Annotated in this window: 53 protein-coding genes and 1 tRNA gene (2 of these 54 only partly in view); 15 read left to right on the forward strand and 39 right to left on the reverse strand. The window is 65.1% G+C overall.

All coding sequences use genetic code 11. The features are described from left to right. Positions 1–275 carry the 3' end of a LysE family translocator gene (locus ACP146_RS00270; RefSeq protein WP_422364758.1) on the forward strand. The gene continues 364 nt to the left of window position 1, outside the view, so only the last 275 of its 639 coding nucleotides appear in the window; its start codon lies beyond the left edge, outside the window; it ends in the stop codon at positions 273–275. An 11-nt stretch (positions 276–286) separates the two neighbouring features. Here ACP146_RS00270 and ACP146_RS00275 read toward each other — a convergent pair whose 3' ends face one another. Continuing rightward, positions 287–961 carry an HAD family hydrolase gene (locus tag ACP146_RS00275; protein WP_422364759.1) on the reverse strand — a complete coding sequence of 225 codons (675 nt, stop codon included), beginning with the start codon at positions 959–961 and terminating at the stop codon, positions 287–289. A gap of 226 nt (positions 962–1,187) precedes the next feature. On the opposite strand from ACP146_RS00275, the gene ACP146_RS00280 reads away from it, so the two are divergent. The 3 genes from ACP146_RS00280 (at position 1,188) to ACP146_RS00290 (ending at position 3,380) form a co-directional block, all read left to right on the forward strand. Next, positions 1,188–1,526, forward strand: a complete 339-nt coding sequence (locus tag ACP146_RS00280; protein WP_422364760.1) for a TM2 domain-containing protein — start codon at positions 1,188–1,190, stop codon at positions 1,524–1,526. A 105-nt stretch (positions 1,527–1,631) separates the two neighbouring features. Continuing rightward, the gene (locus tag ACP146_RS00285; protein ID WP_422364761.1) at positions 1,632–2,861 is read left to right on the forward strand and encodes an MFS transporter; all 1,230 of its coding nucleotides are present in this window, start codon (positions 1,632–1,634) and stop codon (positions 2,859–2,861) included. Between the two features lie 3 nt (positions 2,862–2,864). Further along, positions 2,865–3,380 carry a GNAT family N-acetyltransferase gene (locus ACP146_RS00290; protein WP_422364762.1) on the forward strand — a complete coding sequence of 172 codons (516 nt, stop codon included), beginning with the start codon at positions 2,865–2,867 and terminating at the stop codon, positions 3,378–3,380. Here ACP146_RS00290 and ACP146_RS00295 read toward each other — a convergent pair. From ACP146_RS00295 to fsa, 3 genes are read right to left on the reverse strand one after another with little or no spacing between them, the layout of a single operon-like run. Then, positions 3,341–4,351, reverse strand: coding sequence for a tyrosine recombinase XerC (locus ACP146_RS00295; protein WP_422364763.1), 1,011 nt, complete (start codon positions 4,349–4,351; stop codon positions 3,341–3,343). The genes ACP146_RS00290 and ACP146_RS00295 overlap by 40 nt on opposite strands. Beyond that, positions 4,324–5,127, reverse strand: coding sequence for a DUF484 family protein (locus ACP146_RS00300; protein WP_422364764.1), 804 nt, complete (start codon positions 5,125–5,127; stop codon positions 4,324–4,326). Before ACP146_RS00300 ends, ACP146_RS00295 begins: the two co-directional genes overlap by 28 nt. Further along, positions 5,120–5,809, reverse strand: coding sequence for a fructose-6-phosphate aldolase (gene fsa, locus ACP146_RS00305; protein WP_422364765.1), 690 nt, complete (start codon positions 5,807–5,809; stop codon positions 5,120–5,122). The genes ACP146_RS00300 and fsa overlap by 8 nt, the downstream gene beginning before the upstream one ends. A gap of 135 nt (positions 5,810–5,944) precedes the next feature. On the opposite strand from fsa, the gene ACP146_RS00310 reads away from it, so the two are divergent. From ACP146_RS00310 to ACP146_RS00340, 7 genes are all read left to right on the forward strand, one after another. Beyond that, entirely contained in the window at positions 5,945–8,323 is a 2,379-nt protein-coding gene (locus ACP146_RS00310) for a primosomal protein N' (protein ID WP_422364766.1), read from the forward strand. A gap of 297 nt (positions 8,324–8,620) precedes the next feature. Then, positions 8,621–9,181 (forward strand): F0F1 ATP synthase subunit delta, encoded by a 561-nt coding sequence (locus tag ACP146_RS00315; RefSeq protein WP_422364767.1) that lies wholly within the window; start codon positions 8,621–8,623, stop codon positions 9,179–9,181. Next, positions 9,181–10,713 carry a F0F1 ATP synthase subunit alpha gene (atpA, locus tag ACP146_RS00320; RefSeq protein ID WP_422369603.1) on the forward strand — a complete coding sequence of 511 codons (1,533 nt, stop codon included), beginning with the start codon at positions 9,181–9,183 and terminating at the stop codon, positions 10,711–10,713. Before ACP146_RS00315 ends, atpA begins: the two co-directional genes overlap by 1 nt. A gap of 49 nt (positions 10,714–10,762) precedes the next feature. After that, complete coding sequence (locus ACP146_RS00325; RefSeq protein WP_422364768.1) at positions 10,763–11,680, forward strand: F0F1 ATP synthase subunit gamma; 918 nt, start codon at positions 10,763–10,765, stop codon at positions 11,678–11,680. A gap of 69 nt (positions 11,681–11,749) precedes the next feature. After that, positions 11,750–13,171, forward strand: a complete 1,422-nt coding sequence (atpD, locus tag ACP146_RS00330; protein ID WP_422364769.1) for a F0F1 ATP synthase subunit beta — start codon at positions 11,750–11,752, stop codon at positions 13,169–13,171. A 55-nt stretch (positions 13,172–13,226) separates the two neighbouring features. Beyond that, on the forward strand, positions 13,227–13,631 hold the full coding sequence (locus ACP146_RS00335) for a F0F1 ATP synthase subunit epsilon (RefSeq protein WP_422364770.1): 405 nt from the start codon (positions 13,227–13,229) through the stop codon (positions 13,629–13,631). Positions 13,632–13,838: 207 nt separating this feature from the next. Next, positions 13,839–14,657: an acyl-ACP desaturase gene (locus tag ACP146_RS00340; RefSeq protein WP_422364771.1), complete on the forward strand. Its 819-nt coding sequence runs from the start codon at positions 13,839–13,841 to the stop codon at positions 14,655–14,657. A 32-nt stretch (positions 14,658–14,689) separates the two neighbouring features. Here ACP146_RS00340 and ACP146_RS00345 read toward each other — a convergent pair whose 3' ends face one another. From ACP146_RS00345 to ACP146_RS00450, 22 genes are all read right to left on the reverse strand, one after another. Then, positions 14,690–15,181 carry an RNA pyrophosphohydrolase gene (locus tag ACP146_RS00345; protein ID WP_422364772.1) on the reverse strand — a complete coding sequence of 164 codons (492 nt, stop codon included), beginning with the start codon at positions 15,179–15,181 and terminating at the stop codon, positions 14,690–14,692. Next, a complete protein-coding gene (locus ACP146_RS00350; RefSeq protein ID WP_422364773.1) occupies positions 15,181–16,524 on the reverse strand; it encodes a divergent polysaccharide deacetylase family protein in 1,344 nt (447 codons plus the stop codon). Before ACP146_RS00350 ends, ACP146_RS00345 begins: the two co-directional genes overlap by 1 nt. 163 nt (positions 16,525–16,687) lie before the next feature. Then, on the reverse strand, positions 16,688–17,986 hold the full coding sequence (locus ACP146_RS00355; RefSeq protein ID WP_422364774.1) for a S41 family peptidase: 1,299 nt from the start codon (positions 17,984–17,986) through the stop codon (positions 16,688–16,690). Then, positions 17,986–19,341, reverse strand: a complete 1,356-nt coding sequence (locus ACP146_RS00360; RefSeq protein ID WP_422364775.1) for a murein hydrolase activator EnvC family protein — start codon at positions 19,339–19,341, stop codon at positions 17,986–17,988. Before ACP146_RS00360 ends, ACP146_RS00355 begins: the two co-directional genes overlap by 1 nt. 2 nt (positions 19,342–19,343) lie before the next feature. Then, positions 19,344–20,939 (reverse strand): 2,3-bisphosphoglycerate-independent phosphoglycerate mutase, encoded by a 1,596-nt coding sequence (gpmI, locus tag ACP146_RS00365; RefSeq protein WP_422364776.1) that lies wholly within the window; start codon positions 20,937–20,939, stop codon positions 19,344–19,346. Between the two features lie 86 nt (positions 20,940–21,025). Next, the gene (rlmH, locus tag ACP146_RS00370) at positions 21,026–21,484 is read right to left on the reverse strand and encodes a 23S rRNA (pseudouridine(1915)-N(3))-methyltransferase RlmH (protein ID WP_422364777.1); all 459 of its coding nucleotides are present in this window, start codon (positions 21,482–21,484) and stop codon (positions 21,026–21,028) included. A gap of 114 nt (positions 21,485–21,598) precedes the next feature. After that, entirely contained in the window at positions 21,599–21,943 is a 345-nt protein-coding gene (gene rsfS / locus ACP146_RS00375; RefSeq protein WP_422364778.1) for a ribosome silencing factor, read from the reverse strand. Positions 21,944–22,089: 146 nt separating this feature from the next. Then, positions 22,090–22,710: a nicotinate-nucleotide adenylyltransferase gene (locus ACP146_RS00380; protein WP_422364779.1), complete on the reverse strand. Its 621-nt coding sequence runs from the start codon at positions 22,708–22,710 to the stop codon at positions 22,090–22,092. Between the two features lie 130 nt (positions 22,711–22,840). Further along, positions 22,841–23,806, reverse strand: a complete 966-nt coding sequence (locus ACP146_RS00385) for an ABC transporter ATP-binding protein (protein WP_422364780.1) — start codon at positions 23,804–23,806, stop codon at positions 22,841–22,843. Then, the gene (locus ACP146_RS00390) at positions 23,803–24,777 is read right to left on the reverse strand and encodes an ABC transporter ATP-binding protein (RefSeq protein ID WP_422364781.1); all 975 of its coding nucleotides are present in this window, start codon (positions 24,775–24,777) and stop codon (positions 23,803–23,805) included. Before ACP146_RS00390 ends, ACP146_RS00385 begins: the two co-directional genes overlap by 4 nt. Continuing rightward, a complete protein-coding gene (locus ACP146_RS00395; protein ID WP_422364782.1) occupies positions 24,777–25,694 on the reverse strand; it encodes an ABC transporter permease in 918 nt (305 codons plus the stop codon). Before ACP146_RS00395 ends, ACP146_RS00390 begins: the two co-directional genes overlap by 1 nt. After that, positions 25,694–26,677 carry an ABC transporter permease gene (locus tag ACP146_RS00400; RefSeq protein ID WP_422364783.1) on the reverse strand — a complete coding sequence of 328 codons (984 nt, stop codon included), beginning with the start codon at positions 26,675–26,677 and terminating at the stop codon, positions 25,694–25,696. Before ACP146_RS00400 ends, ACP146_RS00395 begins: the two co-directional genes overlap by 1 nt. Before the next feature lie 110 nt (positions 26,678–26,787). Continuing rightward, entirely contained in the window at positions 26,788–28,368 is a 1,581-nt protein-coding gene (locus ACP146_RS00405) for an ABC transporter substrate-binding protein (protein ID WP_422364784.1), read from the reverse strand. A gap of 499 nt (positions 28,369–28,867) precedes the next feature. Continuing rightward, positions 28,868–30,106, reverse strand: a complete 1,239-nt coding sequence (locus ACP146_RS00410) for a glutamate-5-semialdehyde dehydrogenase (RefSeq protein ID WP_422369604.1) — start codon at positions 30,104–30,106, stop codon at positions 28,868–28,870. An 84-nt stretch (positions 30,107–30,190) separates the two neighbouring features. Then, on the reverse strand, positions 30,191–31,342 hold the full coding sequence (gene proB, locus ACP146_RS00415; RefSeq protein ID WP_422364785.1) for a glutamate 5-kinase: 1,152 nt from the start codon (positions 31,340–31,342) through the stop codon (positions 30,191–30,193). Beyond that, the gene (gene obgE, locus ACP146_RS00420; RefSeq protein WP_422364786.1) at positions 31,339–32,376 is read right to left on the reverse strand and encodes a GTPase ObgE; all 1,038 of its coding nucleotides are present in this window, start codon (positions 32,374–32,376) and stop codon (positions 31,339–31,341) included. The genes proB and obgE overlap by 4 nt, the downstream gene beginning before the upstream one ends. Continuing rightward, positions 32,373–32,951: a GNAT family N-acetyltransferase gene (locus ACP146_RS00425; protein WP_422364787.1), complete on the reverse strand. Its 579-nt coding sequence runs from the start codon at positions 32,949–32,951 to the stop codon at positions 32,373–32,375. Before ACP146_RS00425 ends, obgE begins: the two co-directional genes overlap by 4 nt. Before the next feature lie 130 nt (positions 32,952–33,081). Then, complete coding sequence (gene rpmA / locus ACP146_RS00430; RefSeq protein ID WP_422364788.1) at positions 33,082–33,363, reverse strand: 50S ribosomal protein L27; 282 nt, start codon at positions 33,361–33,363, stop codon at positions 33,082–33,084. Between the two features lie 3 nt (positions 33,364–33,366). Beyond that, positions 33,367–33,912, reverse strand: a complete 546-nt coding sequence (gene rplU / locus ACP146_RS00435; RefSeq protein ID WP_422364789.1) for a 50S ribosomal protein L21 — start codon at positions 33,910–33,912, stop codon at positions 33,367–33,369. Positions 33,913–34,119: 207 nt separating this feature from the next. Further along, positions 34,120–35,673 carry an alpha/beta hydrolase gene (locus ACP146_RS00440; protein WP_422364790.1) on the reverse strand — a complete coding sequence of 518 codons (1,554 nt, stop codon included), beginning with the start codon at positions 35,671–35,673 and terminating at the stop codon, positions 34,120–34,122. Between the two features lie 97 nt (positions 35,674–35,770). After that, positions 35,771–37,354: an alpha/beta fold hydrolase gene (locus ACP146_RS00445; RefSeq protein WP_422364791.1), complete on the reverse strand. Its 1,584-nt coding sequence runs from the start codon at positions 37,352–37,354 to the stop codon at positions 35,771–35,773. Further along, on the reverse strand, positions 37,351–38,355 hold the full coding sequence (locus tag ACP146_RS00450) for a hypothetical protein (RefSeq protein WP_422364792.1): 1,005 nt from the start codon (positions 38,353–38,355) through the stop codon (positions 37,351–37,353). The genes ACP146_RS00445 and ACP146_RS00450 overlap by 4 nt, the downstream gene beginning before the upstream one ends. A 266-nt stretch (positions 38,356–38,621) precedes the next feature. Here ACP146_RS00450 and ACP146_RS00455 point away from each other — a divergent pair. After that, a tRNA-Ser gene (locus ACP146_RS00455) sits at positions 38,622–38,711 on the forward strand. A gap of 89 nt (positions 38,712–38,800) precedes the next feature. On the opposite strand, the gene ACP146_RS00460 is transcribed toward ACP146_RS00455, so the two are convergent. Beyond that, on the reverse strand, positions 38,801–39,253 hold the full coding sequence (locus tag ACP146_RS00460; protein ID WP_422364793.1) for a nuclear transport factor 2 family protein: 453 nt from the start codon (positions 39,251–39,253) through the stop codon (positions 38,801–38,803). 192 nt (positions 39,254–39,445) lie between these two features. Between ACP146_RS00460 and ACP146_RS00465 the strand changes: the two genes are divergently transcribed. Further along, positions 39,446–40,057: a TetR-like C-terminal domain-containing protein gene (locus tag ACP146_RS00465; protein WP_422364794.1), complete on the forward strand. Its 612-nt coding sequence runs from the start codon at positions 39,446–39,448 to the stop codon at positions 40,055–40,057. Positions 40,058–40,313: 256 nt separating this feature from the next. Here the strand turns inward: ACP146_RS00465 and ACP146_RS00470 are convergent, their stop codons facing one another. The 5 genes from ACP146_RS00470 to ACP146_RS00490 all read right to left on the reverse strand — a co-directional run bounded on the left by ACP146_RS00470 (position 40,314) and on the right by ACP146_RS00490 (position 46,558). Beyond that, positions 40,314–41,171, reverse strand: coding sequence for a FadR/GntR family transcriptional regulator (locus ACP146_RS00470; protein WP_422364795.1), 858 nt, complete (start codon positions 41,169–41,171; stop codon positions 40,314–40,316). Further along, on the reverse strand, positions 41,143–42,120 hold the full coding sequence (locus ACP146_RS00475; RefSeq protein WP_422364796.1) for an ABC transporter ATP-binding protein: 978 nt from the start codon (positions 42,118–42,120) through the stop codon (positions 41,143–41,145). The genes ACP146_RS00470 and ACP146_RS00475 overlap by 29 nt, the downstream gene beginning before the upstream one ends. Beyond that, positions 42,090–43,961, reverse strand: a complete 1,872-nt coding sequence (locus tag ACP146_RS00480) for a dipeptide/oligopeptide/nickel ABC transporter permease/ATP-binding protein (protein WP_422364797.1) — start codon at positions 43,959–43,961, stop codon at positions 42,090–42,092. The genes ACP146_RS00475 and ACP146_RS00480 overlap by 31 nt, the downstream gene beginning before the upstream one ends. Before the next feature lie 10 nt (positions 43,962–43,971). Further along, a complete protein-coding gene (locus ACP146_RS00485; RefSeq protein ID WP_422364798.1) occupies positions 43,972–44,919 on the reverse strand; it encodes an ABC transporter permease in 948 nt (315 codons plus the stop codon). Between the two features lie 76 nt (positions 44,920–44,995). Continuing rightward, positions 44,996–46,558 carry an ABC transporter substrate-binding protein gene (locus tag ACP146_RS00490; protein ID WP_422364799.1) on the reverse strand — a complete coding sequence of 521 codons (1,563 nt, stop codon included), beginning with the start codon at positions 46,556–46,558 and terminating at the stop codon, positions 44,996–44,998. A gap of 129 nt (positions 46,559–46,687) precedes the next feature. On the opposite strand from ACP146_RS00490, the gene ACP146_RS00495 reads away from it, so the two are divergent. Together ACP146_RS00495 and ACP146_RS00500 are read left to right on the forward strand one after the other, a co-directional pair. Beyond that, positions 46,688–47,353, forward strand: a complete 666-nt coding sequence (locus ACP146_RS00495; RefSeq protein ID WP_422364800.1) for a DUF1028 domain-containing protein — start codon at positions 46,688–46,690, stop codon at positions 47,351–47,353. Beyond that, on the forward strand, positions 47,347–48,585 hold the full coding sequence (locus tag ACP146_RS00500; RefSeq protein ID WP_422364801.1) for an allantoate amidohydrolase: 1,239 nt from the start codon (positions 47,347–47,349) through the stop codon (positions 48,583–48,585). Before ACP146_RS00495 ends, ACP146_RS00500 begins: the two co-directional genes overlap by 7 nt. Positions 48,586–48,605: 20 nt before the next feature. Here the strand turns inward: ACP146_RS00500 and ACP146_RS00505 are convergent, their stop codons facing one another. The 7 genes from ACP146_RS00505 to ACP146_RS00535 all read right to left on the reverse strand — a co-directional run. Continuing rightward, the gene (locus ACP146_RS00505; protein ID WP_422364802.1) at positions 48,606–49,439 is read right to left on the reverse strand and encodes an XdhC family protein; all 834 of its coding nucleotides are present in this window, start codon (positions 49,437–49,439) and stop codon (positions 48,606–48,608) included. A 10-nt stretch (positions 49,440–49,449) separates the two neighbouring features. Further along, a complete protein-coding gene (locus ACP146_RS00510; protein ID WP_422364803.1) occupies positions 49,450–50,640 on the reverse strand; it encodes a vWA domain-containing protein in 1,191 nt (396 codons plus the stop codon). Then, positions 50,640–51,515 (reverse strand): AAA family ATPase, encoded by an 876-nt coding sequence (locus tag ACP146_RS00515; protein ID WP_422364804.1) that lies wholly within the window; start codon positions 51,513–51,515, stop codon positions 50,640–50,642. The genes ACP146_RS00510 and ACP146_RS00515 overlap by 1 nt, the downstream gene beginning before the upstream one ends. 48 nt (positions 51,516–51,563) lie before the next feature. After that, positions 51,564–53,984: an aerobic carbon-monoxide dehydrogenase large subunit gene (locus tag ACP146_RS00520; RefSeq protein WP_422364805.1), complete on the reverse strand. Its 2,421-nt coding sequence runs from the start codon at positions 53,982–53,984 to the stop codon at positions 51,564–51,566. Continuing rightward, positions 53,981–54,472 (reverse strand): (2Fe-2S)-binding protein, encoded by a 492-nt coding sequence (locus ACP146_RS00525; RefSeq protein ID WP_422364806.1) that lies wholly within the window; start codon positions 54,470–54,472, stop codon positions 53,981–53,983. Before ACP146_RS00525 ends, ACP146_RS00520 begins: the two co-directional genes overlap by 4 nt. 16 nt (positions 54,473–54,488) lie before the next feature. Continuing rightward, positions 54,489–55,343 carry an FAD binding domain-containing protein gene (locus tag ACP146_RS00530; protein WP_422364807.1) on the reverse strand — a complete coding sequence of 285 codons (855 nt, stop codon included), beginning with the start codon at positions 55,341–55,343 and terminating at the stop codon, positions 54,489–54,491. A gap of 171 nt (positions 55,344–55,514) precedes the next feature. Further along, on the reverse strand, positions 55,515–56,403 hold the 3' portion of the coding sequence (locus ACP146_RS00535) for an MHYT domain-containing protein (RefSeq protein WP_422364808.1). 284 nt of this gene lie beyond the right edge of the window; the window shows 889 of its 1,173 coding nt (coding positions 285–1,173); the start codon falls outside the window, past its right edge; it ends in the stop codon at positions 55,515–55,517.

Consider the following 56,403-nt stretch of genomic DNA (forward strand, 5'->3'; position numbering starts at 1 on the left):
AAGCCTGGGCGGTGGCGCTGATCGTGACGGTTTCCTATACCGCAGCAGAGCCTTCCGGCGGCAATGCCGTCGCCGCCTTGGCGCTGCTGATCGCCGTGTTCGGGGCGGTGAACCTGCCGAGCATCAGCCTTTGGGCGATATCGGGCATGGCCCTTCGCCGCCTGCTCGGCGACCCTCTTAAACTGCGGGTCTTCAATTTCGCCATGGCGTTTTTGCTTGTGGCCTCCATGGTGCCTGTTCTGCTGGCAGCCACGTCCTGGCCGGCGGCTTTTTAGTCTGCGGACAATTAACCGGCGGGTTCGGCCAGCCTTTCATCGATGCCCAGCAGGCCCGGCAGTTGCGCCATGTCGGTGAAGGTCTGGCCGCCGGCGGCGACGAGGGCATCTTCGTCGGTCTCGGCGGCATAGGCGAGCACGCGCATGCCCGCCGCCATGCCGGCCGTTGTGCCCAGAAGGCTGTCTTCGACGACAGCGCAGTTCTGTGGCATCTGGCCCATCTGCTCGGCAGCATAGAGGAAGATGTCAGGGTGCGGCTTGCCGCGGGCCACCATGCTGGCGGAAAAGATACTGTCGCCGAAGTAGCGGCGCAGGTCCGTCAGCCCGAGGGTCAGCTCCATCTTGTCGAGACTGCCGGAGGAGGCCACGCAGATCGGCGTGCCGTTCTGCTGGATCTTTTCGATGGCGGCGGCGACGCCGGAGATTGCCTGCAGGCCCTCCCGGAAGGCGGCGTTGCGCCGGGTCTCGAAGTCGGTCTTCCAGCTCGCCGGCAGCGGTTTGCCGAGCCATTCCTCCACCGTATCGACGACACGCTGAAGGGTGCCGCCGACAAAGCGGGCGCGGCAATCCTCAAGGGTAATGGGGATGCCGGTGGCGGTGATGGTCTCTGCCATGATTCGATTGGCAATGGTCTCGCTGTCGACGAGCACGCCGTCGCAGTCGAAGATAACAAGTGCGGGGGTCATGAGCCCGACTATAGCCGGGCCGCCCTCTGATGCCGATCATTTTGTCAGCAAGGCGCTGGGATTTTTGCGGTTTTGGCGCCTATCTGCCCGTCCGGGCCCGATTGCTTGAACTATCTGCAGGGTGACCGCGACTAAGAGCCGATTCAGTTTGAATTGTCTGTTGGTCAGAGCGCGTGTTTCAGCCGCTTTGTTTCACCATGCAACCCTAGGATATTGGGAGAAAGAAATGATTGATGCCAAAAAAGAGATTGATGATGCAAAGAACGCTGTCACAGCGGACAACGCGCGCTCGGCGATGAAATTCTCGTTCGATGACAAGTCGATCCTTATCGCCTTTCTGCTCTGGTTTTTTATCGGCTGCCTGGGCGCTCACCGCATGTATCTCGGCAAGATGGTTACCGGCATCATCATGGCGGTTTTGTTCATTGCCGGCTGGGCAACCTTCATTTTCTTCATCGGTGGCCCGATCCTTGGCCTGGTCGGCTTGTGGTGGTTGGTTGACGCTGTCCTGATGATTCTGGCTGCCCGCAATCAAACCGAAGTTCTGGATAGCGTCATCAAATAACCCCGTCCGCTGTCCAAAGCGGCAAGTCTTCTTTTACACGGGCTCTGAAAAGCGGCTACCTTCCCTGTCGTTCGTTTGGCCGGCGCGCCGCAGGGAAGAGCCGTTATGGTACGGGAACAGGAGCTCCGGGGTTGGCGGCTGGTAGCCTTGCTTTGCCTTACCCAGGTTCTGGGCATGCTGAGCAATGCCGCCTTCCCGGCCCTGATTCCCGTGCTGCAGCCGCTCTGGGGTCTCAACAACACCGAGGCCGGCTGGGTCAGCGGCGTCTACTATGCCGGCTATACGGCGGCGGTTCCCGTTCTGGTCACCCTGACCGACCGCGAGGACGCCCGCAGCATCTACCTGCTTTCCTGCCTGCTCGGCGTTGTCTCGGCCCTGGGCTTCGCCTTCTTTGCCGAAGGCCTCTGGAGCGCCATGGCGTTTCGCTTCTTCGGCGGCATCAGCCTCGCGGGCACCTATATGGTCGGGCTCAAGCTGCTCTCCGACCGCCTGCCGGAAGAAGGGCGGGCCCGCTCGGTCGCCATCTATACCGCGCACTTCGGTATCGGCGCCTCTTTGTCGGTATTCGCGGCGGGTGAAACGGCGGCCCTTGCCGGCTGGTCCGCGGCCTTTGTCGTCGGGGCGGCGGGGTCGCTGGTCTCGCTGCTTCTTGTGGCCGTTTTCGTCCGCCCTCTGCCGCGCAGGGCCGGCGCTGCGCCGCCGCCGGGGGCGGTGTTTGATTTCCGCCCGGTGCTGCGCAACCGCACCGCCCTGGCCTACACCCTCGGTTACGCCGCCCACATCTGGGAACTCTTCGGTTTTCGCACCTGGCTGGTCGCCTTTCTGGTTTTCGTCTTCGCTCAGCAGCCGGCCCTGGCGGCGGGCGGCTGGTCGCCGACCCAGGTGGCAACCCTTGTGCTGCTGCTCGGCCTGCCGGCGTCGATCCTCGGCAACGAGGTGGCGAGCGCTTTCGGCCGGCGGCGGGTGATCTCCCTCTTCATGCTCGGCTCCGGCAGCATCGCCCTGGTGCTCGGTTTCATCGCCGGGGCGCCGCTTTGGCTGCTGATGGCGATCCTTGTTGTCTATGGCTGCCTGATCATGGCCGACTCAGGGGCGCTGACAGCCGGGGCGGTGATCGCGGCGATGCCGGAACGGCGCGGCGCGACCATGGCGCTTCATGCGCTGCTGGGCTTCGGTGCCGGTTTTCTGTCGCCCCTGGCCTTCGGGGTGGTGTTGGATCTTGGCGGCGGCGTCCAGCAGGGACAGGCCTGGGGCTTTGCCTTCGCGCTGCTGGGCCTCGGCGTCTTTACCGGACCGCTGATCCTGGCGCTGCTGGCACGCCGCGCCGGGGCCTGAGCGATGGAGCCCCTCCAAACCGAACGGCTGCTGCTGCGGCCCCCAACGCTGCGGGATGTGCCGACGCTTTTTGAGTTCCTGGGCGATCCGCTGGCCATGCAGCACACCCATCTCGACGGCTCCCTGCGTCAATGCCGCCGCCGGATTGCCGTGCACGAACGCCGCCGCCGCCGCGACGGCACTGCGCCCTGGACCGTGCTGGCCAGGCAGGGCGGCGGCATCGTTGGCTGGGGTGGCATCTACGAGGACCCTTTCGATCCCGGCTGGGGCGTGGAACTCGGCTACGCCTTCCATCCGCGGGTCTGGGGCCGGGGTTACGCAACAGAGTTTGCAGGCTTCTCAGTGGACTACGCGGATCGTGTTCTGGCGCTTCCGGAACTGAACGCCTTTGCCAAGGCCGACAATGCCGCCTCCCGCAGGGTGCTGGAAAAGGCCGGTTTCGAAGAACTGGGTTTCGAACCGGCGCTGGGGCGCCTGCGCTACCGTCGGGTTCGGGCGCGGGGGTGGGCGCGGTCGTAAACCTCCAGCAGCCCGGCCACATCGACCTCGGTGTAACGCTGGGTGGTGGATAGGGAGGCATGGCCCAACAGTTCCTGAATCGCCCGCAGATCGCCGCCGCCGGCGAGCAGATGGGTGGCGAAGGAATGGCGCAGGGCATGGGGGGTGGCGCTCTCCGGCAGGCCCAGCAAGCCGCGCAGGGCGCGCATCTTTTCCTGGACCCGCCGCGCGCCCAAGGGGCCGCCGCGCTGTCCGAGAAAAAGCGGCGCCTTGGCATCGCCCCGGTAAGGGCAGGCGGTGAGATAGTCGGCGATGGCTGCCGTCACCACCGGCAGCAGCGGCACCATGCGTTGCTTGTTGCCTTTGCCGGTCACCAGCAGGGCTTCCTGGCCCGGCTTCGGCGCCTCGCCCCGGGTCAGGGCCAGGGCTTCGCCGATGCGCAGCCCGCAGCCGTAGAGCAGCAGCAATACCGCGCAGTCGCGCTTGCCGGACCAGTCGCCGTCGCTCAGTTCGGCGACGGCATCGACAACCTCGCCCGCCTCCGCCGCCGTCAGGGCTTTGGGCACCGACCGGGCGACCTTGGGCGTGCGCAAAGTGGTAAGCGCCGCGTTCTCGGCCAGACCGTTTTTTGTCAGCCAGCGGAAGAAGCCGCGCAGGCTGGAAAGCGCCCGGGCGGTGGAGCTGCGTTCCAGCCCGTCGCGCGCCCGCGCCGCCAGCCAGGCCCGAAAGTCGGCGGCGGCGAGCGTCGAGAGATCGCTCAGGCTGGCGGCCTTGCCCTGGTGCGCGCTGAGGAAGGTCAGAAACTGCTGAAGGTCGTGCTGATAGGCCAGCAGGGTGTGGGGTGAGCCGCGCTTTTCATCCCGCAACCAGGTCCGCCAGTCCGCGATGGCCTGACGCAAGTCGGCGGCGGCGGGGATCAGGACGTCGGCGTTCCCGGCGTCAGTGTTCCCGGCGTCGGGGGCGCTCAGGTTTTTGGCGGCAGGTTGAGCCATGCGCGGAAGGTTACCTCCAGCACCTGGGAGAGGAAGACCAGCAGTTCGGTGCCCTGGCCGTCGTGAAAGGCATCGGGCTGGCGCGAGCCCAGGGCCAGCAGGGCCGGGGGCGTCGAATCGCTGATGTTGAGACGGATCAGGGCATCGGACTGCACCAGCCCGGCGCCGCCGTCGAAGACCGTCGGGTCGCCGGTCACGTTCTCGCGCAGCAGCATCGTGCCGCCCGGTCCCAGCAAGGCGTCGATACTGCCGGTTTCCAGGCAATAGACACCGGCCGTCGGCTGCCAGGTGGCGCCCTGCTCGGCCTTTTCGACGCCGATCGTCACCACGTCCAGATCCAGGATCGCCGCCATGTCGGTGGTGATGATTTCGACGAATTCTTCGAAGCTGCGGGCATTGAGGATCACCAGCACCGCCTGATGAACCCGGCTTTGGGTCGAGAGGTTGCTGCGCCCGGCGGAAATCAGTTCATCGCGCAGGGAGGTCAGGCTGCCGACCTCGTCGCGCAGCCGCTGAACCTGGAACTGCTGCAGATCGACGACGCCTTTTTCGCGCACCCGTGAGGGCGGTTGCTGGGCGTCGAGCAGTTCCGGATTGTCGGCGAGGAATTCGGGATGGCGGCGCAGATAGGCCGAGACCTGATCGCCGGAAATCGGCTGCGCGAGTGCCTCGCCCTTTCCCTTGCCAGCCTTTCCCTTACCGGGCTTTTGCGATGTGGTCTTTTTGACGCCGGACTTTGCGGCGCCTTCCTTACCCTTGGTCTCGCTCTCAGGCACTGCGGCGCTCAGCGCTGTCGTCGTTGCTCAGGATGGATTGGCCGGTCTTGGCCCAGTCCGCCAGAAAGGCTTCCAGCCCCTTGTCGGTGAGGGGGTGTTTATACATCGATCGCAGCACACCCGGCGGGATCGTCGCCACATGAGCGCCTATCTTTGCCGACTCGATGATGTGGCCGGTGTTGCGGATCGAAGCGACCAGCACCTCGGTGGTGAAGTCGTCGTAGGCTTCGTAGATCTCGACAATATCGGCGATCAATTCCAGGCCGTCGATCCCGGTGTCGTCCAGCCGGCCGACGAAGGGCGATATGTAGGTCGCGCCCGCCTTGGCCGCCAGGATCGCCTGCGCCGCCGAAAAGCAAAGGGTGACGTTGACCTTTGTCCCCTCGTCGCTGAGCGTCTTGCAGGCCTTCAGGCCATCGACCGTCAAGGGCGCTTTGACCACGATGTTGGGGGCCAGGGCCGCCAGCTTGCGGCCTTCGGTCACCATGCCGTCGAAGTCGACCGCCGTCACCTCGGCGCTCACCGGTCCCGGCACCACATCGCAGATCTCGCGCAGCACCTCGAAGAAGTCCCGGCCGCTCTTGGCGATCAGGGAGGGGTTCGTGGTGATGCCGTCCACCAGGCCGGTCGCCGCCAGATCGCGAATTTCCGCCACGTCGGCGGTATCGATGAAGAACTTCATGCCTGCAGTGTCATCCTTTTGCTTGCCGCGTTTCGACCGTCCAACACCGGCCGCTTTACGCGCCGCCCTTCCGTGCCAAGCTTTGCACCGGACGGGCGATGGCCCTTCCCTCGGCCCTCGGCTAGAGTGTAGCCCATGCCCAAGCGCCTTGCCAGCACTGCCACCCTGCCTTTCGAGGAAGAAACACCTGTCTTTGCTGATAAGCCAAGGCGGGCGGCGGTCCTGCTGCCTCTGCCTCTTTCCGGTGCCTACGACTATCTGATTCCGCCGGAACTGGCGGTCGAACCCGGCAGTGTCGTCACCGTGCCGCTGGGCAAACGCGAAGTGACGGCAGTGATCTGGGAGATGCTGTCCGACGCCGGCCACGCCGAGGACGAATCGGATCGACGCGAATCGGAGAAGGCCGAGTCGCCTCTGCCGCTGGCGCGTCTGCGGCCGGTTCTCGATGTCCTGCCGGTGCCGCCCCTGACGGCGGTTGCGCGCCGCTTCCTCGGCTGGGTCGCCGACTACACCATGGCCGCGCCGGGCGCCGTGCTGCGCATGGCGCTGAGCGCGCCCTCGGCCCTGCAACCGCCGCGGCCTCTTGTGCTTTACCGGCACAGCGGCCTGCCGGTGCCCGATGGCTTCCGCATGACCCCGGCGCGCCGGCGGGTGCTGGCGCTGCTGGCCGAGGGGCCGGCCCGCGCCTTGGCTGAAACCGCCGCCGAAGCGGCGGTGGGGTCTTCGGTGGTGAAGGGCTTGGTCGAGGCCGGACTGGTCGAGGCCGTCAGCCTGCAGCGCGAGCCCGCTTTCGAGACGCCGGATCTGGCGCTGGCCGGTCCGCAACTCTCCGATCAACAGGCCGAAGCCGCGGCGGCTCTGCGCAGGGCCGTGGCGACGCGGGATTTCTCGGTGACGCTGCTCGACGGCGTCACCGGTTCCGGCAAGACCGAGGCCTATTTCGAGGCGATTGCCGCGGCGCTGGCCGAGGGCCGTCAGGCCCTGGTGCTGCTGCCGGAGATCGCGCTCTCGGCGCAGTGGCTGGAGCGTTTCGAATCGCGTTTCGGAGTCGCGCCGGCGCTGTGGCATTCCGATCTCACCTCGGCCCAGCGCCGGGCGACCTGGCGGGCCGTCGCTCTTGGCCGCGCCCCGGTTGTGGTCGGCGCCCGCTCGGCGCTGTTCCTGCCTTTTCCCGATCTCGGCCTGATCGTGGTCGACGAGGAACACGAGGCCGCCTTCAAGCAGGAGGACGGGGTGCCCTATCACGCCCGGGATATGGCCGTGGTGCGCGGCCAGCTCGGCAAGCTTCCGGTGGTGCTGGCCTCGGCCACGCCCTCGATCGAGACCCTCAACAATGTCCAGAGCGGACGCTATCGCTGTCTCTCCCTGCCGGAGCGGCACGGTGGCGCGCTCTTGCCCCGGATCGATCTGATCGACCTGCGGGAGGACAAACCGCCGCGCCTGCCGGCCCCCGGAGCACCTGTTGCCGGAGCACCTGTCGCCGGAGCACCTGGCCCCGGAGCATCTGGCGCCGGACAACAGGGGGGGCAGGCCTGGCTTTCCGGCAGGCTGCGGGCCGCGATCGCCGAGACCCTGGCGGCGCAAGAACAGGTGCTGCTGTTTCTCAATCGCCGCGGTTATGCGCCGCTCACCCTCTGCCGGGCCTGCGGTCATCGCCTGCAGTGCCCGAACTGTACCGCCTGGCTGGTCGAACACCGCCTGGCCGGGCGGCTGCAGTGTCACCACTGCGGTTTCGCCAGCCGCCTGCCGAAGACCTGCCCGGATTGCGGTGCCGAGGGCAGCCTGGCGGCCTGCGGACCGGGGGTCGAACGCCTGGCGGAGGAGGCCCGGGCCTTGTTTCCCGAGGCGCGCCTTGGCCTGATGACCAGCGACACCCTGACCGGACCGGATGCGGCGGCAGAATTCCTGCGCGCGGTTCAGGCGCGGGAGATCGACCTGCTGATCGGCACCCAGATCGTCGCCAAGGGACATCATTTTCCGCATCTGACCCTGGTCGGGGTGGTCGATGCCGATCTCGGGCTCTATGGCGGCGACCTGCGGGCGGCGGAGCGGACCTATCAGTTGCTGCATCAGGTCGCCGGCCGCGCCGGACGGGCGGAACGCCCGGGTCGCGTGCTCTTGCAGACCGGGGAGCCGGAACACCCGGTGATGCAGGCCCTGGCCGGCGGCGAGCGCGACGCCTTTCTGGCCGCTGAGGCGCAGGCCCGTGAAGAGGCCGGTTTGCCGCCTTTCGGCCGTCTGGCGGCCCTGATCCTGTCGGGACCCGATGTCCATCAGGTGGATGCCCTGGCCGCGGCGCTGGCGCGGCGGGCGCCCCGGGCGCAGGGATTGACGGTCCTGGGGCCTGCCCCGGCCCCCCTGGCGGTGCTGCGCGGGCGCCATCGCCGCCGTTTCCTGGTCAAGGCGCCGCGCGGTTTCCGGCTTCAGGCGGCCCTGGGCGACTGGCTGGCCGGCCTGAAGCTGCCGTCGAACCTGCGCCTCCAGGTGGATATAGACCCTTATAGTTTTCTCTAGTCCGGCACCGCCGGCCTGATAGGTTTTGGGCGCGGCTTTGATCGGTTGGGACCGCCTGTGCAGGCTTGGCTTGAAGCCCGTCGTAAGGCGCATAAATCTTGGTTCCGCAACGCTTTCCCAAAGCAGGTCTAGGCTCCTTGCAACACCCTTTCACCTATGATACCAAACCCGCGCTCGTCGGCGGGTTCACCGCCGTGTGCAAGGCTCAGGGGTGCCGGGACGCAAGTTCTCTCTCATTCCCCGATAATGGGTCAGCCGTGCGGGCAGGGCTAACAAGGACTTTCGAGGAAATCGGGCTTGGCTGGTGATAACACGAGCTTGAGCGACCTGGCAGGGCGCTATGCCTCCGCGTTGCTCGATCTGGCCGACGAGCGCAATGCGCTCGACGAGGTCGCCGGGGATTTGAAACAGTTGCGGACGCTGATTGCCGAGAGCGCGGACCTGCGCCGGCTGTTCAGCAGCGCGATCTATTCCAAGGCGCAGCAGAGCAAGGCTGTCGCGGCGATCATGGACAAGGCCGGCCTCGGCCAGTTGACCCACCGCTTTGTGCTGGTGGTGGCCCAGAACAACCGCCTTTTCGCGCTGCCGGCGATGATCGAGGCTTATCTCGCCGAGCTGGCGGAGCGCCGCGGCGAAATCACGGCGGAGGTCACCTCGGCCCGTAATCTTTCCGACGGCCAGCAGGCCGCTCTCCTAGACGCACTGCGCTCATCGGTCGGCAGCAAGGTCCAGTTGGATCTGAAGGTCGATCCGGCGTTGATCGGCGGTCTGATCGTCAAGGTCGGCAGCCGGATGATCGACTCCTCCCTGCGCAGCAAATTGCAACGACTACAACTCGCCATGAAAGGGGTCGGATGATGGACATCCGCGCCGCGGAAATTTCCGCCATTCTGAAAGACCAGATTGAAAACTTCGGCAACGAGGCCGACGTCGCCGAGGTCGGGCAGGTTCTCTCCGTGGGCGACGGCGTTGCCCGTGTCCATGGCCTGGACAATGTGCAGGCCGGCGAGATGGTCGAATTCCCCGGCGGCATCAAGGGCATGGCGCTGAACCTGGAAGTCGACAACGTCGGTGTCGTGATCTTCGGCGAAGACCGGGGCATTAAGGAAGGCGACACGGTCAAGCGGACCGGCGAGATCGTTGACGTGCCCGTGGGCCGCGGCCTGCTGGGCCGCGTGGTCGACGCGCTGGGCAATCCGATCGACGGCAAGGGCCCCATCGAGGGTGCGCAGCGCGCCCGTGTGGACGTGAAAGCGCCGGGCATCATTCCCCGCAAGTCGGTGCATGAGCCCATGCAGACGGGCCTGAAGGCCATCGACGCGCTGATCCCCATCGGCCGCGGCCAGCGTGAGCTGATCATCGGCGACCGCCAGACCGGCAAGACCGCCATCGCGCTCGACACCATCATCAACCAGAAGCCGATCAACCAGGGCGACGACGAGTCCAAGAAGCTCTACTGCATCTATGTCGCCGTCGGCCAGAAGCGCTCTTCTGTCGCCAAGTTCGTGAAGATCCTGGAAGACCAGGGCGCGCTGGAATACTCGATCGTCGTGGCCGCCTCCGCCTCCGAGCCCGCACCGCTGCAGTTCCTGGCGCCTTACACGGGCTGCGCCATGGGCGAGTACTTCCGCGACAACGGCTCCCACGCCGTGATCATCTACGACGATCTCTCCAAGCAGGCCGTGGCCTACCGTCAGATGTCGCTGCTGCTGCGCCGCCCGCCGGGCCGCGAAGCCTATCCCGGTGACGTCTTCTATCTTCACTCCCGCCTGCTGGAGCGCGCGGCGAAGATGGGCGACGATGCCGGCAACGGCAGCCTGACGGCGCTGCCGGTCATCGAGACCCAGGCCGGTGACGTTTCGGCCTATATCCCGACCAACGTGATCTCGATCACCGACGGCCAGATCTTCCTGGAAACCGGCCTGTTCTATAAGGGCATTCGACCGGCGCTGAACGTCGGCCTCTCGGTCAGCCGTGTCGGCTCCGCCGCGCAGATCAAGGCGATGAAGCAGGTTGCCGGCACCATCAAGCTGGAGTTGGCCCAGTATCGTGAGATGGAGGCCTTCTCGCAGTTCGCCTCCGACCTCGATGCGGCGACCCAGCGCCTGCTGGCCCGTGGTTCGCGCCTGACCGAGCTGTTGAAGCAGAGTCAGTATTCGCCGCTGGCGGTCGAAGAGCAGGTGGCAGTGATCTTCGCCGGCGTGCGCGGTTATGTCGACGATGTGCCGGTCAACAAGGTCACGGCCTTCGAATCGCAGCTTCTCGCCAAGCTGCGCGCCGACGGTGCCGACATCCTGGCCGCGATCCGCAACGATCAGGCGATCTCCGATGCGACGGACGAGAAGCTGAAAGGCTTCCTCGATTCCTTCGCCAAGACCTTTGCGGCCTGACCGCAGAGGGTTACGGATCTACTAGAAAAGGCGGAGCGGGGCCCGGCTGATGCCGAATCTCAAAGACCTTAAAGTGCGGATCGACAGCGTCAAATCGACGCGAAAGATCACCTCTGCCATGAAGATGGTGGCGGCGGCCAAGCTGCGCCGCGCCCAGGAGCAGGCAGAGGCTTCGCGCCCCTACGCGCAGCGTATGGACCGGATGCTGGGCTCCCTGGCGGCGGCTGCGGCCGGTCAGGCCGGGGCGCCGAAACTGCTGGCCGGCTCGGGTTCCGACGAAACCCATCTGATCCTGGTGGCGACTGCCGACCGCGGCCTCTGCGGCGGCTTCAACACCTCGATCGTCCGCGAGGCCCGGCGTCTGGCCCGCAAACTGCTGGACGACGGCAAGACGGTAAAGTTTTTCTGCATCGGGCGGAAGGGCCGCGACCAGCTGCGCCGCGACTTCAGCGGCATGATCGTCGACACCATCGAGGATGTCGCCAAGCCGAAGCTTTCCTTCGACAAGGCATCCTCCATCGGTGAGCGTATCGTGGCGATGTTCGAGGCCGGTGAGTTCGACGTCTGCACGCTGATCTATGCCGAGTTCCGTTCGGCGATCTCGCAGATTGTGACGCCGCAGCAACTGATCCCCTTCGCCATAGCCGAAAGCGATAACGGCGACGAAGAGGCCGACAAGGCCGACGACAACCCCGATGAGGGTCTGAACGGCGCGACTTATGAATACGAGCCGGGCGAGGAAGAGATCCTGACGGCGCTTCTGCCGACCAACCTCTCCATTCAGATCTTCAAGGGTCTGCTGGAGAACGCGGCAAGTGAACATGGCGCGCGGATGACCGCGATGGACAATGCAACACGCAACGCCGGCGATATGATCAATAACCTGACGCTGATCTACAACCGTACGCGTCAGGCCGCGATCACCGGCGAACTGATCGAAATTATTTCCGCTAAGGAAGCAATGTAGCGGCGGACCGCCCGCCGTTGCATTAGGGCCGCGCCCGCTGGGGCGCAGCGGGCACCAAGGAGCAAGAAGATGGCAGCAAATCTCGTTGGCAAAGTTACCCAGGTGATGGGCCCGGTGGTGGACGTGCAGTTCACCGGCGACCTGCCGCCGATCCTCAACGCGTTGGAGACCACCAACGACAACAAGCGTCTGGTGCTCGAGGTCGCGCAGCACATGGGTGACAACGTGGTGCGCACCATCGCCATGGATGCTTCGGAGGGTCTGGTCCGCGGCCAGGAGGTGACCGATACCGGTAAGCCGATTTCGGTTCCGGTGGGCCCGGAGATGCTGGGCCGCATCATCAACGTCATCGGTGAGCCGATCGACGAGCGCGGGCCGGTCAATGCGGCCGGCACGGCGCCGATCCACCGCGAAGCGCCCGAGTTCGCCGAGCAGTCGACCGAGGCCGAAATGCTGGTCACCGGCATTAAGGTCGTGGACCTTCTCGCGCCCTATTCGCGCGGCGGTAAGATCGGCCTGTTCGGCGGCGCCGGCGTCGGCAAGACGGTGCTGATCCAGGAGCTGATCAACAACGTCGCGAAGACCCACGGCGGCTATTCGGTGTTTGCCGGTGTCGGCGAGCGGACCCGCGAAGGCAACGACCTCTATCATGAGATGATGGAGTCCGGGGTTATCGACCTGGAGGGCGACTCCAAGGTGGCCCTGGTCTTCGGCCAGATGAACGAGCCGCCGGGCGCGCGTGCCCGTGTCGCCCTGACCGGTCTGTCCCAGGCCGAATACTTCCGCGACGAGGAAGGCCAGGACGTGCTGTTCTTCGTCGACAACATCTTCCGCTTCACCCAGGCGGGCTCCGAGGTGTCGGCGCTCTTGGGCCGCATTCCCTCGGCGGTGGGCTATCAGCCGACCCTGGCGACGGACATGGGCACCCTGCAGGAGCGCATCACGACCACCAAGAAGGGCTCGATCACCTCGGTCCAGGCCATTTACGTGCCTGCGGACGACTTGACCGATCCGGCGCCGGCGACCTCCTTCGCCCACTTGGATGCGACGACGGTGCTGTCGCGCCAGATTGCCGAGCTGGGCATCTATCCCGCGGTCGATCCGCTCGACTCTACCAGCCGGATCCTCGATCCCCAGGTGGTCGGCGAGGAACACTATGCCGTCGCCCGTGAGGTGCAGCGCATTCTGCAGAGCTACAAGGCGCTGCAGGACATCATCGCCATCCTGGGCATGGACGAGCTGTCGGAAGAAGACAAACTGACGGTGGCCCGGGCGCGCAAGATCCAGCGTTTCATGTCGCAGCCTTTCGACGTCGCCCAGGTCTTCACCGGCAGCCCCGGCGTGCAGGTTTCCATCGAGGATACCGTGCGCGGTTTCAAGGGCATCTGCGACGGCGAGTACGATCACCTGCCCGAGGCGGCCTTCTACATGGTCGGCCCGATCGAGCAGGCGGTCGAGAAGGCGCGCAAGCTGGCGGCGGAAGCCGCCTAAGGCGCTGGGCTGGAATCAGATAGAGAAAATCGGATAGAGAACGGGCGGCAAAACCATGGCCGAAGGCAAGATCGCTTTTGAACTGGTCTCTCCGGAGCGCCTGCTGCTGTCTCAGGACGTCGAGATGGTGGTGGTGCCGGGCGAAGAAGGCGACTTTGGTGTCCTCACCCGGCATTCGCCGATGATCTCGACCCTGCGCCCCGGCGTGATCCAGGTTCATGAGGGCAGCACGGTTACCGACTCGATTTTTGTCGCTGGCGGTTTTGCCGAGGTGACGCCGGCGCGCTGCACGGTGTTGGCGGAAGAGGCTGTTGCGGTCGGTGATATCGACCGGGCCGCCACGGAGCAGCGTTTGAGCGACGCCCGCGACGACCTGCTCGATGCCAAGACCGACTTGGAAAAGGCGGCGGCGGAACGGCAGATTGCCGTTTCCGAGGCCATGCTGAAAGCGGCGGGCTGACCTCTTTTTCTCCAGCCTCATGTTACGTCCGCCCCTGAACAGACGGGCGGCGGACGGCCTGTGGGCCGGAGGACTACCCGCGTGGAACAACCACAGGATCGATACGGTTGATTGTCCGCAACCCTGTGGTAGATTGCCGCCGTTTTCAAAGCTTCACAAATCCGTTACAGAGTCGACTGGTTTAGGAACTGGGAACAGGCGTTTTCGATGGCGGCAAGTCACTGGACTCTCGACGATATTCCCTGGCAGCAGTTTGACCGCACGAGGGTTGATCCGGAACTGGTCAAGATCATCAAGGCCGCCAGCCTGGTGGAATACAACGGCGGTATCTACGCCGATTACCTGTGTAATGTCTTTCCCGACGATACCGCCTTTCAGGCTGCCGCCAAGATCTGGGCCCAGGAAGAGGTTCAGCATGGCGAGGCCCTGGCCAGATGGGCTGCCATGGCGGACCAGGCGTTTGACTTCGACGCCAGCATCCAGCGTTTCCGGGACGGCTATCAGATTCCCGTCGACGCGCCGGAGTCGGTGCGCGGCTCGCGCTCCGGTGAGCTGGTGGCCCGCTGCATCGTCGAGGTCGGCACCTCGTCTTATTACGCCTCGATCGCCAGTCTGACCGATGAACCGGTGCTGAAGGCGATCTGCCGCAACATCGCCGCCGACGAACTGCGCCACTACAAACTCTTCTATACCCACCTGAAGCGTTATCTCGAACACGAGCGGATCGGCAAGTGGCGCCGTCTCGCGGTGGCGCTCGGCCGTATCGGCGAGAGCGAGGACGACGAACTCGCCTATGCGTTTTATGCCGCCAACGAGAACGAGCAGCCCTACGACCGAAAGAAACACGGCCAGGCCTACATGAAGCGGGCCTATGCCTGCTATCGGCTGAGCCATGTGCAGCGCGCCGTCTCGATGACCTTCAAGGCCGCTGGCCTCAGCCCGCAGAACCCCATCACGGGGCCGCTGTCGCGCCTGCTTTTCGGCTTCATGCGGCTGCGCAGCCGTTGGACACCCGCCGCCGCCTGATAAAGCTGCCCCTTGCTCGTTCAGGGGGCGTCTCAGGCCACGAGGTGTCGGAATTCCCGCACGATTTCCGTGTAGAGATCGCGTTTGAACGCGATGGTGAGCGCCGGCAGTTTTTCCAGATCCTCCCAGCGCCAGTCACTGAATTCCGGGTGTTCGGTTTCCAGGTCGATGTCGCTGTCCGACCCGAGAAAGCGCATGACGAACCACTTCTGCTCCTGTCCGCGATAGCGCCCGCGGCGCACCTTCTCGACCAGCTCTGGGGGGAAGTCGTAGCGCAGCCAGTCCGCGCTTTCCGCAATCACCTCCACCTTGTCGGTGCCGATCTCTTCGTGCAGTTCGCGCAGGGCGGCTTGTTGCGGGTCCTCGCCTTTGTCGATGCCGCCCTGGGGCATCTGCCAGGCGTGGGGATTGTCTTTGCTGGCGTCGATGCGCTTGGCGATGAACACACGCCGCTCCGCGTTCAGCAGAACCACCCCGACGCAGGGGCGGTAGGGCAGTTTGGCGATTTGCTCCGCGGTGAGCATCAAGGTTGCTCCTGACGGTCGATCAAGGCGGAAATCGGCGCGATGACGATGCCGCGTGCGGTCAGTTCCGTCGACCACTCGGCGAGGCGGTCCAGGGTCACGGGATAGGGTTGGGCCATGGCGACGGCGAAGCCCTCTGAAAGCGCAATGCGTTCGATCTGCGCCAGTCTGGCGTCAATGGCGACACGGCTGGCCTGACGCTCGTCGATCGCCCGGTTGTTGAAGGCCGAACGCAGGCCGATCTCCAGGGCGATAGCCGGCACTACCGATCGATCCGTGGTGCGGTTGTCGAGAAAGATGAGTCCGCGCGACTTCAGCTCCTTCAGCACCGGTTCCATCTGCTGCAGCGAGGCCGTGAAGCGCGAGCCCATGCTGCCGGCGACACCGACATAGGCGCTGCCGCGGCTGAGTACCCAGTCGAGGCGGTCGAGATTGTCTTCGGCGGAAAGGGACGTCAGCAAGGCCTGGGGCCCGGGGTCGTCGTTGGGAAAGCTCGTCGGCTCCATCGGCAGGTCCAGCATGACCTCATGACCGCGTGCGCGGGCAAGCGCAATCCAACGTTCCAGCCCGCGGGCGTAGGGGCTGAAGGACAGGGTGATGGCGGCGGGCAGGTTGTCGATGGCCGCCTGGGTGGCGGAGTCCGACAGGCCAAGGCCGCTCAGCACCACGGCGACCCGCGGCCGCTCGTCGGCATCGTTGAAAGGTTGACGGTAACGCTGCCAGTAGGGCAGTTCCTCCGGCGACGGCGGGACCAGCGGGACGTTGACCGCTTGTTGATCCTCCACCGTTGGTGCCGCATTTTCCGGCACCGGCTCCGCGTCCAGAACGGATTCGTTGGGCGCGGGTTCATTGGGCCCAGGTTCATCGGGCGCCGTTGCAGCGGTTTGTTGCTGGGCAGCTTGTTCCGGGGCGGTTTGTTCCGGGGCTGTCTCTTCCTGAACTGGCGGTTCGGGCTTTGGCTGCGGGATGGCGATGGTTTCGCTTTCCGGCGCCGGGGGCGTTGCGGCGGTGTCCGGCGCGGTTTCAGCCGGCGATGGTTCCGGGGGCAGTGTCTCTTCAGCCGCGGCGCCTTCCGGCGCTTCTGCTCCATCGGCGGCCTCGGGTGTTGCCGCCGGGTCGGCCCCTTCTTCGGGGGGCAGCGCTGCGGTGGCTTCCGGCAGGGTTTCGGCTTCAGGTGCCGGTGGTGGGGGCGGTGGGGCCGGTACCGCCAGCGTAACCGTATCGACCACCGCGGGTGGCGGCACCGGAGTCAGCAAAAGATAACCCAGGCCGCCACCCAGAGCAGCGAGGGCGATGATCCAGGCGGCGATGAGCAGACGGTTGTTTTTAAGGAACTGGCGCAAGTCGGGCTGCCTCTATACGACAGACCGCGCGTACCCGGGGTACGCGCGGTGCTGTTGCCAGCGAGTTGTCCAGAGACGACTCGTCATATCTCGATACCGGGCTCCCGTCACGGCCCGCTTTCCGGCGCCCCCCCGGCGCCGAATCAGCGTTCGTTTCCTTTCGCTAGTTTACGACACGCCGGTTGTAAAGGGCCAGACCGCGCAGCAGGTCGACGGCACGGGCCAGTTGATAGTCCTGTTCGGCGGCTTCCGACAGCGCGTGGGCCTCCACTTCACCGTCGGTCGCGTCTTCGCTATCCAGGCCGTTTTCGCCGTTGGGATTGTCCAGGGCGCCGCGCAGGTCGGCTTCGCGCCGGCCGGGCCCGGTGGTCTCCTGCTGTTCGATGGTCGCCGCCTCGACCACGATATCGGGGTCGATGCCGAGGGCCTGGATCGAACGGCCGGAGGGCGTGAAGTAGCGCGCCGTCGTCAGACGCATGGCGCCGTTGAGGCCAAGCGGAATGATGGTTTGCACCGAGCCTTTGCCGAAGGAGCGGGTTCCCATGATGATGGCGCGGCGATGGTCCTGCAGGGCGCCGGCGACAATCTCCGAAGCCGAGGCCGAACCACCGTTGATCAGAACCACGATGGGCAGGCCCTCGGCCAGATCACCGTCCTTGGCGTTGAAGCGCTGGGAATCGTCGACCACCCGGCCACGGGTCGAGACGATCTCCCCCTGGCTTATGAAGGCGTCTGAGACGTCGATGGCCTGGTCAAGCAGGCCGCCCGGATTGTTGCGCAGGTCGATGACGAAGCCCTTCAGCTCGCTGCCCAGCTCGGCCTTGATGTCCTCGATGGCTTTCTTCAGGCCCGGCGTGGTCTGCTGGTTGAAGGTCGTGATGCGGATATAGCCGACGTTATCCTCAACCCGGTTGCGCACCGAGCGGATCTTGATGATGTCGCGGGTGATCGTCAGGTCGAAGGGCTCGGAGCCCTCGCGCCGGATGGTCAGCCGTAGATCGGTGTTCACCGGTCCGCGCATCTTGTCGACCGCTTCATTCAGGCTGAGGCCCAGGATGGCTTCGCCGTCCAGGTGGGTGATGAAGTCGCCCGGCTCGACACCGGCGCGGGCCGCCGGGGTGTCGTCGATCGGCGAGACCACCTTCACGAAGCCGTTCTCCATGGTCACCTCGATGCCGAGGCCGCCGAACTCACCCTTGGTCTGTACGCGCATGTCCCCGAAGGAATCGGCGTTCAGATAACTGGAATGCGGATCGAGGGTGGAGAGCATGCCCTGAATGGCGAACTCGATGAGTTGCTCGTCGGTCACCTCTTCGACGTAGTCGGCGCGGACTCTTTCGAAGACATCGCTGAACAGCTTCAGTTGGCGATAGGTTTCCGAACGATCCTCCTGGGCGGAAGACATCGTGGGAAGAATGATAAGAAAAGCGGCCAAAAGGACCGGGATCTGGAGTTTGCGCATTAACCTCGCACCTTGTCATCATTGGTCGCCAGCCAGGGCAGGGGGTTGATTGCCTGTCCTGTGCGGCGAAGTTCCAGGTAGAGCTCCGCACTGCCGCCGGCGAGATCGCTCATCCGAGCGACTGGTTCACCGGCCAGAACCCATTGTCCGACCACGGCATCGATCTGATCGAGACCGGCAAGTATCGTATGATATCGCTCGCCATGGTCGATGATCAAGATTTGCCCATAGCCCCGAAAGGGGCCGGAATAGGCAATTCTGCCGTCAAAGGGGGCCACAATCTGCGCCCCGGGGCGCCCGCGAATAGTGATTCCCTTCGCGGTTTCACCGGCGGTTGAGCCCGCTTGACCATAAAGCCGCACGATCTCTCCGCGCATCGGCATGTTCAGGCTCGCCGGGGTTTCCGGGAAGGCCCGGAGGTTGCTCGGTGGCGCGAGACGGGCGGTTTGCTGGGCTTTTTCGGCGGCCTTGGCCTCTTCGGCCGCCAGCCGCGCGGCCTCGGCCAGGCGTTCTTCCTCGGCCGCCTCGCGCTCGGCGGCGGCCCTTGCTTCCGCCTGGCGCTTTTCTTCGGCCAGCCGGCGTGCTTCTTCCTGGCGCCGCTGCTCGGCGGCTTCGGCCTCCAGGCGCTCCATCAATTCTCTGAGATCACCGGCCTCACGGGCCATCCGCGCGATGCGCTCTTCGGTTTCCTGGCGTTCGCCCTCGGTGCTTTCCTGCAGCGAAGCCTTGCGGGTAAGCAGGGCGGAGAGGCGGTCGCGCTCCGATTTCAGGGCGCCGCGTGCAGCCCCTAGGTCGTCCCGCTTGATGGCGATGCGGGCCCGCAGGATCGCCAGGTCGCCGAGCTCCGCGCGCAGTGCGTCCGCCCGTTCCTCCAGGGCCGGCACGGCAACCTTCAGCAACATTGCCGCCCGGGCGGAATCGATCGGCTGTTCGGCCCGGCCCAGGGCTGCCTCCGGCGGCTGCAGCGCCAAGCGCTGCAAGGCCCCCAGGGTCTGGGCAAGCTGGCTGCGCCGTTTCGCGAGCCGGTCGGTCTTTTCGGCTTCTTCGCGGTCCAGGGCGGCGAGGCTGCGTTCCGCCTCGCCGATCTCGGTTTCCAGGCTTTGGGTCCGGGCCGCGGCGGTGATGGCTCTTTCGCGCAGGGCTTCGACCTCCGCTGTCAGTGCTTGGGCGGCGTTTCTCAAGGTTTCCGCCCGCGCCCGGTCGGCTTCCAGGGAGCGCTCAAGCGCCTGAAGGTCGTCCTGGTTTTGCTGCGCCTGCGCGCCCGCCACGGGCATGACAGCCAGGGCCAGCAGGCAGAAACCGGCAAACCGGAACGGCTGGCGTCGGCGGGCCGCCGAAGGGATGGGAGGCCGCAAGACTATTCCGCAGCCGCCTCGCCGAGCGAGGACTTGGTTTGCAACAGGCTGGTTCCGGTCATTGCCGCGGGGCGCGGCAGATTCATCAGATCCAGGATGGTCGGCGCGATGTCGGCCAAGCGCCCGCCGCTGAGGCCCGTCACCTTTTCGGGGCCGTTGATCAGCAGCAGCGGCACCTTGTTCATGGTGTGGGCGGTATGGGCCTGGCCGGTGCTTTCGTCGGTCATCTGTTCGGCGTTGCCGTGGTCCGCGGTCAGCAGAATGCAGCCGCCGGCCTTCTCCGCCGCTTCCGCCAGACGGCCGACGCAGGTATCGACGCAGGCCACCGCCTTCATGGCGGCGACGAGATCGCCGGTGTGGCCGACCATGTCGCCGTTGGCGTAGTTCACCACCACGAGATCGAAGCGGCCGGAATCGATGGCTTCCACCAGCTTGTCCGTTACTTCCGGCGCCGACATCTCCGGCTGCAGGTCGTAGGTGGCGACATCGGGCGAAGGAACCAGGATGCGTTCTTCGCCGTCGAAGACATCCTCGCGGCCGCCGTTGAAGAAGAAAGTGACGTGGGCGTACTTCTCTGTCTCGGCGATGCGAAGCTGCCGCCTGCCGTGCGCCGCCACGATCTCGCCCAGCGTTCCGGCCAGGTCCTCCGGCGGGAACAGCGTGGCGAGGAAGGGGTCGAGGTCGGTCGAGTAGGAGACCATGCCGACGCGGGCGGCAAAATCCCGCGGCTTGCCGGCATCGAAGCCGTCGAAGGCCGGGTCGAGCAGCACGGTCAGGATTTCGCGGGCGCGGTCGGCGCGGAAGTTGGCTATGAAGAGGCCGTCGCCGTCGGCCATGCCCGGATAGTCGGCAATGACGGTCGGCAGTACGAATTCGTCGTTGGTGTCGGCTGCGTAGCTCTGTTCGACCGCGCTCACGGCGTCACCGGCCTGTTCGCCTTTGCCGTTCATCAGCGCGGCATAGGCTTTTTCGACCCTTGTCCAGCGCTTGTCGCGGTCCATTGCATAGTAGCGCCCGGAGACCGTGGCGATCCCGGCGTTGGGGGCCTTGACCTGGAAGTCCTTGAGGAAGTCGATGGCGCTGCGCGGCGGGGTGTCGCGGCCGTCGAGGAAGGCATGGACCGCCACCGGAATACCGGCGCCCGCCAGCACCTCGGCCAGGGCGGCGATCTGGTCCTGGTGGGAATGCACGCCGCCGGGCGACATCAGACCCATCACATGGGCGGTGCCGCCGGATTGCTTCAACGCGGCGATGGCGTCCTGCAGAGCCTGCATGTCTCTGAAGGAACCATCGGCGATGGCGGCGTCGATGCGCGGCAGGTCCTGCATCACCACCCGGCCGGCGCCGAGGTTCATGTGACCGACCTCGGAGTTGCCCATCTGGCCCTCCGGCAGCCCGACCTCGCCTTCGGAGGCGTCGATCAGGGCGTTGGGCAGTTCCTTCAGCATGCGGTCCAGGTTCGGTGTCGGCCCTTCGCAGATTGCATTGTTCTCGCAGCTCGTACGGTGGCCCCAGCCGTCGAGGATGCAGAGGATGACGGGCCGTGGGCCCGAAGCCTTGTCACTGGCGGGAGCATCTGCGGCTTGCGTCTCTGTCATTCCGGTTTGCCTTTGTTCATCGGCTGCGTCGCGGCGGTTATAGCATGCTTGCGGCAAATTAAGTGTTTACCGGTCAATCCCAATGATCAGCCCCGGTGGTAAGGGTGCCCGGCGAGAATACTCTCGGCGCGGAACAGCTGCTCGGCCAAAAGGCCGCGGACCAGCATATGCGGCCAGGTCAAGCGGCCCAGACAGAGGGTCACATCGGCGGCCTGCCGCGCCGCCTGCGACAGGCCCTCGGCGCCGCCGATCAGAAAAGCCGTTTCCTGGATACCTTCATCGCGCCAGCGCCCAAGCAGGGCGGCGAAGTCGCGGCTGCTGAGATCTTTGCCGCCCTCGTCCAGGGCGATGATCCGGGCGCCGCGCGGCACGGCGGCCAACAGCAGCTTTCCTTCCTGTTCCTTGAGGGCCTGGGCTTTCAGGGCGCGGCGCTCCTCGACCTCTTTGAGGGTGAGGTGGCTGCGCAGACGGCCCGCGTAGTGGTCGTAGAGGTCTCTAGCAGCGCCGGGTTTGGCCTTGCCGATGGCTGCCAGGGTAATGCGCATTTTCCGCAACCAATTCCACCGACCGGGGGACCGGGAGCCCTTTCAGGCCGACCGTCCGGGGCCGGATATCGCCGGGAGTATGCTCCCGCGAGGTTTATCGTTCCCGCTGTCCGGTCAGGCTGAGCCGGCAGGGGTCTCCGCATCCTCTTCGACTGCCTGCAGGTTTACGCCCCACATCTTTTCCAGATTGTAGAACTCCCTGACTTCCGGGCGGAAGAGGTGGACGATCACATCGCCGCTGTCGATCAGAACCCAGTCGCAACGTTCCAGCCCCTCGGCGGCGATGCCGTGCACGCCCGCGGCTTTCAGCTTCTCACGCAGATGCTGGGCCATCGCGCTGAGCTGCCGCTGGGAGCGGCCGCTGGCGATAACCATGAAGTCTGCGATGCTGGATTTGTCGGCGAGTTCGATGACGACGATGTCGTCGGCCTTGTCGTCCTCGAGAGAGGACTGAACCAAGTTCAGCAGGCGCCGGCTCTGTGCGAGCGCGTCCTGCTTGTCGGCCGCAATGGCCCCGGTGTCTTGCAGTATGACTTTAGGCCTCCTGTCTGTTGGTACGCTGGCTATCAGACCTTTCCCGCTACTGCCTGCAGCCGGCCATGGCCTTAGCCGTCCGATGTTGCCCGGATATCGGTCGCTGACTGGGGATTCAAGCGGCAACGAATGAACACCCACGCCGGCGGCCGCTCCTCCGCCAAGCGCCTCGCCGAAGCCTCGTTGAGGCGGTACCGGGCGAAGGAAAGCGCTGCTCTTCCAGACAACGCCCTGAAAGAATAGGAGGGGCGGTCGAAAACCGCAACGGCTACGGTATTAAAGATTTGCTGCCAATTCTGCCAATTATGAACTTGAATCAAGTTATCTGCGCCCATGAGCCAGACGAAGCGGACCTTGGGCAGCAGGCGGGTCAGCGCCAGCAGGGTGTCGGCGGTGTAGGCGGTGCCCAGGGCCGTTTCCAGTCCGGTGGGCAGGATCCGTGGGTCCTCGGCGGCGGCCCGGGCGGTCGCCAGGCGTTCGTCCAGCGGGGCCATGCCGACCGTCGATTTCAAGGGATTCTGCGGTGAAACCAGCCACCAGACAGAGTCGAGATCGAGGCGCCGCAGGGCTTCCCGGCTGATCTCCAGGTGGCCGTCATGGGCCGGATTAAAGGAGCCGCCGAGCAGGCCGACACGGCTGCCCGGCGCCGGGACGCGGCCCGCCAGGGCGGCGCCCAGGCCGGCGGGGGTCAACGGAGTGTATGGCTTAGACGAGCTGCGCGGGATCATGCGGATTGTGGCTTGGTTGTCGCCAGGCAGTTTGCGGGGCGTTGGCGGTCCTTTCAATCAGAACCGCAAAGCCTGCCGTCTTTGGCTGACTGCTCTATTCGGCCAAGTGACAGGCGACACGGCTGTCGCCCAGGGTCCGCATCTCCGGGCGCTCCAGTGTACAACGGGCAACGGCTCTCGGGCAGCGCGGATGGTAGGCGCAGCCCGACGGCGGATTGATAGGGTCGGGGATCTCGCCCTTAGGAGGCTCCACCTCGCGCCCGAAGCCGTCAAGCTTCGGCGCCGCCGCAAAAAGCATCTGCGTATAGGGATGCTTTGGGTCCGAAAACAGCACGTCGCGCGGCGCCTCCTCGACCAGCCGGCCGAGGTAGAGCACGCCGATGCGGTCCGCCATGTGTTCGACGACGGTCAGGTCGTGGCTGATGAACAGATAGGTAAGGCCGAATTCCTCCTTCAGGTCGCTCATCAGGTTCAACACCTGTGCCTGCACCGAGACGTCAAGGGCTGAAGTGGGTTCATCGCAGACGATCAACTTGGGTTCCGATGCGAGCGCCCGGGCGATGCATATACGCTGCCGCTGACCGCCCGAAAACTCGTGCGGATACTTGCCGGCATCGGCGGCGGAGAGACCAACCTGCTCCAAGAGCCGTTCGGCCAGGCCGTCTGCTTTACCGCCGCGCGCGGTGACCGGCTCGGCTATGATGTCACGCACCCGCCAGCGCGGATTCAGGCTGGCATAGGGATCCTGGAACACCATCTGGATGTCGGTGCGGATTTTCTCGACACGCTGGCGGTCGCTGTTGCGGGCGAGGTCGATCCCCTCGATCTCTATGGCCCCGCTTGAGGGCGGCAGGAGGTGAACGATCATCTTGCCGATGGTCGACTTGCCCGAGCCGCTCTCGCCAACCAACGCATAGACGCTGCGCTCTTCGATGTCGAAGCTGACATCGGAGACGGCCTGCAGGAAGGCTTTCGGTTTTCCCTCGAGCAGGCGATTCAGCCAGGGTTTGGAAACGTCGAAAATCCGTGTCAGGTGCATGACCGAAACCAGCGCTCTCATGCTACGGGCTCTCTAGCAAACCAGCAGGCCGCCCGGCCGCCCCCGGCAGCAAGAGTCGGGCCCGGCTCCTTGCGGCAGCGCTCCGCCGCCTGGGGACAGCGCGGATGAAAGGCGCAGCCCTCCGGCAGCCGAGACAGGGGCGGCATGGCGCCGGGAATCTGGTTGAGCCGTTTCAGGCCCTTGGAGGCGAGCGGCGTAGAAGCCATGAGGCCGGTTGTATAGGGATGGGCCGGGCGCGTCAGAACGTCTCTTACGGCGCCGATTTCAGCCAGCCGGCCGGCATACATGACCGCGACGCGGTCGACGGCCTCGGCGATGACCCCCATGTCGTGGGTGACCAGCATGACCGCGGTGCCGCGTTCCCGGCAGAGCTGCTTCAGCAGAGCGATGATCTGGGCCTGCACCGAAACGTCGAGGGCGGTTGTCGGCTCGTCGGCAATCACCAATGCGGGTTCGGCGCAGAGCGCCAGGGCGATGACGACACGTTGGCGCATGCCGCCGGAGAATTCGTGCGGGTAGCTGCCGATGCGTGCGGCGGCGGCCGGGATGCCGACTTCCTCCAACGCGGCGACGGCGCGGCTTTCGGCCTCGGCCCGGCTGACCGGCAAGTGTTCCAGAATGGTCTCCGCAATCTGCTCACCGATGGGCAAAAGCGGATTGAGTGATGTGAGGGGGTCCTGGAAGACCATGCCGATCTGTTTCCCGCGCACGCGTCGCAGACGATCCTTGGTCAGATTGTCGATGCGCGTACCGTTCAGCAGGATCTCTCCGCTGGCGATATGGGCCGGCCGGTCGAGCAGGCCGATCACGGCGTTGCCGGTCATCGACTTGCCGGCGCCGCTTTCCCCGACCACGCCCAGGATCTCGCCGGGGGCGATGTCGAAGCTGACCCTGTCAACGGGCCGCAGCACGGCATGGCGGGTCGGTATTTCGACCACCAGCTCGCGAATGGATAGGACGGCCTCCGCCATCACCGCAGCCTCGGGTTCAAGACGTCGCGCAGCCAGTCGCCCAGCAGGTTAACCGACAGGGCAAGCACCAGAAGGGTGACGGCCGGGAAGAACAGAATCCACCACTCGCCGGAGAAGAGGAAGCCCTGGCCGATACGGATCAGGGTGCCGAGGGACGGCTGGGTCGGCGGTGCCCCGACACCCAGGAAGGAGAGTGTGGCCTCAGCGATGATAGCGAGGGCGAGGCTGATGGTGGCGATCACCAGAACCGGGCCCAAGACGTTGGGCAGGATGTGTCGCAGCATAATGCCCACCGCTTTGCGGCCATTGAGACTGGCGGCCTGGACATAGTCCTTTTTTCTCTCCACCAGGGTGGCGCCCCGTACGACACGGGCGAACTGCACCCAGTCCGAAAGTCCGATGGCGAAGATCAGCACCCAGATCGCCATCTGGTCGCGCAGATGTACGGGGGTGAAGCCCTTCGCGATACCGAAGATCAGCATGGCCACCAGGATGGCCGGAAACGTGAGCTGCACGTCGGCGATGCGCATGATCACGGTGCCTACCGTGCCGCCGGAATAGCCGGCGATCAGTCCCAGTGTGACACCCAGCACCATGGCAAAAAGGACAGCGCAGAAGCCGACGAAAAGCGATATCCGCATGCCGTAGAGAATGGTCGAGAAGACGTCGCGCCCCTGATCGTCTGTGCCCAGCCAGAAGGCGTCGCCGGTGAAGGCGTTGGGCTGCATCGGCTTCGAGAAGCCGTTCATCAGGTTGAGCGAGGAGGGATCGAAGGGGTTATGGGGTGCAACGAGCGGCGCAAAGACAGCCCCCAGCACCAGCACCAGGACGACGAAGAAAGATACGACAGCCGTGGGCGAGCGCCGAAAGGACCACATGAAATCGGACTGCCAGGCCCGGGAAAGCTGGCTCTCCATTATGCCGTTGCTTTCGTGTTGTCACCGCGCAGGCGGGGATCGATGACGAAGTAAAGCATGTCGACGATCAGGTTTATGCCGACAAACATCACCGATATCAGCATCAGATAGGCGGCCATGACCGGAATATCGACGAACTGGATGGCGTTGATGAACAGCAGCCCGACCCCTGGCCATTGGAAAACCGTTTCGGTGATGATCGCAAAGGCGATGATGGAGCCGAGTTGCAGGCCGGTCACGGTGATGACGGGTACCAGCGTGTTTTTGAGGGCGTGGCGGAAGAGAACGGACTTTTCACGCAGGCCCCGCGCCCGTGCAAACCGGATATAGTCCTGGCGCAAAACCTCCAGCATCTCCGAGCGCACCAGCCGCATGATCAGGGTCATCTGATAGAGGCCCAGGGTAATCGACGGCAGGATCAGGGCCTTTAGGCCCGATTCCGTCAGAAACCCGGTGCGCCACCAGCCCAGGTCCACGACATCGCCGCGCCCGAAGCTGGGCAGCACGTTCAGTTCGACCGCAAAGAGATAAATCAGCAGAATTCCGATCAGGAATGTGGGCAGCGATACGCCGACCAGCGACAAGGTCATGATGGTGTTTGCGGCCCAACCGTCCTTCCTGATCGCCGTAAAGACGCCGAGGATCAGCCCAAAGACAATCGCCAGCACGGCGGAGACGGCGGCCAGCTCCAGGGTCGCAGGCAGACGCTCGGCGATGATGTCGGCGACCGGCCGGCCCTGGCGATAGCTGACGCCGAAGTTGCCCTGAACCGCCCCTTCAAGAAAACGCAGGTACTGTATCGGGAAAGGCTGGTCGAGCCCCAGATTGCTGCGCAGCCGTTCGATGTCGGCGCCGGTGCGCTCCTGTCCCAGCATGTTGTCTATGGGATCGCCCACGAAGCGGAACATGGAAAAGGCGACCAGACCGACGACCAGCAGGACGACGAAGGACTGGAAAAACCGGCGAATGGTGAAGGCGAGCATGGAGTCAGTTGGCGGCTATGGTCTGGAAAGTCCGGCGTAAAAAACAGCCCGGCCGGGTCGGTGGCGGGAAGCCCCGGAACTGAATCCGAGAGCTTCCCGCGCTGTTTCCGCTAGTTGAACTTGAAGTACTTGAACTTGGCCGTGTCCTCCGGGTCGACAATGGTGTCGACTTTGGCTGACATGCCCCAGTTCAGCACCTGATGGTGGATCGGGATGTAGAGCACCTCGTCCTGCACAACCGACCAGATATTGGCGATCATCAGGTTGCGTTCTTCCAGATTGGTCTCCGAAGCCAGCCGCTGAATTTGCTGATCGAGTTCGGGGTTGGAGAAACGCGTACCGTTCCAGGAACCGTACTTCTCGCCCTTGGTATGGGCCAGGAAGTTGAAGATGTACTCCGAATCGTAGGTCGGCACGCCCCAGCCGAGCATGTAGAAGTCGGTCTCTAGGTTGTTGATCAAGGGGAAGTGCTGTGCTTTGGGCTTGGCATCGAGGCGCACATCGACACCGATCTGGGCCAGCATGCCAACCGCAGCCTGGCAGATCGCTTCATCGTTGATGTAGCGGTCGTTCGGGCAATCGAGCTGGATCGAGAACCCGGCGGCGTAACCCGCGTCGGCCATCAGCGCCTTGGCTTTGGCAACGTCGTTGGCCGGCAGGCTGTCGAGGTCTTCCGTCCAGCCGTTCACGAAGGGCGGCATGGCGACACCGGCGGGGATTGACTGACCGCGCATGACCACCTGTTTGATGGCATCGCGGTTGATGGCCATGTTCATGGCTTGCCGCACCCGCTTGTCAGCGAAGGGGTTCTTGCCGTCGACATTGTCGGCCGTCAGGTCGGCGTCACCCTGGTTCATACCGAAGAAGATAACCCGGTTCTGCGGTGCCGTGATGACCTTCAGGCCGTCGGTGGAGCCGACGCGCTGCAGGTCCTGCACGGGAACGTCTTGGATAAAGTCGACCTCGCCGGACAACAGGGCCGCGACGCGGGTCGCCGCATTCTGGATGGGGGTGTAGACGATCTCCGTCACCTCCATCGGGAATTCGTCCTTGCCCCAGTAGTTCTCGTTCATGGCGAGGACGGTCTTGGCATCCGGCTCGCGGCTGACCAGCTTGTAGGGGCCGGTACCGTTGGCGTTGCGGGCGGCAAAGGTGTCCTCGCCACCTTCGTAGTCCTGAACCTTGACGGCGTTGTTCGCCTCGGCCCAACCCTTGTCGATGATGAAGAGGTTGGTCAGGTTCGACGGCATGATCGGATTGGGACCGTCGGTGACGATCTCGAAGCTGTACTTTCCGTTCGCCCGGACCTCTTTCACCGAGGCCAGCAGTTCCTTGAAGTCGCTGTCCGGGGTCATGGCGCGATTGAAAGAGAAGACCGCGTCCTCGCTGTCGAACTCGGCCCCATCGTGGAAGGTGACGCCTTCGCGCAGCTTGAACACCCAGACGTTGGGGTCCTCCTCGCTGGGCGCCCATTCAGTGGCCAGGGCCGGGACGATCTTGCCGGTCATGTCACGGATCACCAGAGGCTCCATGATCTGGTGGGCAAGCGCCGAGGTTGGCCCCTCGTTCTGTGCATGGGGGTCAAGGGTAAGGCTGTCACCCGCCCGCGTCCAGCGAAGGGTGTCGGCCATTGCGAAGCTACTGGTGCTGGCCAGCAGGACTGCCGCCAGCAAAGCTGTTCTGGATTTCATTCTTGTTCTCCCTGCTACTACAACTGTTGGTTTTGCGTCATGCTGTCAGCAACCGGACGGAAGGTCCAGGACGGTATTGCCGCTTTTGAGGCGGATTGGCTGAAAGTCTCTCATCAGGCAGGAGCCCCGGACATCGGTTCTAGAACCGGGCTACGGTTTCTTCGGTAATCAGGCTTGGCCACCCAAGTCGGTGACGTTAACCAAAATCCGCTAGCCAAAGTCCGCCGGGGAATCGCTTCGCCAGGCGGACCAAGGACGGTCCAGCGCCTGCTTTTGTCCGATGATCTTTAGCTCAAACCAACCCCGCCATGGTCTCTTGCTGTCCTGTTCCCTGTTCTTGTTGTGGCTGCCTTTGCGGCTTGTGCGCCTATTCGTAACGCAGCTAGGGCGGCTATATCGCGCCCAATCTGACTCTGCAAGCTACATAGCCGCAGAATTGTATGTCAACGAACAATGCCTTTGCTGATAAAGGCGTTTGCACCGCCCCTTTTCCGGGCGATCAGGGCCTGACCTGGCCGCTGCCAACAACCTTGTATTTGTAGCTGGTCAGCTGTTCGGCGCCGACCGGGCCGCGGGCGTGCATCTTGCCGGTCGAGATGCCGATCTCCGCGCCCATGCCGAACTCGCCGCCGTCGGCGAACTGGGTCGAGGCGTTGTGCATCACAATTCCGGCATCGACCTCGTTGAGGAAGCGTTCGGCAGCCGCGGCGTCCTCGGCGATGATGGCCTCGGTGTGATGGGACCCGTGCCGGTTTACGTGATCGATGGCCTCGTCCGGGCCCGCGACCACCTTCACCGCGATGACCGGCGCCAGATATTCGGTGTCCCAGTCCTCCGCCGTGGCGGGCGCCACGCCTTCAACGGCGGCCTGGGCCGTTTCATCGCCGCGGATGGCGCAGCCGGCCGCTTGCAGGGCCGAAAGCAGGGCCGGTAGCTGGCTGTCGGCCAGGGCGGCATCGACCAGCAGCGTCTCGGTGGCGCCGCAGATGCCGACGCGACGCATCTTGGCGTTTACCACCAAATCGCGGGCCATGGCGGGATCGGCGGAAGCGTGCACATAGGTATGTACCATGCCGTCGAGGTGGGAGAAGACCGGCACCCGGCTTTCCCGCTGCACCCGCTCGATCAGGCCGCGCCCGCCGCGGGGCACGATGACATCCACCGTATCGCTCATGGTCAGCAGCATGCCGACGGCCGCCCGGTCGGTGGTGGGAATGCGCTGGATAGCCGCTTGCGGCAGCCCGGCTTCGGCCAGCCCCTTTTGCAGGCAGTCGAGGATGGCGCCGGAGGAATGAAAGCTCTCAGAACCGCCGCGCAGGATGGCGGCATTGCCGGACTTCAGGCAGAGCGCGCCGGCATCGGCGGTCACATTGGGGCGGCTTTCGTAGATGATGCCGATGACGCCGAGAGGCACGGAAACCCGGGCGATCTTCAGGCCGTTGGGCCGGTCCCATTCGGCCAGCACCCGGCCCACCGGATCGGGGAAAGAGGCGATGTCCTCCAGGCCCCGGGCCATGGCCTCGATGCGCTCCGGCGTCAGCTCCAGGCGGTCCAGCAGGGCGGCGGTCATGCCCTTGTCGCGGCCGGCGGCCATATCCCGGGCATTGGCCCCTTCAATAACCGCGTGGCTGTCGCGGATCGCCTTGGCGGCGGCCAAAAGGGCCTGCTGCTTGGCTTCCGGCCTCGCCTGCGCCAGTTCGGCCGCGGCCGCGCGGGCGTTGCGGCCCAGAGCGGCCATCTGGTCCTGCAAAGAATCCTGCTGCCCATTGTGTTGTAGGGGGGCTGCCTCGGCGGACATCTTCTCGTTCTCCCAAATCCGGCTTTATGACACCACGAGGTCGTCGCGGTGGACCAGCTCTTCCCGGCCACGGTAGCCGAGAATGGCTTCGATTTCACGGCTCTTGTGGCCGATGATACGGCGCGCGTCGGCGGCGGAATAAGCGGCCAGGCCGCGGGCGATCTCCCGCCCCGTCCCATCGCAGACCTGTACCGCGTCGCCGCGCTGAAAGCTGCCCTCTACGGCGGTGACACCCGCAGGCAGCAGCGACTTTCCGTCGCCCAGCGCCTTGAGTGCGCCGTCGTCGAGCAGCAGCTTGCCGCTGGGTTTCAGGCTGCCGGCGATCCAGCGCTTGCGCGCCGTGCGCGGTTCGACCGAGGCCAGGAACCAGGTGCAGCGGGCACCCTCCATCACAGCGGCCAGCGGATTGAGGCGCCGTCCGTCGGTAATCACCATGCGGCAGCCTGCGCCGGTCGCCACCTTGGCCGCCATCAGTTTGGTCACCATGCCGCCGCTGGAATAGTCGCTGGGCGCGGCTCCGGCCATGGCCTCGATCGCCGGGGTGACTTCCGCCACCTCGGGAATGAAGTCCGCCTGGGGGTTGCTGCGCGGATCGGCGCTGTAAAGCCCGTCGATATCGGAGAGCAGCACCAGGGTGTCGGCCCCCAGCATGGCCGCCACCCGGGCGGCGAGACGGTCGTTGTCGCCGACCCGGATTTCGCTGGTCGCCACGGTGTCGTTCTCGTTGATCACCGGCAGGGTGCGCAGCTTCAGCAGGGTGTTGAGGGTTGAGCGCGCGTTCAGGTGGCGCCGCCGTTCCTCCGTATCGTCCAGGGTCAGCAGGATCTGGGCGACGGTGATGTCGTGGCGCGCCAGGGATTCCTGATAGGCATGGGCGAGGCGGATCTGGCCGGTGGCCGCGGCGGCCTGCTTTTCCTCCAGCTTCAAGGCGTTCTGGGTCAGCCCCAGGTGGCGCCGGCCCACGGCGATAGCGCCGGAGGAAACCAGCACCACCTCGCAGCCCGCGGTGGACAGGGCCGCGACATCGTCGCTGAGCGCATCCAGCCAGTCGCGGCGGACCGCGCCGCTTGCCTCGTCGACCAGCAGGGCCGAGCCGATCTTCACGACCAGCCGCCGGGCCCGGCGCAGGTCATGATGCCCGGCCGCCAGGGGCGCTTCTGCAGAGTCGGTACTCACGGCTGATATCCCGCAGCGGTGATCTCCTCACCGGCCTCGGCGGCGCGGGCCGCTTCGATGTGTTGGAGCAGACGGGCCAGGACTTCATCCACGCCCTCCCGGCTGGCGCCGGAGAGCAGCAGCACTTCCGCCCCCGATGCGGCTTGCAGGGCGGCCTGCTTCTCGGCGCGTTCTTCCGGGGTCAGGGCGTCGATCTTGTTGAGTCCGACCACCTCCACCTTATCGGCCAGCGCGCCGCCATAGGCGGTCAGCTCTGTCCGGATGGTCCGATAGGCGCCGACGACGTCCTCCTGCGTCCCGTCGATCAGGTGCAGCAGCACGCCGCAGCGTTCGACGTGACCGAGGAAACGGTCGCCGAGCCCGGCGCCCTCGTGGGCACCCTCGATCAGGCCGGGGATGTCGGCGACGACAAAGTCCGCCTCGCCGACGGTCACCACGCCCAGGTTGGGGTGCAGGGTGGTAAAGGGATAGTCGGCGATCTTGGGTTTGGCGCGGGAGACCACGGATAGGAAGGTCGACTTGCCGGCATTCGGCAGGCCCACCAGCCCGGCATCGGCGATCAGCTTCAGGCGCAGCCAGACCCAGAGTTCCTGGCCCGGCCAGCCCGGATCGGCGCGGCGCGGCGCCTGGTTGGTGGAGGACTTGAAACGGGCATTGCCGAAGCCGCCGTCGCCGCCGGTCAGATAGACGACGCGCTGGCCTTCTTCGGTCAGGTCGAGCAGCACCGTCTCCTTGTCCTCGTCCAGCACCTGGGTGCCGACCGGGACCTTGATGACCAGGGGTTTGCCGGCGGCGCCGGTCATGTTCTTGCCCTTGCCGCCTTCACCGCGGGGGGCCTTGAAGTGCTGGCGGTAGCGAAAGTCGATCAGCGTGTTAAGGCTGTTGACCGCCTCGAAGACGATATCGCCGCCGCGCCCGCCGTCGCCGCCGTCGGGCCCGCCGAACTCGACGTACTTCTCGCGCCGCATGGACATGCAGCCGTTACCGCCGTCACCGCTTTTCAAAAAGATCTTGGCCTCGTCGAGGAACTTCATGACGCCTCTTCCATCTCTGCCCGCCAGACCGCCCGGGGCAGAACCAGGCGCTTGGAGACTACGAAGTCCTGCCGCGCCTCGCTCCAGGTTTTTTCGTCTTCGACCGGTTGAAAGCCGCATTTGGCCAGGACCCGGCCGGAGGCCGGATTGTCGCTGAAGTATCCGGATGTCAGTCCGCTGAGTTGCGGATGCGCGAAGGCCTGCGCCACCAGGGCGCTCGCGGATTCGGTCGCCAGACCTTGGCCCCAGACCCCGGGCGTCAGCCAATAGCCGATCTCCGCCGTGTCCGGGCCCTGTGCGTCCGGATTGTTGCGGCGCAGGCTGATCGCGCCGACGGATCCGCCTTCAAGGGCAATGCAGAAGATCGCTTCGCCATGCCGCTCTTCGGCCACGCCATGGCTGGCGATCCATTCCGCTGCCGCCCCGGCCGGGTAGGGATGGGGGATGCGTGTGGTCATACGGGCGATATCCCAGTTCGCGACATCGGTCTGGACAACGGCGGCATCGGCTTCTTCAAAGGGCCGCAGCACCAGCCGCTTCGTCTCGATACGCTTTCGTTCGATCCGCCAAGTCATGGCTTCAAAAGTCCCTGACGCGGCCCCGGAGGTTTGGAGAGGCCAAAAAGAAAGAAGGGAGATGGCGACCCATCTCCCTCCTCTTTAATCGGCTGTTCCAGATGGGCGCCCCGGTGGGCACCCACCGGCGTTATTCAGCAGCACTCGGGGACGGCTGTTCTGCAGCCTCGACCGACACATAAGTCCGTCCACCGGTCTTGGTCTGAAAGGAGACCGCGCCATCAATCTTGGCGAAAATCGTGTGGTCCTTGCCGATGCCGACATTGCGGCCCGGATGGAACTTGGTGCCGCGCTGGCGCACCAGGATGTTGCCGGCCAGAACCGTCTCACCGCCGAACTTCTTCACGCCGAGACGGCGGCCTGCGGAATCGCGACCGTTGCGTGAACTGCCGCCTGCTTTTTTATGAGCCATGGCTTAGTCGTCCTTCTTCTTGGCCGCAGCCTTTTTCGCCGGTGCCTTCTTGGCCGCAGCCTTCTTAGCCGGGGCCTTCTTGGCTGCCGCCTTTTTAGCGGTGGCTTTCTTGGCCGGCGCCTTTTTCTCGGTTTTGGCACCATCGGAGTCTGCTGCGGCGGGGGCCGCCTCGGCATCGTCCTTGGGCGCTTCCTTCTTCGGCGCGGCCTTTTTGGCCTTGGCAGCCGCCTTCTTGCCGTCGGTCAGGATGTCGGTGATCTTCACCACCGTCAGGTCCTGGCGGTGGCCGTTGGTCCGCCGATGGTTCTTGCGCCGCTTCTTCTTGAAGATCAGCACCTTATCGCCGCGGGTCTGCTCAACGACCTCGGCTGCGACGCTGGCCCCTTCGACGAAAGGCGCGCCGGCCTTGGTCTCGGCGCCCTCGCCGACCATAAGCACGGAATCGAAAGACAGGACCTCACCGGCCTCGCCTTCGAGTTTTTCGATGACGATCACATCGTCTTTGGCGACTTTGTACTGCTTGCCGCCCGTCTTAATCACTGCAAACATTTTGCTGGCTCGCTGATCTTCGGCTCGACTGCCCCTTGGAACGCGGGATTCCGCCATTTTCCGGGGGCGTCAACATAGAGCACCGCGGTCCGAAGATCCGCGGTTATTGGGCGCGCACTATAGCCCCGCCGCCCCGCCTGTCAACGCCCTTTTTGGGGCTTTTCCCAGTGTCTTTCGGCTGTCTTTCGGGCCTTTTCCGTAGGGCGTTCAGGGCGAGCCCGGGTTCACCAGCACGCCGCGACTGCAGCGTCCTGCGGAGGGCCGTTTCAGGTGTTCCAGGAATTGCGCCGTCAACCGCCAGGCGCAGGGGCTTTGGACCAGCACCCCGTGGCCAAGCTCGGCAAAGGTGAAAACATGGCCGTTCGCCAGGGTCTCCGCCGCCTGCTGCGCCAGAACCGGCGGGGTCAGGGGATCGAAGCGGCCGGCCAGCAGAAGGGCGGGGACGGCGCTGACCACCGGGGTGTTTTCGACCGCGTCGGCGGCGCCGGCGGGCCAGTGGCTGCAGAGATAGTTGGGCCAGTGGTCTTCGATCATGTAGCCGAGGTCGCCTGCCTCCCCGGCGGCCTCGGCAATGGCCTCGGGGCTCTGGAAGGGAGCCTCATCGTGGCAGACATGGGAGAGGTAGACGGCCCAGGAAATGCTGCTGTCATAATCCGTGGAGAGGCGCAGCGTCTCGCGCAGCCGCGCCTTCAGGATCACATAACGCCGCGTCGTGATGTCATGGAGCAGCGCAGGCACCAGAAGCGCAGCCTCCGGGTCCATAACGGCGTCGAGCAGCAACAGGTCGAAGAACCGGTGGTCCAGGGTTACAACGTGGCCGTCGGTCTCGTCACCATCGTAAGCGGCCAGTTCCTCAGCATCCAGGAAGTCCGCGAGCTCGAAAATAAGGGGCCGTTCCGCCATCTGCGCGCGCGCCTGGTTGTAGAGATTCCTCTGGTCCCGGTAACTTCCGGCGCAGTCCGTGTCGGGCGGGCAGTCTTTCAATACCCAGTTCAGGGCGTCGCGGTAAAAGTCGGCCACCTTCAGCCCTTCGGCCGATTGAGGCGCGACCACCGAATCCAGAATAACCGCACGGACCCCCTCCGGCCGATAGCGGAGCACGCTGAGGGCGATGCGGGTGCCATAGGAAATGCCGTAGAGCGTCCAGCTCTCGATGCCGAGCGCCTGGCGCAGTTCGGCGATGTCGGCGGCGCTTTCACGGCTGTTGTAGGCCGTGAGGTCGACGCCCTCCGCGAGCAGCCTTCGGCTGCAGGCCGCCGCGGCCCGGATCGACAGCGCGCGGACGTCCGGCGGTTCCGCTGTGGGCGCATGGGCGCCGAGGCTGAGGGCCGCGGTTTTCAACTCCGGGCAGTCGAAGTCCGCCGCGCTGCGGCCGGTGCCGCGCTGGCCCAGGAGGATAAGGTCGTGCCCCGGCGGGAAGACCTTGCGCATTTCGATCCAGCTGTCGATTTCGACCTGATCGTCCAGATAGGCGCGGCCGCCCGGGCCGCCGTCGAGATAAAGGATGGGTTCGCGGCGGACGTCGCCCTGCGCCGCCTTCAGGATCACCACCGGCAGGCGGATGGTCCGGCTTTCCGCCCTTTGCCGGTTCTCCGGCACCACCATGTAGCCGCAGCGCGCCGCGCCGATGTTGCGGGTGCTGAACCAGCAATCACGCTCGTGAAAGCCCGGCGCAGCGGGCAGCCGCTGATCCTGATAGAGATAGAGGGCGCCGGCGGTGGCCAACACTCCCGCCGCCAGCCCGAGGATCGCCCACCTCAAAGCGGGATCTCCGTCACCGTGGTAACCGGACCGCCGGCCTCAAGGCCCTCTGCGCGAGACACGCCCGGCACCCTATAGCCGCTAAGCGCCAAGGCCCCTAGTCCTTTTCCGGTGTTACCAGTTCCCATGCCCAGCAGAGGCCCTCCGGTCGTCGGTTCGGGTCTGCCAGGAATTCCGCTACCAACCTTTCGGCGCAGTCGTCATCGTAGAGTACATGATGGCTCAACTCCGTATGTTCAAAGGCGTAGCCGTTTGAGAGATGAACGGCTGCGGCCCGGGCCAGAGCCGGCGGAGTCAGGGGATCATAGCGGCCCGCAAGCAACAGGGCCGGCACTGCGCTCTTCACCGGCGTGTTCTCTTGCGGGCCCGCGTTTCCGGCTGGCCAAACCTCGCAGAGGAAACTGGTTTGGCCTTCGGTGATGAAGTGACCCAACGGCCCGGCGGCTTTGACAGCTGCAGCAATTGCCGCCGGATCCTCGAAAGGTACTTCGTCGTGGCAGACATGCGACAGGTAGACGGCTTTGGCAATGTTACTCCTTGAGGAGACGAGTATCGAATCGCGCAGGCGTGTCCTCAGCACGATCTGGCGACCTTCCGCTGTTTCACGGAGGAGCACCGGGATCAACGCCCGCGTTTCTTTGGTCAAGAGGGCATCGAGCAGCAGGTTATTGAACAGTTCCGCGTCGATCGTGATGACCGAGTTCTTGTCTTCGGCGATCTGCCGGGGCGAGTAGCTGATTTTTCTGTCGCCGACAGTGAATACCCGGTCGTCTGCGCCGAACAGTTCCAGCATGGTAAAGGAAGGAGGCTTTGTCGTCAGTTGCTCTATGGCAAGGAGGTAGGCCGCCTCCAGATCACCGTTCTGGCGTACGCAACCTTCGTCCGCGGCGCAGTCAGCGAACACTCTTTGCAGCGCTCCACGCACGTTGGCCGCCGCATCGACGTTCCAGCTGGCTTCCGGAGGGAACACCGAATCGAGGATAACGCTGCGGATTCCTTCGGGATGATAACGCAGGGTGCTGAGGGCGAGGCGAGATCCGTAGGAGACGCCATACAGCGTCCATGCCTCAATGTCCAAGGCCAGTCGCAATTCGGCGATATCGGCGGCGCTCTGACGGCTGTTGTAAGCGGTGAGATCGATCCCGTCATCGATAAGGCGCTCACTACAGTCAACCGCGGCCTTGATGGATAAAGCCCTGATGTTTGCGGTTGGTTCCGCAGGCGATTGAGGGCCCTGTTTCGTCTCGATACCGCGCAGCTCGGGGCAGTCGAAGTCCGGTTCATTAAGGCCCGTGCCGCGTTGTCCCATGATCACGAGGGGATGACCCTGGGGAAAAGATCGTCGCAGCGACCACCAGCCTTCTATGTCCTCCGCCTCGCCGATTTGCGCAGCGCCGCCAGGTCCGCCGGTGAGATAGAGAATCGGCTCCCGCTCCGGTACGTGTTTTCCGGCGGCGAAGACAATGACCGGTAGGCGAATGTAGCGGGACTCCGGGTCATCTCGATTCTCGGTCACGACCATGATCCCGCAGCGCGCCTCGCCGACGATTGTGCTTTCAAACCAACAATCGCGGTCATGGAACCCCGGCTGCCTCAACTGCCATTCGAGCCAGCCCTGCCGTCCCAGAACAAGGACTGCAATAAAGACGGCGGCAACAAGAAAGAGTTTTCCAGCACTCACGCGTGTATCGAGCTCATCAGGTCGGTTACCGCAGTGGCCGGACCGCTGGCCTCGAAGCCCTGGGCGACGAGCCGGCCGCCGTTGCCGGCTTCGGCATAGACCGCCAGGCGGGTGGTCTCGTTCAGCACCGGTGGCTTCAGCCAGCTCAGGTCCGGCCCGGCGGTGGCGGCTTGCTCGCGCATCAGCCGGGCGCGGCCTTCGGAGTCGGTGCCGCGCGGGCGGGCGCGGGGCATGGGCCCAAGCCAGTGGTTGGCCGCCACCTGCGGGCCGTCGTGGATCTCGGCGTGGTCTTCCAGCCGCTCGATCACCGTCTGATCCTCCGCGCCGGGCCCGGCCAGGGAGAAGATCGCCGGCATGGCGATGGGCTCTTCGCTCAGCAGTTTGCGGGCTTCGGCGAAATCGCGGGCTTCTTCGAAGACCCGGCGCAGCAGATGGCCCGGCGGCAGGGACCGGCTGCGCCAGAGGCCGAGCCGGTCGAGGCTCCAGTCGATGATCTTGGAGGGGCTGCGCCGGCGCAGGGGCGCCTGGTTGAAGGCGGCGGCAAAGCGCCCGGGCGCTAGGCCCTGAATGGAGCCGGTGAAGCCCGGCCAGGTCAGGTTGATCCAGTCCCCTGCGGGCCCAAGCTGGCGCAGGGCCAGGATCTGGGCGCCGAGGCCGTCGAAGGGCCAGTCCAGCACCCGGGTCAGGCGGCTGCCGCCGCCGGGCGCCGGCCCGACGCTGCAGGTGCAGGACCACTCATAGCTGAGGTTCAGGAAAAAGGCACCGGGGCGGCCCAGGGCCTGGGCCACGGTCTCGATCTCGTCCAGATAAGGGTTGTCCGCTTTCTCCAGCCAGCGCCGGGAAATCCGGTCGCCCAGCGCAATTGCCGCCTCCGGATAGCTGCGCTCGGCCGCCTTGATCAGGGCGTCCAGGCGCCCGCGCTCGGTCGCTATCACCCCGGCGATGTCCCCTGCTTCGCGCAGCGGGATGATGGGCAGGGTATCGCTTGCAGGCTGGGTCATGGCCGCCCTTGGCTGGTTTTTTGGAAGAGAACTATAGCAATGGGAGGGAGTCGGAGGGAAACCCGGGGCGGTTCACTAAACCCGCTGCCCGTCTGGCCCCGTCCGGGAGTCCTGACCCCTGGGAACCGGGCGCCCGACAAGCGTATTGCTTAAAATCGCCCCCGACCTTCGGCCCGGGCTTGCAGGGCCCCCGGCCCCTGGGCTAGTAAAGGCGCGCCGTTCGCGGCGGCCCCGCTGCTTGCGGTGCAAGGCCGCCGCGCCCTTGCGGAGGGATGCCGGAGTGGTTGAACGGGGCGGTCTCGAAAACCGTTGTGCGCGCAAGCGTACCGAGGGTTCGAATCCCTCTCCCTCCGCCATACCCCAAACAGATGCGACAGCCGACCGAGTGGGTTTCGAACCCACGCTGTCTTGTTAAACCGCGGCCACGGGCGTTGGGTTCTGCAGGTCAGGCCGCACTGCCCTTTACGACGTCAGGCATGCCATCGGCACCGCCCACAGCCGACAGGGCCACGACGGGGTTCCAGTAGTCACGGTAGTCGACGATCTTGCCGTTCCGGATCCGGATGACGTTGATGTATCTCTGATCATACGGCAGGCCGGTTTTCCGGCCGGTGCTGTTCCGCGCCTCGAATTCGAGGATCACGACCTCCGGATCGGTGGTTCGGTAGAGGGCGGTCTCAGCCAGCTCCTGAATGTCGTAATGTTCACGAACCACAGGCAGGTAGTTGGCAACGGCGGCGCGGCCCTTCAGGCAATTGGACCCAGCCGGCGCATAGGGTGCTTCGAAAACGACATCCTCGGCGCACATATCCGGGAAGCTGTCCGCCGGGTCGAGAAGGTCACTCAGGCTGTTTTGCAGCAATGTCGTCAGCGCAGGCAATGGATCGGTGTCAGGCATCGGAACGCTCCTTATCTTCATGGTGCTCTGAAGCGGAAGATAGGGAGCCTTCGTCGGAACGCAATCGTTCCGACGAAAAAAATCCGCAACGGCACTTTGATAAAACTTTCGAATTTGGCCCTGCCAGCCATTTCGGGTTTCTCTGGTGTGGATGGAACGCTAACGTGCCGACGTACGAAAAGCAGGATGCGGATGGAACACAAGACCGCCGATCAAGAGCCACGACGACTGTCCGGCGCAGCGCTGCAAAGACCTGAACTGACGCAAGCCCTCTATCGCGCCTTCTTCGACGAATGGGCCGAGCGGGGCTATGCTGCGCTTAGCCTCGAACGTGTCGCCAAGAAAGCAGGGGCAGGCAAAGCGGCGATCTACCGCCGCTGGCCGTCTAAGCGCGACTTTGCCAACGAGGCGATAAAAGACATCGCATTGGCCGTGACGCCCGTCCCCGATGAGGGCAGCCTTGAAGCAGATATCGCCGCCTTTCTGTGTTCGCTCCGAGCCGTCTTCCGTCACCCCACGGTGCGACGCATCCTGCCGGACCTTTTGGCCGAGCGGGCCCGGTCGGACGAGTTGGCGCCGTTGCTCGAGACGATCGCGATGGCGCGTCGCGGCCGGGCCGAGGTCTTGCTCGATCGGGCGATCGCCCGCGACGAACTTCCCGTCAACCTCGACCGCGCGCTCGCCCTGGATCTGCTTCCATCGCCGCTCTACTGGCGCATGGTCGTGAACCAGAGGCGGATATCCTTGGCCGAGTTGCGCCGGCAGGCCCATGTTCTTGCCGTGGCGCTGAAAGCCGCTGGATAGGGCGAAACGGCTCTGACGCCGCTCAGGTGATGCCGCCACGGGCGGCGACGGGAAACTTCTCGACGCTTCCGGCTTCCTCGCACGACATTGGGAAAACGCCTTCAAAGGCTGAGGGTGTTCTATTGTCTAACGTCAGGCTCAACACTGTCGAGACGGACTGCTCTCGACCTGGCTGCACCACTGCTTGCTTTGTGAATTCGTGATTACCCGGACTTTGACGTCAAAGTGGCGCTGCGATGATCCTGCCCGCAGTGCACTAGCTGTCCGTGTCGAGAAAGCCTTTCGCGATCTCGGCCTCGCGCTGCAGCATCATGCGCTGGGCGGCGCGCATGTGGACTTCCATGATGGCTCTGGCGGACTCGGCGTCGCGGGTTTCGAAGGCTTCGATGAGCTGTTCCTGATAGGAAACGCCACGCTCGCGCAGTTCCGGGTTGGGCTCGTCGTAGATGCGTTTGCAGACCGCGAGATCCTTCAGCAGCCGCACCAGAAAGCCGCAGAAGAAACCCAGCACCGGGTTCCGGGAGTAGCGGGACAGCACCGCGTGAAATTCAAGTTCGGCGACCCGCTGCAGCCGCTCTTCCTCGATGGAGGTCGGGGGCTTGGTATAGGCGCTCATGACCCCGCGCAGTTCGGCAATCTGGTCGTTGGTCACCCGTGGCGCCAGTTCCTGGACGAGCTGCGGTTCCAGAGCGATACGCAGTTCGTAGATATGGGCGATCGAAACGTCTTTGAAGAAGAAGTGATTGGCCAGCAGGGCCGAGGCGTGATCGGCGCTGACCTCGGTGATGAAGGCGCCGCCGCCGGGCCCGGTGCGGGTGCGGATCAGCCCCTGCGTTTCCATCACCTTCAGCGCCTCGCGGGCGGTGCCCTTGCTGACCTCCAGCCGTTCGATCAGCTGATGTTCCTGGGGCAGCCTGTCGCCGGGCTCCAGGCTCTGGGCGATGATCCAGTCCTTGATGGTTTCGGCGACGGCCAGCGGGCGGTTGCGGCCCTTGCTCGCACCGGCGGCTGCCGCTGCTCCAGGCCCGGCTCCCGGCCCGGCGCTCTTGCCGTTGGGAGAATCAGGTTCGGACTCGGTTGGGGCTTTAGTTGGGATGATGACAGGCTGCTTCATGATGCTCCGAGAATGCCTCCATTGCCGGGACTTTGTCACGACATAGCGCTGTCACTTTCGGACAGCGCGCCGCAAAGGCACAGCCGGGCGGCGGCCTCAGCGGGTCGGGCAGTTCCACGGCCTGGGACTCCGTGCGGCCCAGGTCACGCCCGACGATGGGGGCGCTGCGGGCCAGCAGGTCCGGGCGGGGTGCGGTGAAGATCGCTTCTGCACGGCCGACTTCCACCACCCGGCCGAAGTAGAGCACGGCGACACTGTCGCTTACCGCCTCGACCACGGCGAGGTCGTGGCTGATGAAGAGGTAGGTGAGATCCATGGCTTGGCGCAGGTCGGCCAGCAGGTTCAGCACCTGGGCCTGGACCGAGACGTCGAGGGCGGATACCGGCTCGTCGAGCACCAGGATCCTCGGGGCCGCCGCCAAGGCGCGGGCAATGCCGATCCGCTGGGCCTGGCCGCCGGAAAACTCGTGGGGATAGCGGCTGAGGAACTCGCGGCGCAGGTTTACCGCCTCGAACAGCTCGGCGATCCGCGCCTTGCGGCCGCTCTCGTCCATGCCGAGAAGATGGATCAGCGGCGCTTCCAGAATCTCACGGATCGTCTTGCGCGGGTTGAGCGACGATATCGGGTCCTGAAAGACGTATTGGATGAGGCGCCCGAAGGCTGCCGGGTCGCCCATCTGATCCGAGAGGTTCTTGCCTTCGATGGCGATCTCCCCCTCGGTCTGTTTCAGCAGCCCCACCAGCATACGGGCGAGGGTCGACTTGCCGCAGCCGGACTCCCCGACGATGCCCAGCGTCTCGCCTTTTTGAACCGAGAGACTGACATCGCGGACGGCATGAACCGCAGGCAGCGGTTTGCCGGTCAGGCTGCGGCCGCCGCCGAAGGTCTTGCGAAGGTTGCGGACTTCCAGTGCCGGGGTCATGCCGCCGCGCCCTCGGGCTGCAGGCATCTGACCGCCCGCGCCTCGCTGCCCTCAAGGGGGATATCGCCCTTCCGGCATTGCTCGCTCGCCTTGTCGCAACGCGGTGCAAAGGCGCAGCCGGCGGGAAGGTCGTCCACCGGCGGGGGCAGGCCGGGAATGGCGGACAAGGCCCGGCGGCCGCCGCCGAGTTCCGGCACGCAGGCAATCAGGCGCTTGGTGTAAGGATGACTGGGGTTCTCCAGGACCGCCTCGGTCGGCCCGGTTTCGACGATCCGCCCGGCATACATCACCGCGACCCGGTCGCAGAGCTGGGAGACGACGCCGAAGTCATGGGTGATGAAAACCATGGCCAGATTTCTTTCGCAGCGCAGGTCGTCGAGCAGGGCGAGCACCTGTGCCTGGACCGTGACGTCCAGCGCCGTCGTGGGCTCATCCAGAATGAGCAGTTCCGGATCGTTCACCAGGGCAAGGGCGATGCCGACGCGCTGGCGCATGCCCCCGGACAGTTCGTGCGGATAGGCCTTGGCGCGAAAGGCGGCATTGGGGATGCGCACCTGTTCCAGCAGCGAGACGGCATGATCCCAGGCCGCCTGTTTCGGCATCGGGCGGTGGCAGCGGATGGCCTCCACCATCTGGTCGCCGATCCGGTAAAGCGGATGCAGCGTCGCCAGGGGGTCCTGGAACACGTAGGCGACCTTCCCGCCGCGCAACCGCCGCAGGGCTTCGCCGTTCATGGAAAGGGTATCGGCGCCGTCGATGCGCACCGCACCGCCGGTAATCATCCCCGGCGGCGAGGCGACGAGGCCCAACAGCGACAGCGCGGTTACCGACTTGCCCGAACCGGACTCGCCGATGATGCCCAGGCACTCGCCGGCGCGCACCGCGAAGTCGACCCCGCCGACGGCGCGGTAAGCCCGGTTGCCGAGCCTGAATTCGGTGCGCAGGCCGTCGACCTTCAACAGAGCTTCCGCATCTTCCGTCTTCGCCGGGGTCTCGGCGCGCTCGACGCGCGTTGCCGCCGCGGGCCGTGAGAGTGCGCCGGAGCGCAGTCGCGGGTCGAGGGCGTCGCGGATGCCATCGCCCAGCAGGTTCACGCTCATGACGATGATGAAGATCATGACGCCGGGCACGATGGAGGCGTGTGGCGCGGTGATCAGCAGTTTGCGGCCTTCGCCCAGCATCGAGCCGAGGTCGGCTTGCGGCGGCTGCGAGCCCAGGCCCAGGAAAGAGAGGCCCGCGGTCTCCAGGATCATCCAGCCGATGGTTGTCGACATGGCAATGACGATGACCGGCAGAACGTTCGGCAGAATCTCCGACCTGATGATCTGCCAGTCATTCATGCCCGACAGGCGCGCTGCATCGACGTATTCGCGGTGCGCGAGGCTGACGGTTACGCCGCGGATGTTGCGTGCGAAGAAGGGGATGTTGACGATGGCGACGGCGTAGAGCGCGTTCAGCAGGCCCGGGCCCAGGACCGCGACAATGGCAAGCGCCAGCAGGATGTAGGGGAAGGCCATCAGCATATCGATGCCGCGCATGATCAGGCTGTCTGTGCGCCCGCCGAAGTATCCGGCAACGATCCCGATGGCCGATCCGATGACGGCGGCAATGACGGCCGCGGCTGCGCCGACCACGAGACTGAGCTGGGTGCCCCAGAGAAGCCGGGCAAGGAGATCGCGGCCCAGGTGATCGGTGCCGAGCGGCGCGCCCTCGGAGAAGGGCCGCTTCAGCCGGTTGGCCGGGTCGGTCAGATCCGGGTCGGCGATGGGCAGGAAGGGGACCAGCAGGGCCAGGAGAACGACCAGCAGCAGGACGATCCCGCCAAAGGCGGCAAGATGGTTCCGCGCGATGAGCTTGAGGGTGGTCATGCGCCTTCGCTCACGTTTTGACCCGCGGGTCGAGCCAGCTCTGCGCGAGATCGGCCAGAAGATTGAACAGCACATAACTGCCCGCGACGACGACCACGCCGCCCTGCACCAGCAGAATATCCCTTGTAGAGATCGCCTGGACCAGCATGCGGCCGACACCCGGCCACTGGAATACGGTCTCGATATAGACGGCGCCGCCGAGCACGAAGCCGGCCTGAATGCCGATCACCGGGATGACCGATACCAGGGCCGCCTTGAAGGCATGGCGGTAGAGGACACTTGATTCGGGGACGCCCTTGGCGCGGGCGGTGCGCACGAAATCCTGACGCAGCACTTCCAGCATGGCCGAGCGGGTCAGGCGGGCGATCACGCCGGTGGCGACGACCGAGAGGGTGACGGCGGGCAGGATCAGATGGCGCAGCAGGTCCGGCAGATCGCCGCCGCCGTAGATCGCAAACATGCCGCTTGCCGGCAGCACCCGCCATTGAACCGAGAACAGCAGGATCAGGAGCAGGCCGAGCCAGAAGGATGGCACGGAGATGCCGATGAGGACGACGAAGGTCAGGATCTTATCGGTCCAGCCGTACTGCCGGGCGGCGGTCCAGATGCCGATCAGCAGGCCCCAGACAGTGCAGAGCAGCAGGGCGGCGCCCGCCAGGATCAGGGTGGCGGAAAAGCGCTCCAGCACCTCGTCGAGAACCGGCCTGTTCAGGCTGTAGGAGCGCCCCAGATCGCCCTGGAGCAGGTTGCCGAGCCAGATGAAGTACTGCTCGAAAACAGACTTATCCAGGCCGAGACTGCGGTTCAGTTTCTCGACATTTTCCGGCGTGGCGTAGGAGCCGAGGATCGCGGTGGCGGGGTCGCCGGGAATCAGCGCCATGATGGCGAAGACGATGATGGTCAGGCCGATCAGGATCGGGACGATCGCCAGCAGGCGTTTCAGGACATAGAGGTGCATGGGTCACTCCCCGCAGGAGGAGGCTGCGGCGGCAGCCGGGAGGAAGGTCTCTCCCGGCTGCCGTTTGGTCCGCGTCCTAACCCTTCGTAACATCCTTTAGCAGGAGGAAGAAGGAAGGCTGAAGCTTGAAGCCGGAGACCTGTTCGGCGGTCGCGGCGTTCTGCTTCCAGTTGGCGATGAAGGCCCAGGGTGCATCTTCATAGACGATTTCCTGCATCTGCCGGTAAAGCGTCGCCCTTTCGGTCTGGTCAGTGGCGCTGCGCGCCGCTTCCAGAAGTTTGTCCACCTCGGGATTGGAGTAGTAGCCCGAGTTGAACCCACCCGCATCCGGCCAGGCCCCTGTCCGCAAGGCCAGGTAGGGCAGGGTATCCGGGTCGTTGGTCATCCAGGCCATCTGCGCCATGTCCGCCTTGCCTTCGAGACCCGGGTTCACCTTGCCGAGGAAGGTGTTCCATTCATAGGTTTCGATCTTCACTGAAAGCCCGATCTTCGCGAGGTCGGCCTGGATGGCGGTGCCCATGGGCACCGGGTCCAGCATGCCGGAGCCGCCTTCGGTGACGTAGAACACCAACTCGGCACCCTCGTGTCCCGCTTCCTTGAGCAGCGCCATGGCCTTTGCCGGGTCATAAGGATAGGGCTGGAGCGCTTCGTTGTAGGCCCAGGAGAAGGCCGGTGGGGTCGGGCCGGAGGCAACCTCTGCGGTTCCCTGCAGGATGTTTTCGACGAGAGTCTTCTTGTCGATGGCGTAGTTGATCGCCTGGCGGACCCGCTTGTCGGCGAAGGGGCCTTCTTTCGCGTTCAGGATCAGGAACCAGAGGTGCGGGCCTGCCTGCTCCAGCAGCGTAAAGCCGTTGCCGTCGAAAGAGGCGACGGAGTCCGGCGGGATCTCGACCATAACGTCGATGCCGCCCGAGAGCATCTCGGCGACGCGGGTGTTGGCGTCGGTGATGGGCCGGAAGACCACGGCCTCAAGCGCGGGCGCGCCGTCCCAGTAAGCCTCGTTGCGGGTGACCACGACCTTGGCGTTGGACTCCCACTCGGCGAACTTGAAGGGGCCGGTGCCGACCGGATTGCGCCCGAATTCCTTGCCGCTGGATTTCACGGCTTCCGGCGAAACAATGAGGCCGGTCGGATAAGCCAGGTTCGACAGGAAGGGGGCGTAAGGCGCGTTCAGCTTGAACTTGACGGTATCACCATCGACGGTCTCGACGTCTTCCACGGCCGAGAAGAAGAACGACAGCGGGAAGGGCCCGGTGTCGTGGAAGGGATGGGTCTCGTCGAGCATCCGGTCGAAGTTGAACTCGACCGCTTCGGCGTTGAAGGGGGTGCCGTCATGGAAGCTGACGTCGCCGCGCAGGTCGAAGGTGTATTCCGTTCCGTCTTCGCTGATCGTCCAACTCTCCGCCAGGGCCGGTTCGACCTCCAGCGTGCCGTCCTTATAGCGGACCAGCCCGTCGTAGACGTTCATCAGAATGCGGAAGTCGTTGACCGCCGTGACCGCAGCCGGGTCGAGGGACTTCGGCTCCGCGATCTGTCCGACGACCAGAACGCCGGGAGGCGTCTGGGCCATGGCCGCCTGCGCTGCGAACGCTACGGCGGCCAGGCTGAACCCGAGCCCGGATTTGTACAGATACCCCATGTTCGCCTCCTGGATATTCTTATTTGATAGACTCTATTTATCATAATAAATTTGCAGATACAAGTTTATCATGATAAATTCAGCAAGTCGGTGGAAAGACTGGCATTACCAACCAGGGGATCCGGGAAAGTGACCTTCTCTATTCTAGCAAGGGACGAGAAAAGCGGCGCCATAGGCTGCGCCGCCGCGACAGGGAACCTTGCGGTCGGCGCCTGGGTCTTGCGGGCTTCGGCCAAGGCGGGGGCCGTGGCGACCCAGGGCTTCAGCGTCAGCCCGCTCTGGGGCGACGACGCTTTGGTCCATCTGGGAAAAGGCGCCTCGGCGCGTGACACGGTGGACCGGCTTACCGCCGCCGACAGCGGCCGCGACTACCGCCAGCTCTCGGTTCTGGATTGCTCCGGCGGCGTCGCCGCCTGGACCGGCTCCGCAAACACCGACCATAAGGGCCAGATCGAAGGCCGCGGCTATGTGATCGCCGGCAACTGGCTGACCAGCGAAACGGTGCTCGGCGAGATGGACGCCGCGTTTCGGGGCAGCGTCGATGAGAATGCCGATTTCGGCCGGCGGCTTCTGGATACCCTCGCTGCCGGAATGGCGGCCGGGAGCGATTCCCGCGGCACGCTCTCGGCGGCCGTAAAGATCGTGCACCCGAAGCGGGCGCCGCTGGACCTGCGCGTCGATTATGACCAGGACCCCTTGGCGCGCCTGAACACGATCTATGACCTTGCGACCACCGAACCCTATACCTCTTGGACCAACGTCGTTCCGACTCTGGAGGACCCCCACCGATGTTGACACTTCCTGCCCTGCCCGCCGATACCGGGCTGAACCTGATGCAGCGCCTGGAAGAGATTGCGCAGTTTTCCGAAGGCGGGCCGGGCGTAACGCGGCGTCCCTTCACCGCAGAGCATCGCTGCGCCAACGAAATGATCGCAACATGGATGCGGCAGGCCGGCCTGGAGGTGCGCATCGATGCCGCAGGAACCCTGATCGGACGCCGACCGGGCCCACCGGGTGCCAAGACACTGCTGATCGGCTCTCACCAGGACACCATCCGCCAGGGCGGAAAATACGACGGTATCTTCGGCATCGCGCTGCCGATCCTGGTGCTTGAGATGCTGCGCGAGCGCAGCTTGCCTTACGCGGTCGAGGTTCTGGCTTTCGCCGATGAGGAGGGCGTCCGTTTTCCCACAGCTTTAATGGGGCCGCGTGTTCTGGCCGGCACCTTCGACAGCGCCAACCTGCAGAAGACCGACAAAGACGGTGAGATTCTCGCCGCGGCCTTGGCCGACTTCGGTGGCGACCCGGCGGGCATTGCGGCCGCCAGGCGGGATCCGGACGATCTTCTCGGATACCTGGAGATGCACATTGAGCAGGGACCCGTCCTCGAATCGCTCGGTCTGCCTGTCGGTATCGTCACGGCGATCTGCGGTATCGAGCGCTGGACGGTGGAACTGACCGGCCAGGCGGCCCACGCCGGCACGACGCCGATGGACCTGCGCCGGGATGCCTTTGCCGGGGCTGCGGAGATCGCTTTGGCGGTCGAATCCCATTGCCGCGAAACCGAGGGCCTGGTCGGGATCGTCGCCTCCGTCTCCGTGCTGCCGAACGTTCCCAACGCCATTCCCGGCAAGGCGACGTTCTCCGTCGAACTGCGTGCCTCGGAGGATTCCACCCGTGAAGACGCCGCCGCCGCGATCTCAGAGAAAGTCGAGGCCGTCAGTGCAAGGCGCGGGTTGGACTGCAATCTGACAAAGACCTATGCGCAGAAGGCCGTGCCCTGCGACCCCTGGCTCAGAGGCGCCTTGGCAAGATCCTTGGTGCAGAGCGGTTTCCGTCCGCACCGCTTGATGTCCGGCGCCACCCACGATGCTTCGGCCATGGCCGACCTCTGCCCGGTGGCCATGCTGTTCACAAGGTGCCGAGACGGCCTCAGTCATCATCCCGATGAAGCGATCACCGCCGAGGATGCCCAGGCTTCGGCGGTCTGTCTCGCGAGCTTTCTCCAGATGCTGGACCCGGACTGATCCTGCCGGCCTGAGCTTTCTCAGGCGGTTTGTTCGGTGACGGCCTGCTGCGATTGGCGATGCGCCTGAATCACCTCGGCGATGATCGAGAGGGCGATCTCCTGCGGGGTGATCGCGCCCAGGTCGAGGCCTGCCGGCGCTTTCACGCGGTCGAGCCGGCCCGGCGCCACATCCTCGCCACCGAGCTTCGCGCGCAGGCTGGCCATCTTCCTGCGGCTGCCGACGAAGGCGATATGGTCGGCCTCCAGCCTGATCATGGCGCGCAGAGCCGCGAGATCGCCGCTGCCCTGGGTGGCGACGACGATGAAGCGCTGGCGGCGGTCCCCGCCGTCGACGTCAAAGCCGTCAACGAAGGCGTCGATCTCCCCGAAGGTCTCCCGCCCGGTTTTGGGCGCACAAACCACGACGCGGTAGCCGAACTGACGGCCCAATACCGTCAGGGCCACGGCCACCGGGCTCGCGCCGCAGACAATCAGCTCCGGCTTCGGCAGCATCGGTTCGACAAAGATGTCCATGCTGCCCTGGCTGGGGCACATGTTGGAGGCAAAGCGCACGCCTTCGTTTTCTTCACCGGGGGCGAGCCCCTGTTCCTGCAGCAGGTCGGCGGGCTGCAGGGACACCAGTCTTGGTTTGCCGTCGGCGATGGCTTCGCGGGCCGCTTTCAGGACGGCTGACTTGGCGCAACCGCCGCCGATCCAGCCATCGGAAATGGTGCCGTCGGGCCGGATCACCGCTTTGGCGCCGGCCTTGGCGGCCGTCATCGAGACGGTACGCACCACCGTCGCCAGGGCAAAAGCCTCGCCCGTCGCCTTGAGGTCGGAAACCAGGTCGAGGATGTCGGCGGCGGGGGTCATCGTTGCCTCCTCACAGCCGCTGAAGCTGGGGTTCGAGGGCGGCAAGATCATCCAGCGTGCTGGCCGGGGCGAAGAGATCGATGTGCGGCAGGGCCGCCGCCATGCCTGCCGCGACCGGTTCGTAATCCTTCCAGCCCTTCAGGGGGTTCAGCCAGACGATGCGGCAGCCGCGCTTTTTCAGCCGCTGCAGAGCGGCAGCGATGACATCGGGCGGGTCGCTGTCGTAGCCGTCGGAGAGAATCACGACCACGCTGCGCCCGTTCACCCGCTGCGCCGCATACTGGGCGTTGAACTGCGTGAGGTTGGCGCCGATCCGGGTGCCGCCGCCGAAACCATCGGCAAGCAGGGAAAGGCGGTTCACCGCGCGCAGGCTGTCGTTGTCGCGCAGGGCATCGCTGATCGGCACCAGGCGGGTGTGGAAGAGGTAGGCATCGGTGCGCTGGTCGGCGCTCATCAGGCCTTTCAGGAAAGCAAGGAAGACCCGCGCATAGACGGTCATGGAACCGGAAACGTCGAGCAGCGCCACCAGGTGTACCGGACGGTCGGGGCGCTGCCGCTTCAGCAGGCGGATCGGTTCGCCGCCGGCGCTGACGCTTGTCCTTGCGATGCGCCGCAGATCCAGTTGCGCCCCGCGCCGGGCCGCCTTGCGGCGGCGCGAGCGGCGGTCGCGGATGTTTCTGCCGAAACGCTCGGCAACCCGCTCGGCGCGTTTCAGGTCTTCCGGCATCATCAGTTCGCGCAGGTCGACCTTTTCGATGTTGCGCAGGCGCGAGGCGACCAGTCTGCCCTCGCCGGATTGCTCGGCGCCATCGGAGTCATCGCCGCTGTCGGGCTGATCGAGCGTCCCTCTTTCACCACTGCGGGCCGTACGGTCGACACCGGGGCCAAAGGTCGGCACCCGATGCTTTGTCCGGCGTTCTTCCCGGGTCGCGAAGCCTTGCCGCTTCCGGCCGCCGTTCAGCCAATAGGCGTCAAAGAGGTCGTTGAAGCGGGCAAAGCGGTCGGCATCGCCGGCGCAGATGGCCTTTAGCGCCAGCCGGGCCTCGGTCGTGTCCCAGGCCCTGATGCTGGTGAAGGCTTTCAGCGCGATTTCCGTTTCCGGCGGTCCGACCGGCAACCCGTTGGCCCGCAGATGGGCCATGAAGTCGGCCATCCGCTCCGCCGTGCCGCCAGCGCGGGCGGGAAAGCGGGTCGCCGGCATCACGCGGCCTTTCCGGCGAGACGCTGGGCGACCTCGGCCGGGATGGCGGCGCGGTCGGCCTGGGTTTTCAACAGACAGACCAGGGAGGCTTGGAGCGCCACCGGGTCTTCGGCCAGATCGTTGATCCCCAGGCCGCTGAGGGCGGCCGCCCAATCGAGGGTCTCGGCAACGCCGGGCTTCTTCTCCAGGTCCTCTTTGCGCAGGGCCTGCACAAAGCCGACGATCTGTCCGGCCAGCCGCGCCTCGATGCCTGGGTTGCGCTTGTTGAGGATGGCCAGTTCCGCCGTGCGGTCGGGATAGTCGACGAAGGAGTAGATACAGCGCCGCCGCAGCGCGTCGGAGAGATCGCGTGCGCCGTTCGCCGTCAGCACCACATGGGGCCGCGTCGTCGCTTCGATGGTGCGCAGCTCTGGTATGGAAATCTGGAAGTCGGAGAGCACTTCCAGCAGATAGGCCTCGAACTCCTCGTCCGCCCGGTCGATCTCGTCGATCAGCAGAACCGGCGCCGTCTCCTGCTGGATGGCTTCGAGCAGCGGACGGCGCAGCAGGAACTTGTCGGAGAAAATCCGCTCCTCGATCTCTTCCGAGGACGCGTCTTCGTTGGCCGCGGCCCGGATCGACAGCAGTTGGCGTTGATAGTTCCACTCATAGATCGCCGCCGCCGCGTCCAGGCCCTCATAGCATTGCAGCCGGATGAGGCGGGTATCCTTCAGTTCGGCCAGCGTCTTGGCGACCTGCGTCTTGCCGACGCCGGCGGCGCCCTCCAGCAACAGTGGGCGACCCAACTCCAGAGAAAGGTGCAGCGCCATGGCGAGATCGTCGGAGGCGACGTAGCCCGTCGCTGCGAGATCGGATTTCAGATCGGTCCAGGTCATCGTTGTTGAAAGGGGCGCGGGAAAGACGATCCCGCGCCCGCTTCCCGCTTATGCATGCAGCCCAAGATCATGGGCGGTCTTCCAGATCCGCCAGTGATCATGGGGCATCTGCGTGTGGGTCAAACCGAAGGCCCGGAAGGCATCGTTCACCGCATTGGAGAAGCAGGGAACGCCGCCGACGTTGGGGCTCTCGCCCACACCCTTCGCCCCGATCGGGTGGTGCGGGCTCGGGGTCTCGGTGTAGTCGGTGGTGTAGTTCGGCGTCTCCCAGGCTGTCGGCAGGAAGAAGTCCATCAGGGTGCCGGTCTTGACGTTGCCGATTTCGTCGTAGGCGATTTCCTGCCCCATGGCGATGGCGAGCGCTTCGGTCAGGCCACCGTGCACCTGGCCCTCGATGATCATCGGGTTGATCCGCGTGCCGCAGTCGTCCAGCGCGTAGAACTTTCGCACCTCGGCCTCGCCCGTATCCACGTCGATATCCAGCACGCAGATATAGGCGCCGAAGGGATAGGTCATGTTGGGCGGGTCGTAGTAGCTGACCGCCTCAAGGCCCGGTTCGACGCCCGGGATCGCCTGGTTGTAGGCGGCGTAGGCGATTTCCTTCATGGTCTTGAAGCGCTCGGGCGCGCCCTTGACCACGAAACGATCGACATCCCATTCGATGTCATTGTCGTGCACCTCCAGCAGATAGGCGGCGATCATCTGTGCCTTGGCGCGGATCTTCCGTCCGGCAAGCGCCGTCGCCGCACCGGCCACCGGCGTTGAGCGCGAGCCGTAGGTACCGAGGCCGTAGGGTGCAGTGTCGGTGTCGCCTTCCTCGATGGTGATATCGTCGGCGGGAATGCCGGTCTCGCTCGCCAGGATCTGGGCGAAGGTGGTGGCATGGCCCTGGCCCTGCGAGATGGTGCCGAGGCGGGCGATGGCCGAGCCGGTCGGGTGAATGCGGATCTCGCAGGAATCGAACATGCCCATGCCCAGGATGTCGCAGTTCTTCACCGGCCCGGCGCCGACGATCTCGGTGAAGTGGGTGAGGCCGATGCCCATCAGCTTGCGGGTTTCGCCGCGCTTGAAGGCCTCCAGCCGTTCGGCCTGTTCTCTGCGCAGCCCCGCGTAGTCGACGGCCTTCAGGGCCTTGTCCCAGGCGGTGTGATAATCGCCCGAATCGTATTCCCAGCCGAGTGCGGAGTTATAGGGGAACTGATCTTTCCTGATGAAGTTCTTGGCGCGCAGCTCGGCGGCGTCCATGCCCAGCTTGATGGCCAGAACCTCGATCATCCGCTCGATGAAGTAGGCGGCTTCCGTCACCCGGAAGGAACAGCGGTAGGCAACGCCGCCCGGCGCTTTGTTGGTATAGATGCCGTCGACGGCCAGATAGGCGGTCGGGATATCGTAGGATCCGGTGCAGATGTTCATGAAGCCGGCCGGAAACTTGGTCGGATCGGCACAGGCGTCGAAGGCGCCGTGGTCCGCCGTGGTGTGGCACCACAGGCCGGTGATCTTGCCGTCCGCTGTCGCGGCAATCTTGCCCTTCATCCAGTAGTCCCGCGCAAAGGCGGTGGACATGAGGTTTTCCATGCGGTCCTCGATCCACTTCACCGGCTTGCCGGTGACGATGGAAGCGACGATGGAACAGACGTAACCGGGATAGACGCCGACCTTGTTGCCGAAGCCGCCGCCGATGTCCGGCGAGATGATGCGGATGTTGTGCTCGGCGATGCCCGACAGCAGCGAGGCCACGGTGCGCACCACGTGCGGCGCCTGAAAGGTGCCCCAGACCGTCAGCTTGCCGTTCACCTTGTCCATGGAGGCGACACAGCCGCAGGTCTCCAGCGGGCAGGGGTGGGTGCGGTGGTAATAGACCATCTCCTCGGCCACCACCGGCGCCTCGGCAATGACTGCCTCGGTCGCCGCCTTGTCGCCCTGTTCCCAGGTGAAGATATGGTTGGGATGGCGGCGCGGCCCGTGGGCGCCTTCCAAAGTATCGGCGATGTCTTCGCGCAGAACAGGCGCATCGGGCAGCTCGGCCTTCATGGGATCGACCAGCACCGGCAGTTCCTCGTAGTCGACTTCGACCAGCTCCACTGCGTCGGCGGCGATGTAGCGGTCCTCGGCGATGACGAAGGCGACCTCCTGGCCTTGGAACAGCACCTTGCCGTCGGCCAGCACCATCTGCTTGTCGCCGGCCAGGGTCGGCATCCAGTGCAGGCTGAGCGGCTCCAGGTCCTTGGCGGTGAGAACGGCGACGACGCCGGGCAGGGCGAGCGCCGCCTCGGCATTGATCGACTTCACGCGCGCGTGGGCATAGGGGGAGCGGACGAAATCCCCGAACAGCATGCCCGGCTGTTGGATGTCGTCGACGTAGTTGCCCTTGCCCTGGGTGAAGCGCACGTCCTCGACGCGCTTGCGGGCGGTGCCCAGACCTTTGAGGGCGGCGGAGCGTTCGTGCTTCGGGGGCGTCATTTCGTTCATTGAGCTGCCTCCTTGGCCGCGGCCATCTCGGCGGCGGCCGCCAGGATCGCTTTGACGATATTCTGATAGCCGGTGCAGCGGCAGAGGTTGCCGGCCATGCCGAAGCGCACCTCCTCTTCGCTCGGGTTCGGATTCTCCTGCAACAGGCGGTGGGCGCGGGTGATCATGCCCGGGGTGCAGTAACCGCACTGCAGGCCGTGGTGCTCGCGGAACATCTCCTGCAGCACATGCAGGTTGTCCGGGCCGCCGAGCCCTTCGATGGTGGTGACATCGGCGCCGTCGGCCTGGGCGGCGAAGACGGTGCAGGCCTTTACCGACTTGCCGTCCATATCGACGGTGCAGGCGCCGCAGTGAGAGGTCTCGCACCCGATGTGCGGGCCTTTGATACCCAGCTTCTCGCGCAGCACATGGATCAGCAGTTCGCGCGGTTCGGCCAGCGTTTCAACAGCCTGGCCGTTTACGGTCATTTTCAGATGTGTTTTTGCCATGGGGGTCCTCCCAAACTCAGGCGCGCGACCAGGCGCGGTCGATGGCGCGGCGCAGGATGACGCCGGCAACATGCATTTTGAACTCCACCGGTCCGCGGTTGTCTTCCGCCGGCTCGATGGCGTTGAGGGCCGCGGTCACCGCTGCCTTGACCGCCTCATCGTCGAGACCGCTGCCGACCAGCGCGGCGCCGGCTTCGGCGCTGTAGGTCGGCGTGTCGGCCAGATTGGTCATGGCGATGGAGGCCGCGGTGCAGCGATCGCCGTTCCTGGCGATCAGCACCGCCGCCGCTGCGGTCGCATAATCGCCGATCTTACGCTTCTGTTTTTCGTAGGCGTAGCCGCCTTGCGGCGCGTCGAAGGAAACAGCGGTCAGGATCTCCTCGTCGGCGCGCGCTGTGAAATAAGCGGCTTCATAAAAGTCCCGCGCGGCGACCTGGCGCTCGCCATCGGGGCCGACCAGGGTGAAGCTGGCATCCAGGCACTGCATCAGGCCGGGCATGTCGTTGCCGGGGTCGCCGTTCGCCACGTTGCCGCCGAGGGTGCCGACATAGCGGACCTGGGGATCGGCGATCTGCAGCGCCGCCTCGCGCAGAATGGGCGCGGCATCTTGCAGTGCAGCATTTGTGATCAGCTCGTGCTGGGTCGTCATGGCGCCGATGGTGATGCGGCCGCCCTCGATGCGTATACCCTTCAAATCGTCGATCTTCTGCAGATCGATGAGATGGCTCAGGTCGGCCATGCGCAGCTTCATCATGGGTATCAGGCTGTGGCCGCCGGCGATGACGCGGGATTCCTCGCCGAGTTCTGCCAACAGCTTCACGGCGGCGCCGACGGACTCCGGCCGATGGTACTCGAAAGCACCTGGTATCATTCCTAACCTCCCGATCCTGATGGTTCTCTGCCGCACCTTTGACGTGCGGTCGAATTTCTTCACACAAGTAAAGACCAGGGCCGGAGTGGGCGGCAGGCCGTTTCGCACTAGAAGGGCGCTGTCTGTCACGAACTGCGCATATGGGGAACGAACTGCGGCGGCGAATTGGCTCTAGAGGCCCAAGGCCTCTCGCAAGGGATCGATGCGTGTGCGGCTGACCGGAACCGCCGGCAGATGGGCAAAAGCCTCGAAAAGGCAGGCCGCTTTGTCCTTGCGCCTTTCAAAGCTGGTGACATGCAGGATGTTCACCAGATAGCTGCGGTGGGTGCGGTGAAACTGGCTTGCGGGCAGCCGCTTTTCCGCCTCGGAGATCGACCAGGGACAGAACAGCTTCTCGTTCTCGGCATAGAGATAGGTATAGCGTCCTTCGGCGCGCACGGCGGCGATGGCGTCGCTGGAGATGAAGTAGGTTTTCTTGTGGCGCTCGTAGGGAATGCGCACTTCGACCGGGTCGTAGCGGATCGGTGCCGCCCCGTTTGATGGCGCCGCCGCTGCGGTTGGTTGCGCTGCAGCATCCGCCGTCTCCGGCAGCGGGTCCGGCTCGCCGCCGGGCTGCGGCGTTTCGGCCGCACCGGCGCCGGGGGCGATGAAGGTTACCGCCGACAACAGGAAGGTGCCGCAGATCACGAAGGCCGCCAGGGTCACGATGATGGCCAGGGTGCTGTTCTCCAGAGAGGCGGTCATGGCTTCGGGCGCCGGCTGCGGCAGGAACCCGGTCCAGTACATGGCGGAGAAGTGGACCACCACCACCGAGAGGCCGAAGACGAGGGTGCCCGCCACGATGTTCTGTTTGGTGCGCTTGCCGTAAGCCACCCAGACAGCCGCCACGCCCATCACAGCGGCCAGGATGATGGCGATTATCTTGCCCGGCAGTTCGAAGACCGGCAGGCAGCCCCGCATGCCGTTGATCCCCAGGAAGTGCATGGCGATGATGCCGCTGCCCAGCAGGATGCCGGCCGCCACCATGTTGCCGGGGCTGCGGGTCCTGAAGTGCATCAGC

Origin of the sequence: Pelagibius sp. (genome assembly GCF_965249265.1) — a bacterium.
Classification (GTDB): Bacteria; Pseudomonadota; Alphaproteobacteria; order Kiloniellales; family Kiloniellaceae; genus Pelagibius.

Bases quoted from the DNA above. Each gene is read 5' to 3' on its own strand.
- ACP146_RS00290 (WP_422364762.1), top strand. From the start codon at position 2,865: ATGGAGCCCCTCCAAACCGAACGGCTGCTGCTGCGGCCCCCAACGCTG.
- ACP146_RS00385 (WP_422364780.1), bottom strand. From the start codon at position 23,806: ATGAGAGCGCTGGTTTCGGTCATGCACCTGACACGGATTTTCGACGTT.
- rlmH (WP_422364777.1), bottom strand. From the start codon at position 21,484: ATGCGCATTACCCTGGCAGCCATCGGCAAGGCCAAACCCGGCGCTGCT.
- ACP146_RS00400 (WP_422364783.1), bottom strand. From the start codon at position 26,677: ATGCTCGCCTTCACCATTCGCCGGTTTTTCCAGTCCTTCGTCGTCCTG.
- ACP146_RS00450 (WP_422364792.1), bottom strand. From the start codon at position 38,355: ATGACCCAGCCTGCAAGCGATACCCTGCCCATCATCCCGCTGCGCGAA.
- ACP146_RS00525 (WP_422364806.1), bottom strand. From the start codon at position 54,472: ATGGCAAAAACACATCTGAAAATGACCGTAAACGGCCAGGCTGTTGAA.
- ACP146_RS00355 (WP_422364774.1), bottom strand. From the start codon at position 17,986: ATGCGCAAACTCCAGATCCCGGTCCTTTTGGCCGCTTTTCTTATCATT.
- ACP146_RS00515 (WP_422364804.1), bottom strand. From the start codon at position 51,515: ATGACCTGGACCGATCTGAAATCCGATCTCGCAGCGACGGGCTACGTC.
- ACP146_RS00410 (WP_422369604.1), bottom strand. From the start codon at position 30,106: ATGGCCGCTCTGGGCCGCAACGCCCGCGCGGCCGCGGCCGAACTGGCG.
- ACP146_RS00325 (WP_422364768.1), top strand. From the start codon at position 10,763: ATGCCGAATCTCAAAGACCTTAAAGTGCGGATCGACAGCGTCAAATCG.
- atpD (WP_422364769.1), top strand. From the start codon at position 11,750: ATGGCAGCAAATCTCGTTGGCAAAGTTACCCAGGTGATGGGCCCGGTG.
- ACP146_RS00345 (WP_422364772.1), bottom strand. From the start codon at position 15,181: ATGCTCACCGCGGAGCAAATCGCCAAACTGCCCTACCGCCCCTGCGTC.
- ACP146_RS00460 (WP_422364793.1), bottom strand. From the start codon at position 39,253: ATGCCTGACACCGATCCATTGCCTGCGCTGACGACATTGCTGCAAAAC.
- rplU (WP_422364789.1), bottom strand. From the start codon at position 33,912: ATGTTTGCAGTGATTAAGACGGGCGGCAAGCAGTACAAAGTCGCCAAA.
- ACP146_RS00335 (WP_422364770.1), top strand. From the start codon at position 13,227: ATGGCCGAAGGCAAGATCGCTTTTGAACTGGTCTCTCCGGAGCGCCTG.
- ACP146_RS00475 (WP_422364796.1), bottom strand. From the start codon at position 42,120: ATGCCTGCAGCCCGAGGGCGCGGCGGCATGACCCCGGCACTGGAAGTC.
- atpA (WP_422369603.1), top strand. From the start codon at position 9,181: ATGGACATCCGCGCCGCGGAAATTTCCGCCATTCTGAAAGACCAGATT.
- ACP146_RS00275 (WP_422364759.1), bottom strand. From the start codon at position 961: ATGACCCCCGCACTTGTTATCTTCGACTGCGACGGCGTGCTCGTCGAC.
- ACP146_RS00470 (WP_422364795.1), bottom strand. From the start codon at position 41,171: ATGAAGCAGCCTGTCATCATCCCAACTAAAGCCCCAACCGAGTCCGAA.
- ACP146_RS00310 (WP_422364766.1), top strand. From the start codon at position 5,945: ATGCCCAAGCGCCTTGCCAGCACTGCCACCCTGCCTTTCGAGGAAGAA.
- ACP146_RS00390 (WP_422364781.1), bottom strand. From the start codon at position 24,777: ATGGCGGAGGCCGTCCTATCCATTCGCGAGCTGGTGGTCGAAATACCG.
- ACP146_RS00505 (WP_422364802.1), bottom strand. From the start codon at position 49,439: ATGACCCCCGCCGCCGACATCCTCGACCTGGTTTCCGACCTCAAGGCG.
- ACP146_RS00340 (WP_422364771.1), top strand. From the start codon at position 13,839: ATGGCGGCAAGTCACTGGACTCTCGACGATATTCCCTGGCAGCAGTTT.
- ACP146_RS00480 (WP_422364797.1), bottom strand. From the start codon at position 43,961: ATGACCACCCTCAAGCTCATCGCGCGGAACCATCTTGCCGCCTTTGGC.
- ACP146_RS00490 (WP_422364799.1), bottom strand. From the start codon at position 46,558: ATGGGGTATCTGTACAAATCCGGGCTCGGGTTCAGCCTGGCCGCCGTA.
- ACP146_RS00280 (WP_422364760.1), top strand. From the start codon at position 1,188: ATGATTGATGCCAAAAAAGAGATTGATGATGCAAAGAACGCTGTCACA.
- ACP146_RS00405 (WP_422364784.1), bottom strand. From the start codon at position 28,368: ATGAAATCCAGAACAGCTTTGCTGGCGGCAGTCCTGCTGGCCAGCACC.
- ACP146_RS00285 (WP_422364761.1), top strand. From the start codon at position 1,632: ATGGTACGGGAACAGGAGCTCCGGGGTTGGCGGCTGGTAGCCTTGCTT.
- ACP146_RS00520 (WP_422364805.1), bottom strand. From the start codon at position 53,984: ATGAACGAAATGACGCCCCCGAAGCACGAACGCTCCGCCGCCCTCAAA.
- obgE (WP_422364786.1), bottom strand. From the start codon at position 32,376: ATGAAGTTCCTCGACGAGGCCAAGATCTTTTTGAAAAGCGGTGACGGC.
- ACP146_RS00425 (WP_422364787.1), bottom strand. From the start codon at position 32,951: ATGACTTGGCGGATCGAACGAAAGCGTATCGAGACGAAGCGGCTGGTG.
- rpmA (WP_422364788.1), bottom strand. From the start codon at position 33,363: ATGGCTCATAAAAAAGCAGGCGGCAGTTCACGCAACGGTCGCGATTCC.
- ACP146_RS00510 (WP_422364803.1), bottom strand. From the start codon at position 50,640: ATGCCGGCGACCCGCTTTCCCGCCCGCGCTGGCGGCACGGCGGAGCGG.
- fsa (WP_422364765.1), bottom strand. From the start codon at position 5,809: ATGAAGTTCTTCATCGATACCGCCGACGTGGCGGAAATTCGCGATCTG.
- ACP146_RS00485 (WP_422364798.1), bottom strand. From the start codon at position 44,919: ATGCACCTCTATGTCCTGAAACGCCTGCTGGCGATCGTCCCGATCCTG.
- ACP146_RS00465 (WP_422364794.1), top strand. From the start codon at position 39,446: ATGGAACACAAGACCGCCGATCAAGAGCCACGACGACTGTCCGGCGCA.
- ACP146_RS00530 (WP_422364807.1), bottom strand. From the start codon at position 55,343: ATGATACCAGGTGCTTTCGAGTACCATCGGCCGGAGTCCGTCGGCGCC.
- ACP146_RS00395 (WP_422364782.1), bottom strand. From the start codon at position 25,694: ATGGAGAGCCAGCTTTCCCGGGCCTGGCAGTCCGATTTCATGTGGTCC.
- ACP146_RS00500 (WP_422364801.1), top strand. From the start codon at position 47,347: ATGTTGACACTTCCTGCCCTGCCCGCCGATACCGGGCTGAACCTGATG.
- gpmI (WP_422364776.1), bottom strand. From the start codon at position 20,939: ATGACAGAGACGCAAGCCGCAGATGCTCCCGCCAGTGACAAGGCTTCG.
- ACP146_RS00295 (WP_422364763.1), bottom strand. From the start codon at position 4,351: ATGGCTCAACCTGCCGCCAAAAACCTGAGCGCCCCCGACGCCGGGAAC.